Here is a 57,671-nt window from a genome sequence, read left to right as displayed (position 1 = left end):
CACCATCGGGCCGCGCCAGACGACGGCAGCGCCCGGCTTCACGACGAAGCCCATCGAGATGAGTTTCACCCCGTGCGCCTCGACCGGCTGGACGCCGGCATCGGTCTTGCGCAGGCCTGGCACGTCGGTCAGTCCGAACAGGCGGGGCACGGACGGCCCGTAGATGTCGGCGTCAAGCAGGCCGACCTTCAGGCCCTCGCGGGCCAGCGCGACGGCGAGATTGGCGGCAATGGTGGACTTGCCCACGCCGCCCTTGCCAGAAGCGACGGCGATGATCCGTTTGGCCGGCTTGGGAGCGGCTTTCTTGGGGGCGGGGGGCTGTTTCGGTGCGGGTTTGTCCGCCCTGGAATCGCGGTGGGCGGTCATGACGACGCGTACGCGACTGACGCCCTCTAGCGCGGAAAGGGCGGCCTCGATTTGCGGCTGCAGGCGGTCAAGGTCCGGGGAGCCGGCCACCGGTGGCGTGACAATGACCGTCACGGTATCGCCAGCCTGACCGGCAGCCTCGATCCGTCCGGCATCGATCAAATCGCGACCCGATTGCTGTTCCTTGATCGATTTGAGGGCGTCGCGCAGCCTGTCGTCCATGTCTCATGCTCCCTTGTCGCCTGCGAGAGATAGCGAGGCCGGCGTGTGAAAGGTAGGGCGCAGGCGCAGTTGATGCGCGCTGGCTTAGCTCATGGAGACGGGCGTGTGGACGAATGGGCGGTGCAGGGGCAGGGCGGACAGGTATTGCGCGTCCTCATCCCGGTAGCGCGCTTCCCAGTCGTCGGTGCGGGAGGTGCCAATCCGCTCGATGGTACTGGTCTTGATGGTCGGTGTTTCCGGCAGGCCCAGCACGTTGGAAAAAAGCCTGACCGCCCGCTCCGGGCGGGCTGTGATGTCTTCGTAGTAGAGGCGGATGGGCTCGATCCCCATGCGCCCGAACTCGCGCTCCCACTTCAGTTCCTCGTCCTGCAGGAACTTGATCCAGCTGCGGATGGCAGGGGTGTCGTACAGCACCGCATCGCGGACCTTGCGGGCGTCGTCCGTCATCTGGAATGAGTGCAGCACACCGGACTGGTGGGCGACATGCATCGAGATGGCCTGGCGCACGATATTGCGACGGCGCAAATAGAAATAGGTCCAGCCTGGATCAAGAATGTCCGGTCGGCCTGTCGCCTGTCGGCCCCAGGTCAGGTGGGCCAGCGCCAGTTCGATTCCGCTGACACCATTGTCGGACGCGTATCGCGCCATGACGCGACGGAACAAGGTGTCCCAGTCCGGTGAGCCGGTTTCCCTCGCCTCGCCCTCGGCCAGGGCAACGGCCATCCACTCATTGGGGAAGCCGAACCGTCCTGTGTTCTTCAGCAGGTGCGCGAGAAACGTGCTGCCCGATCGCGGCACGAGGCAAATCGCGTACTGCCGTCCCAGTTCCTGACCTTCCAGATTCAAGGGATCGCCAGTCAGATCCACACCCTCGTCCGCCAGCCAGGTGAACATCTCGGCCATGGTCGAATAGGGCAGATCGGCAGAAGCCGGGATCTGAGGAGCGCGGGATACACTGCTGATGCGCGATGAGGGTGGGGATTTGGAGGAGGTCATGTCGGCCTGAGACTTGATGGTGGGCGATACTGGGATTGAACCAGTGACCCCTTCGATGTCAACGAAGTGCTCTCCCGCTGAGCTAATCGCCCATCCGTCTCAAGAGAGCCGGGGTTCTAACCCCAGCTTTCCAGGAGTGCAAGCCGTCTGTCGCACCCGATCACATATGAGGTGCAGACGGCCCCCCGGATTGGCCCGTTCGGTGTCCGCGTGAACCCTGTCCGACAACTTGCCGAAGCCTGAATGGCCTATGACTTTTTTGCAACAATTGAGACAGAAATGCGGCGGGACGGAGAGTCGCGCTTTCATCGCACAACCGCCTTCGACATAGTTGCAGCAGGTAGGGTCCTACCCGACCATCCCGAGTTCTGCACCAAAGCAGATCCGGGTGACACGTAACAAAGGGGTACAATCGTGAGCAATATTTGGGATCGTGAGCGTCTTCTGCGCTCAACCATCCTCGCTGGCTTTGCTGCCGCCGGTCTGACCATCTCGCCGGCCTACGCACAAGACCAGGAAGAGGACGAAGACGAGCAAGCCGAAGAATCCAGCGATGACACCATCGTCATCACCGGTTCTCGTATCCGCCGCGACGCGTTCAGCTCGCCGGCACCACTTCAGGTCATCGACTCTGAGGAAATCCGCGACGCCGGTCTGATCGACGCCGCTGCCATCCTCCAGACGTCGTCCGTGGCCCAGGGCGTCCAGCTCGACAATGCCATCGCCGGTGCCTTCGTCACCGACGCCGGCCCGGGCTCGAACACCATCACGCTGCGTGGTCTCAATCCTGACCAGACGCTGCTGCTGATCAATGGCCGTCGTGTCGCTCCGTCGGGCGTTGAAGGCGCGCCGTCGCTGCCGAACCTCGACATCATTCCGACCGATGCCATCGAACGCGTTGACATCCTTCTGGACGGTGCCTCTTCGGTTTACGGTTCTGACGCCGTTGCCGGTGTTGTGAACGTGATCCTGAAGGACCAGTTCGACGGTTTCCGCATCGGTGCTGTGACCTCCACCCCGGAAGAGTCCGGCGGCGGTTCACATCGTTGGAACATGACGATGGGCGATTCTTCCGAGAACGGCCGCTTCCTGTTCTCCATGGAATACTTCCACCAGCAGCGCCTGCAGGTTCAGGATCGTGACTACAACTACGATCCGACCGATGGCCTGTACTGCTCGCGCGACATCGAGATCGCGGCTGACGGCTCGCTGCTGTCCGAGTGCGAAGGCTCCATCATCAACCGTATCCGTACCTTCAACTACTATGTTGATGGCGCGCCGAACCTGGCGTCCTACTTCGCCAACCCGGGTCTGTTCAGCACCGACGTGTACTCCACGCCGGGCGACTCGAACTTCGTGAACCCGATCCTCGGTTGGTCCACGGGCACGTCGACGGACGAGCAGAACCGTTCGTCCTACCTCGACCAGGCCACGGACGTTATTCCGGACAGCCAGCGTTACTCCTTCCTGTTTACGGGCGATTACACGATCGACCGCATCCTGGGTCAGGAAAACGTGACGGTCTTCACCGAGCTGCTTCACACCAACTCGCAGACGACCTACCGCTCCGGTTACCATGGTCAGATCTTCCCGACCGTGGGCGCTTCCAACCCGTTCAACCCGTTCGGCTTCGATGTTGTTCCGATCTTCGCTTCGCCGATCGAGCGTTCCAACATCGACGTGGAAACCCAGTACACCCGCTTCATGACGGGTCTGCAGGGCGACTGGAGCTTCGCTCCGTCCTGGTCGTACGAGATGTTCGCCGGTTACACCCGCTCGATGGGTTACTCGCGTCGTCCGCAGGTTGACGAAGACCGTCTGACCGCAACCATCGCCACCACGCGTGTCGAAGGTGGTCAGATCGTTTGTGGTTACGACAACTCGAACGTCACCCTGTTCGGCTTCCTGAACCCGGGCAATTGTGTGCCGGTCAACCTCTTCCACCAGAACCTGTACCCGCAGGACGGTGTTTCGGCTCCGCACTTCGGTTCCCAGGAAGAGTATGACTTCCTGCGCATCGACCGTACGGCCACGACCACCGTTGATCAGCTGATCATGGGCGGTTTCACCACCGGTCCGGTTTTCGAACTGCCGGCTGGTGAAGTGAATGCCGTGGTTGGTATCGAATGGCGTCGTGACTCGCTCGACTCCGGTACGGACACCGTGACCTCGCAAGGTCGTGCGGCTGGCTACTTCGCCGACCGTCGTTCGGTGGGCCAGGCTGAGCTGACCGAATACTACGCAGAACTTTCGGTTCCGCTGGTTTCGGGTGCTGCCTTCGCTGAAGACATCACGGTGGATCTGGCCGGTCGTTTGACCGACCATGAGTACTACGGTCAGAACTCGACCTACTCGGTCCGCGGTGCTTGGGTTGTCAATGACAGCCTGACCTTCAACGGTACCGTGGGTACGTCTTTCCGCGCTCCGAACCTTCGCGAGCTGTTCCTGGGCGGCCAGACCGGCTTTGCCTCGGGCTTCTCCGATCCGTGTGTGGTTCCGACGGCTGCCAACAATAGCGGCACCTACGACCCGGCCAATGATGGTCGTGATCCGGTTGTGCTTGCGAACTGTGTGGCTGAAGGCGTCGATCCGACGGCTCTGGGCCTGAATGGCGTGTCCTCGATCGAGGCATTCCGTGCAGGTAACCCGGGTCTGGATCCGGAAACGTCCGACGCATTCTCGATCGGTTTCGTCTTCGACCAGCCGTTCACTGATGCTTTCGATGCTTCGCTGCGTGTCAGCTACTGGGGTATCGAAGTCCAGGACTCCATCGCGATCCCGGGCACGGCCTTCTCGCTGTCACAGTGCTACAACTCGACCAACTTCCCGAACGACCCGTTCTGTGCACGCCGTACGCGTGACGCGAACACCGGCCAACTGCTGCTCGTTGACAACACACCGTTCAACGTTGCCACGCAGGAAGCTACCGGTTGGGACTTCAACGGTCGCTTCAACATGGATATCGACCTCTTCGGTGGCTTCAACTACGACATGAATGCCACGTTCACGAAGTCGGAAGAAATCCTGAGCCAGACGACGGCTGCTTCCGACACCAACAACTTCGTTGGTGACTGGGGCAACCCGGAATGGCGCGGTACGGTCAACAACCGCTTCAGCAGCGGCGACTGGGGCCTCAACTGGCGCATCCGTTACCTGGGCGAGCAGGCATCGATCTCCAACGTGGTTGGTGTCAACTACGGTGAGCGTCTGCAGGCTGCATCCGAGCTCGGCGGCGACGCTGTCGATAGCTGGGACGCTGTCTTCTACCATGACCTCTCGGTCAACTGGGAGCAGGACACCTGGGGCATCACCGTTGCTCTGAACAACGTGCTGGACGAAGATCCGGCCGTGGTTGACCAGAACGCTTCTGGTGCAACGCAGGGCTCGGGCAGTGAAGTGCTCGGCTCCGGTTACGACCTCGTTGGTCGTCGCCTGTACCTCAACGTTCGCAAGGCCTGGTAGTCACCAGTTCATTGCTGACAGAATTGGGGGCCGCCTTTCGGGCGGCCCCTTTTTCTTGTCCGGATGGTCACGGTCATCGCCGGAACACCACAAAAAACGCCGCCCCAGGGGCGGCGCTCTTGTTTGCGGGATTGGCGCCTGGTCAGGCAGCCATCACTCGCGCCACCTCGTCCACCAACTCACGCAGATGGAAGGGCTTGGATAGCACTTTCGCATTGGTCGGTGCGCCGGATCCCGGATTCAGTGCGACAGCCGCGAAGCCGGTAATGAACATGATCTTCAGCCCCGGATCGATTTCCGCAGCCCGTCGGGCCAATTCGATCCCGTCGACACCCGGCATCACGATATCGGTCAATAGAAGGTCGAATTGCGCTGGCTGTTCGCCAATCGCATCAAGTCCTTCCTCGCCATCTGCACATACCAGCACTTCGTGCCCGGCACGCTTCAGTGCCTTGGCCAGGAAGTCGCGCATGGAGTCGTCGTCTTCCGCGAGAAGTATCTTAGCCATCTTGATTCCCACCCTTGCGAATTCTCAAACTGGCGACACCCTACAACCATCTGGTAAAAACGGCCTGAACGCGCTGACATCCTTGACCGGTCAGATGCAGCTGCCCACTCTTCGGCAATGACAACCACGATTCCCACGACCCGTAAGTCCGGAATTCAGGCCGGCAGGTCACCGGCCCGGGCGAAGCGCGATGATAGACCGGAGCGTGCTGACCGTGATCCGGGTGCCAAAGTCGTGCGGGTCAAACGCCCGCCTGAAGCACAGGCCTGCCCGGTCATACTCGCGTCGCCGCACTCAGGTCGTGAGTATGACGCCGAATTGAGTGCGTCGACAAGACTGTCTGTTGATCTGTTGCGGCGGTCGGAAGATGCCTATGTAGACCAACTAATTGACTACGCGCCGGAATATGGCGCCACCCTCGTGTGTGCCGAGTTCCCCCGTGTGTTTGTCGACGTCAACCGGGCGGCCGGTGAGGTTGATCCGGGCATGTTTGCCGACCGAATTCCGGTCGGCGAGATCGCCCCTTCACGCCGCGCACTATCCGGCCTCGGCGTCATACCGCGCATCGGTGCTGAAGGGCGGACCCTGTACAGGCGGCGCATGCGGTTCGCCGAGGCTCGTGCCCGGCTCGAGCGCTACTATCATCCCTATCACGGCGCCCTTCAGGCCGAGATGGCCAGATTGAAGGCACGTTTTGGGTGCGCGGTCCTGGTGGATATGCATTCCATGCCGGCGTCGAGTGCCGGTGGGGCCGACATCGTGCTGGGTGATCGTTTCGGCACGTCCTGCAACGGGCTCGTTACAGAAAGGATGGAGACCATTTTGAGGGAGCTGGGATTCGTAACAGTTCGGAACAATCCCTATGCTGGCGGCTACACAACAGAACATTACGGTCGGCCGCCCGATGCGGTCCACGCGATCCAGGTCGAGATCAATCGCGCGCTGTACATGGATGAAAACCGTGTCACCCTGACCACGGATCACACAAGTTTGATCACTAAAATACGTAGCTTTGTCAGTGAATTGACCGGTATCGACTGGTCGCAATCCCTACAGTCATAATCATGCCCATTTCAGGCGAAGACTGGTAACCGCCTTCGCCCGGCACGCGCTTTGCTCTCCTGTGAGGTGTGCGTTTCATACCGGCGCACTTTGAGACGCGAAGATTAGGCGGCGAGTAGTTATGACAAGTGATATCGACCTTCATGTAGGAAAACGGTTGCGCCGGCGGCGCCGCCTTCTGGGCCTGACCCAGCAGCAACTGGCCGAGTCGGTCGGTATCCGTTTTCAGCAAATCCAGAAATACGAGTGTGGCGCCAATCGCGTCAGCGCCAGTCGTCTGTTCGAACTGGCCGAGTCACTCGATGTACCGGTCCAGTACTTTTATGAAGGCCTGTCCAAACGAGATGAGGTCAATGGCGATGATACGCTTGCGGCTGATGTGCTCTCACAAAAAGAAACCGTGGACCTGATCCGGGCCTATTACAGGCTTGGCGAACGTCCCCGAAAGCGCCTTCTTGAGCTGGCCAAGTCGCTGGAACCGGAAGAAGCGGCCAACGACGCGGCCTGAACCAGGTCTCGAATGACGTGAAGGCGTCTGGCACCGGCTCGCCGCCCGTGCTAGGCGCCTTGGCATGTCCGAACAACATGACCCGACCGACCTGAAAACAGCGCACGCCCTGGCTGATGCCGCACGCGTCGCCATAGCGCCGTATTTCCGCACCGCATTGGATGTCGACAACAAGCTGGCCACGGGGTTTGACCCGGTGACGGCTGCCGATCGAGCGTCCGAGCAGGCCATGCGGACGGTCCTGGCAGAACTGGCCCCGTCAGACGGAATTCTCGGCGAGGAGTTCGGAAGCTCGAATGGCAAGGGTGATCGTCGATGGGTGCTCGATCCGATAGACGGAACGCGAGCCTTTATTGCCGGATTGCCGACCTGGACAGTCCTCATTGCACTGGAAGTGGCCGGTCGCCCAAGGCTGGGGCTGATTGACCAACCCTATATCGGCGAACGGTTTGCCGGTTGGCCTGGCGGCGCCAGCTTTTCCCGAGCTGGTGAAATCCGGGACCTGCGGGCTTCGCGGTGCGACCGGCTTGACCGTGCGATCATGGCCAGCACCGACCCCAATCTGTTTGCGGGCGCTGAACTGGCTGCCTTCGAGGCGGTCCGTGCGCGGGCGCGGCTCTGCCGTTTCGGCTTTGATGCCTATGCCTACGCCATGCTCGCCTCAGGCGGCATCGACCTGGTTGTTGAGAGTGGGCTCCAAATCTATGACGTCCAGGCATTGATCCCGCTTGTCACGGGCGCCGGCGGTGTCATCAGCAACTGGACCGGCGGCGATCCATCCCGTGGCGGACAGGTGGTCGCGGCTGCAACACCGGCATTGCTGGAGCAGGCTCTGGAGCATTTGGCCGCAGCTGCGGTCTAGTTCCTCAACTGTCCAGCAGAACGCGCGTCGGCATGCTGCCCAGTTCGATCCGGACCAGATTGCGCATGGCCCGGTCGCGCGGGCGCAGCATGACCCGGTTTTCCTGAGCGGTCAGGGCCGATGTCGTTCCGTCGTCATGAATGGCAATGGCGGTTGGGGCCGGCCCGTCAAATTCGAACACCAAGGTCTTGAAATTCGGCGCAAAGAGAGCGGCAACACCGGCAGCTTGCCGGATGGCATGATTGGCCTGGCCCAAGGCAAGCTGCAGGTCGCTGGCGGCAAAGTCCGGCCCGCCGGGAAGTGTCGCCTCGAACTGCAGGTTCAGCGACATCCCGCCCCGCTCCTGATTGATCCAGACGGTGGGTTCTGCTGACAGTTCGTCGAGATCGGGCAGGCGGGTTATGCGGCCGGTCGCATCGATGTCGAAGGAAATGACTTCTCCATCATCCTGATTGAACCACATCCGTATTTCGTCGGCCGGCACGCCGGACTGTGAGGAAACCAGATAGGCAAGCTGGAAATGCGACCGCTGATCGGGATCCAGGTCGAGATAGGTCGAGCGATGCGGGAAAAAGCGCGGCAGGGGGCCGGCCTCACGTTCCACGGACTGCGCATGGGCGCCCGCGGCAACAAGGCCGGCCACCAGTCCGACAACAAGCAGGAATGCTCGCATTATTCGTCAGCAACAGGCTTGCGGAACAACAATGTCATGCGATCGCTCTCGCCAATCGCATCGTAGGCCGCACGGTCGAACTCGGCGGCCAGTTCACTATCGGCCGACGGGCTGCGGCGTACTGGAGGCAGGGTCCAGACGCCAAGCGGGTGGTCCGCCGTGTCAGCCGGATTGGCATTGATCTCGGACGCGGCGACAAATTCGAATCCGGCCTCTTCCGCCAAGGCAATGACATAGGCCTGTTGGACATAGCCGTTCGGCGCGCCTGGGTCTTGTTCGCGCGTTGACGGCAGCCGATGTTCGACCACGCCCAGGACGCCGCCTGGCCGCAGAACTGTGTGGAAGTCGGCAAAAGCACGCTCGGCGAAACCGCGGGACATCCAGTTGTGGATATTGCGGAATGTCAGGACCGTATCGACGGAGTCAGCGTCAAGGCCAAGCGTTGTTTCGCTATTGAACGAGACGGTCAGGATATTGCCGTAGATGGCTGTATCTTCGACATGGGCGTCGAAAGATGCCCGCGAGCGCTGACGGTTCTGGCTGCCCGAGTTCGGGTCGAAGTGAGCGGCGACATACTGACCGCCATTGGCGTTGACCCAGGGCGCGATGATGTCGGTATACCAACCGCCGCCCGGCCAGATTTCGACGATGGTGCTGCTTGGGTCGACCTCGAAAAACTCAAGGGTTTCCTGCGGGTGACGCCATTCGTCGCGATCGCGACCGGAGCTTCGCCAGTCAGCGTTGAGGACGTTTGCGAGCACCGTCAGGTCGGGAGCCGCCGGTGCCTCGGCGGCCTCGGCTGTCGCCGTGTCCTGGCCGGCTTCCATAACCGCATCGGTCTCCGGAATATCCGCGGTGTCGACCGGTTCGCCGTTACAGGCTGCCAGAACGGATGTGCCGGCGAGAAGTGCGAGAAGTGAAGCGTGACGCATGTTGGAAACTCCTGGATGAGACGCGCAATTGGTAACCAAGCCCGGGGCCGTGCGCAAATCTTGTTTTCGGGGGTTGCAGCCAATGGAATGGCTACCCAGATAGTTGGGGCGGGTCGCCATCAGGGGCTCGCTACCAGTGCCAGGATCCGTCGGATCTGGCTTGTCGAAACCGCCCGGATGTCCCGGGCCTGTTTATCGCTCTGAAGGAGGATGGACTGAAATGAGAACTGTTGATTTCACGCCGCTGTATCGCTCGATTGTCGGTTTTGACCGGCTCGCGGACATGATGGACTCGGCTACCAAGATCGAGTCTCAAGGCTACCCACCCTACAACATCCAGCACGTCGCCGATGACGAGTATCTGATCGAACTGGCGGTTGCCGGTTTCGGCGAAGAAGATCTGGTCGTCGAAGTGCAGGAAAGCATCCTGACGGTTTCCGGCCGGATCGGTGAGAAAACGGAGTCGGACGACCGCCGCTTCTTGCATCGCGGCATCGCGGAGCGCTCATTCGAACGTCGTTTCCATCTGGCGGATCACGTCGAGGTGGCCGATGCCGGCTTGAAGAACGGCCTGCTTCAGGTGCGCCTGGTGCGCGAAATTCCAGAAGCGGCCAAGCCGAAACGGATTGAAATCAAATCCGGCGCCGGCACCAAGCGGGCCCGCCTGATCGAGGGCGGCAAGACGAAGGCCGCCTGACCCGTCACTGACGGTCACTGATTTCCCCTCCGATTGACCCTGAAGGCGGTGAGCGAAAGCTCGCCGCCTTTTGTCTGGTTCAGGCCGCGTCGAGATCGACGGCGCCGTCCAGGGAGTCAACCTGGGTGGAGAAGTCCTCGTCGATACGGGCACCCGTGAAGCAGGAGCCATTGAAGCTCGCCCTTTTCACATTGGTCCCGTTGAGGGTGGCGTAGGAAAAATCGGCGCCGGTCGCCTTCAACTGACGCAGGTCGGCGCCCCGCAGATCGGTATAGCGTGCCCGCACCCCGGCGAGCGAGGCCGGAAGAACCCGGTTGCCATCGAGCAGAAGCGGCCCAAGTTGGCAGTCACGCAGGTCGGCATTTGAAAGGTTGGCGCCGGTAAGATCGGCTCCACGCAGGTCCGCGCCACGCAGGCTGACCATCCGCAGGTCGGCTTTTTCAAGGCGAGCGCCCTGCAGCTGCGCGCCCTCCAGGTCCAGGCCGTAAAGTGTCGCGCCACGCGCATGAAAGGCGGTCAGTGTTTTCCCGGCGAGGGATGTCAGGCCACGGAGATCCGTCCCGTCGAACAGGGATGGCTTGCCTTCCTTGCCATTGGTTTCACACCAGCGGACATGTTCGGCGATTTGGTCGGCAACAGGCTGTTCCAGAGCTTCAGGATCAATACCGACCGCCGCATTGGTCAACGCGCCGTCGGTGTTCATGCCCTGGGTCTTGGCCATCACGGTCTTCGTGCCGATCAAAACGGCATGCGTGAAATCAGTATCGGACAGGTCCGCGCCGGACATGTCTGCGCCTTCGAGATTGGCGCCTTGAAAGGATGATCCGCGCAGATTGGCCCGGATCAAACGGGTGCCCAGCAGCATGGCGTCAGTGAAGTCGGCTTTTTGGGCGGCGATTCCGGCCATTTTCGAGTGCGAGAGATTGGCCCCCGTGAAATTGGCGGTCCCGGCATCGTTTTCCTGGGTTTTGTGGGTCAGGACCGCGAGGCCCTTTTCCTTGTCCATTTGGGCGATCGCACCTTCGCGCATATCAGCCTCGGTCAGGTCAGCCCCGGTTAGGTTGGCGCCCCGCATGATGGCACCGCGCAAGTCCGCCCGTCTCAGGGACGCGCCTTCCAGATTGGCACGCCGCAAATCGGCGGCGAAAAAGACCGCGCTATTGAGCGTGGCTCCGGACAGGACGGCACCGCGCAACACGGCACCGCTGAAGTCGGCATCGGACAGGTCCCGATTGGCCAGCACCATGTTTTCGAGAATGGTGTAGGAGAAATTGGCCCGTGCGCCACCGGAGCGCCCCGACCACAGGCGTTCGTGCCGGGCGCAAATCGCGTCGACTTCATCCTGGGTCAGTTTCTTGAACTCGATCTTGCGATCGGTCATCGGTGGGGTCCTGATGGTGGTTGCTCCAAACAAGCACCATAAAGATCGACCGTTAACAGCCAGTTCTCTGCTTATCCGTCCATCACAGTCGGCCAATCGCAATCGGCGAGAGGGTGATCCGGCGCCACGCGGATCCGGTTCATGCCCGCTTCTGCAAACGTGCGGATTTGCACCTTTGCCTCGTCCAACGAGCGGGCGGTCAGTTCGCCGTCATAACCGCGTGCCCGTGCATCGGGCATGATATGCGGCAGGCCGGAGGCCAGCCGGGAGAAGAAACCCGCATACAGGGATGTGGCATCTGTCTCCCGCAATCCTGTCTCCACCGTCATTCCCGCCGCCGCCAGAATGGCCAGGCCGCGCCCGGAGACCTGCTCGAACCGGTCGCCGCACGCGATTACAGCGCGCTCGATTCCCGCCTGTATCAGCCCGTCCGCACAAGGCGGTGTTTGACCGTGATGGGCGCAGGGCTCCAGTGTGACGTAGGCTGTCGCACCGGCTGCTTCAGCACCGGCCGCGTCGAGCGCGACGCGTTCGGCATGGGGCCGGCCGCCATCTTGTGTTGCTCCGGTGGCAATGATCCGGCCGTCCCTGACGAGCACGCACCCGACCGCCGGGTTGGGTGCGGTCCGGCCTTGCTGGGCCCGTGCCAACGCCACGGCGAGGTCCATGTAGCGTGCGTCGTCGATCGCACTCATGCGCCCGGAAGTGGTGGCAGGGGCTTGGCGCGAACCGGATCAAGATATCGCGCAGACCGCAAGGTGATGCCGTCGTCTTCGAGGTCGATGAGGAGTGGATTTCCTGTCGGCACCTCGACTTCCATGATGTCCGGATCGGAGACCTTGAAAAGGAGTTTTACCAGGGCGCGCAAACTGTTGCCGTGAGCAGCCACGATCAGGGTCTCGCCGGCCGCAAGCCGGGGTTGGATCGACGAGGACCAGTATGGCTCGACCCGGTCCAGTGTTGACTTCAGGGATTCCGATGCCGGAAGGAGTTCGCGCGGCACATCGGCATAACGGTGATCATTGAGCGGATGGTAGGCGTGATCGGTGGCGACGGGCGGGGGCGGTGTGTCGAAGGAGCGGCGCCAGATTTTCACCTGTTCATCGCCATGCTTGGCCCGGGTTTCGTTTTTGTCGAGACCGGCAAGAGCGCCATAATGGCGTTCGTTCAGCCGCCAGGATTTGTCGACCGGTATCCACAGCCGATCCAGACCTTCCAGGGTGAAGTTGAGGGTCTTGATGGCACGCTTCAGCACAGACACAAAGGCGTGGGTGGGCTCGAAACCGGCCTTCGCCAGCAGCTCGCCGGACTGCCGCGCCTGGGCAACCCCTTCATCGGTCAGATCCACATCAACCCATCCGGTGAACCGGTTCTGGAGGTTCCATTCGCTCTGGCCGTGCCGGATAAGTGCGAGCTGCGGCATGTGGTCGTCTCCCGAGATTGCCCTGACACCGGCAGCGATAGCCCGCCAATTGCAGCAGGGCAAGGCGGCTGGGCCGCAAGACCGGGTGCCCCGAATTCGCTTAACCTTCACCATCAAGTTGTGGTATAAAGGGACTACAGGTTCCCGGGGCGAGCCTGGTTCAATCTCTTGAACCCATACCCAAGGCATGACTTATCCGTCCCGGTGAGCGGCGTCGGGATGTGCGGCCTTTACCCGTCCCCCAAAGGCCCGGTCACATCTTGCCGCACCAACCGCGCACGTCTCTTCCCCGGACGTGCGCGGTTCTGCTATTGGATCACCTCGAAAAGGGCACTCCGTCCTGACCGACTGCGAGGATAAGGCATGTCCGAAATCGATTCCGTGCAATCTGCCCGCCGCGTCATCGCCATCGAGCGTGAGGGCATGGATGCGCTTGAGAAATCGATTTCAACGGATTTCGCCAACACCGTGTCACGGCTGCGCGGGGTGAAGGGGCGGCTGATCTGTGCCGGGGTTGGAAAGTCCGGTCACGTTGCCAGAAAAATCGCGGCAACGCTCGCCTCGACGGGGACGCCGGCCTATTACGTCCACCCGACCGAGGCCAGCCATGGTGATCTGGGCATGATCGGCACCGATGATGCCGTGCTGGCGCTGTCGAAGTCCGGTGAAACAAGGGAATTGGGCGATCTGATTGCCTATTGCCGCCGTTTCGGGGTGCCGCTGATCGCCATGACCGCACAGCCGGACAGCAGTCTGGGCCGCGCCGGGGATTTCCTGCTCGCCATTCCGCAAGCGCCTGAAGCCTGCGGAGAAACGCGCGCGCCGACGACATCCACCACGCTGATGATGGCATTGGGCGATGCTCTGGCGGTTGCACTGCTCGAGGCCCGGGGCTTCACGGCAACCGATTTCAAGACATTCCATCCAGGCGGCGCGCTTGGCGCAGCGCTCGCCACCGTTCAGGACATCATGCATGCCGGAAACGCTGTGCCGTTGATCGGTACCGACGCGCAAATGAGCGAAGTGCTCATAGAGATGACAACCAAGAGCTTTGGTTGTGCCGGCATTGTGGGGGCGGACGGCAAGCTGGCGGGCATCATCACTGATGGCGATCTGCGTCGGCACATGGGGGCAGGTCTTTTCGACAAGCGGGCCGGCGACGTCATGACGGTCGGCCCACGCACCGGAAGCGCCAGCATGCTGGCGGCAGATGCCTTGCGGCTGATGACGGCTGGTACTCCGAAAATCACCCAGTTTTTCATTGTCGATGACGATGAACGCCCTGTTGGCATCCTGCATCTGCATGACTTGCTGCGTGTCGGGCTCAAATAGCGCCGCCATCATGCACACAAGTCTGGGCAGGCTCTGGCGAAATCCCGGCCCTCACGCTATCGTTGCCGCAAGGGACCGGACGGGTTTGATGTTGACCCGGCACAGGCACGCCTTGGGCGCCGGTTCGGGTGGGAGTGAGTATGAAAGAACCCCTGGCACTGCAGGTCCGGCAGCGTTTGCGGCCCTACATGGCGGCGCTGGCCGGGTTTTCCCTCGCGTCGAACCTACTGTTGCTGGTGTCTCCGCTCTACATGCTGCAGGTCTATGACCGTGTCCTGTCATCGGCCTCAACTGACACGCTGATCTGGCTATCGGTCCTGGCTGTATTCCTGTTGGGTGTGTACGGCGCGGCCGAGGCCGGCCGTCGCCGTGTCAGCGCGCTGGCCGGGCAGGAGCTTGATGCCTTGCTGGTGCCACTCGCCTTTGCCCGTTTCGAAACAGAATCCGGTGCGCCGCACCTGGCGCGTGATCTGGGTGCCATCCAGCGGGTGCAGACGGCGCTGCAATCCGGATCCCTTCTGCCATTTGCCGACCTGCCCTTCGCGCCGCTCTTCCTGGTGGTGCTGTTCCTGATCCATCCGGTGCTGGGAATGATCGGTCTGCTCGGCGCGGCGATTGTATTCGCCGTCGCCGTCACAGCGGAACTGACCACACGCCAGGCGGGGCAGTTCTCGCAAGGCGCACTGCGCAGTGCCGGGGATTTCGCAGCAGGTCTTGAGCGGCAGCGCTCGGCCATGGCTGCGATGGGGTTGGTGCCCGCCGCCTTTCGCCGTTGGCGGGCCAGTCAGAGCGCCGGGCAGAGCTTTTCCATGGATGCGGCCAAGGATGACGGGAAATTTTCGGCAATATCCAGATCGACCCGGCAGATCCTGCAAATCTGTGTGCTGGGCGGCGGCGCCGCCCTGGCCCTGAGCCAGGAAATTTCACCGGGTGCCATCGTCGCCTCGTCAATCATCCTCGCCCGCACGCTGGGACCGATCGACCAGATCGTTGGCGGCTGGCGCAATACCATTCAGACCTGGTCTGCCTGGAAAGGCCTGACCGAACGCCTCGAGGGGGCCGAGGCCGAGCCGCGTTTCACGCCGCTGCCACGACCGGCAGCCGAGTTGAAACTGGATCGGCTCTCGGTTGTCGTTCCAGGTGCGGAAGCACCGCAGATCCGTCCCTTCAGCTGGTCAGCATCCGGTGGCCAGTTGGTTGCGGTCACCGGCGGGAATGGGGCCGGCAAGACGACGCTCCTGCAGACGCTGGCCGGCGCCTGGCAGCCGGGATCCGGTGCCATGAGTCTGGGCGGCCGCAATCTGCATGACTGGCCGGGCCCGGATCGGGGACGTCATGTCGGCTATGTGCCGCAGGATGTCGAACTCCTGCCGGCCACGGTCGGCGAGAATATTGCCCGGCTTGGTGAGGCGGATGCTGACGCGATCATCGCCGCTGCGCGCGCGGCAGGTGCGCATGAAACCATCCTGTCGCTGCCCGACGGGTATGACACGCGAGTTGGTCCAGGTGGCACTCACCTGTCAGCCGGTCAACGCCAGATGATCGGTCTGGCGCGGGCCCTGTTCGGGGACCCGGTTCTGTTGCTGCTGGACGAACCGACTGCAAATCTCGATGCCGCAGCCGCACCCGGCCTCGTCAACGCCCTGCGTCAGGCCGCGGAACGCGGCGCGATCATTCTCGCGGCGACCCATGATCGCCGTGTGATCGAGCGCGCCAAGACCGTCCTGCTTGTCCGGAACGGGGACGTCATGGCGGCGCCTGCCGAGCAGTTTCTCAAGCTGGCGACCGGACCGGGCGCGGGCAGTCATGTCTCGGGTCGCGGGGGAGCTGCTTGATGGAGGGGTCTGGCGGAACTGTCAGTATCCTGCGTGACCGCTTTGTGCGCCGGTCGGCGCTGGTCTGTCTGATCGGTCTTGGTGGTTTCCTGGCCTGGGCCGGACTGGCACCGCTCGCCGAGGGCGTGCCCGCTGCGGGCCAGATCGTTGTCGAGAATGACCGGCAAGTGGTGCAGCATCTGGAAGGTGGCATCATCCACGAATTGTTGGTGCGGGACGGTGACCAGGTCACCGCCGGCGAGGCCCTGCTGACCCTGCAGGAAACCGCATCGCTCGCGGTGCGAGATGAGTTGCTGCAGGAAATTGCCACCCTGACGGGGTCCCAGCAGCGCCTCGCGGCCTTGCGGGAAGGGCTGGAGGAGCCTGACTTCTCGCCTCTGGACACGCTCGACCTGACGGTGGACCAGCGCCAGGCGGTCATGGCCCGGCAGAGCGACCTGTTCCGCCAGCAAATGCAATCCTTCCGGGCCGATATCGCGGTCCTGACAGCACGTCGCGATGGCGCTCGCTCGTCGCGGGATCTTCATGCCCAGCAGATTCGTGTGACCCAGCGTGTCATTGCGGCGGCTGAAGAACAGCTCAGCTTGTTGCGTGAACGCTATGAGCGGCAGATGGCGCGGCTTGATGAATTGCGTGGCATGGAACGGGATGTCGCCGCTCTGGAAGCCGATATTTCCCGGCTGCGGACCGATGCCCAGCAAGCGGCGACACTGGAACAGGATCTGGACGGACAAATTGCCCAGACCGAAGCTGCTTTCCTGCGACAGATATCCGCCGATCAACTCGAAGTGCGCAGTCAGCTCGAGCAGGCCGGAGAACGGATTGCAGCGGCGCAGGATGTGTTGAACCGGTCGGTTGTGGTCGCGCCCCTGTCCGGCGAAGTCCTCAATTTGCGGTTCGCCACACGGGGTGGTGTGGTCAGGCCCGGTGAGGCCATACTGGAAATTGTCCCGGCTGTTGGCGAAATGACGGCCTCTGTCCGCGTCCAGCCGGCCGACAGGGCAGCGGTGTATGAAGGACAGGCCGTGCGCACACGGCTGACCGCCTACAAGAGCTGGATGACGCCGCGCCTGGATGGCGAAGTGATCAGCGTCAGTGCGGATTTGAAAACCGACCAGAATACCGGCGTGTCCTATTATGAAGTTCGAATTCGCATCCCGGCAGACCAGGCTGCGCGCCTGGGCGAACTGGATGTCATTCCGGGGATGCCGGTCGAAGTTTTCATCTTCTCAGGCTCAAGTCGGACTACACTCGACTATCTGTTCGAGCCAATCAGCGAGTCGCTGTTTCGCGGCGCCCGGACCGGGTGATGGTGATGAAGTTCAATTGTGTTTCCCGTACGCGACCTCTCTCGATCGGGATCGTCCTGTGTGCTCTTGCGGGGCTGACGGGCCATGCGGCCGCTCAGCCGGATAGTTGCCTGTCGTTTGAGACCGCACTGCTGCTGGCTGCAGAGCGCGCGCCGGAAGTGGCCGGGGCGGCGGCGCGACAGGATGAGGCCGCTGCCGATTATCGGGAAGCCGAGTCGCTCAGGCTGCCGCAGGTTTCCACGTTCGGACGGACTGCATCCGGCGATAGCGGCCTGACCGGCAGCCAGATCGAAAATCAGGTCGGGGTCAGATTGTCCCAACGTCTCTACGACTTTGGTGATTCCCACTATGCGATGGCCGCTGCCAGCCGTTCGATAGATCAAAGGGCGCATGAATTGCGGACCCAGCAGATCGATGCATCCAGCCGGCTGGCTGATGCGTATCTGACGCATCTGGAGGCAGATGCCATGATCAATGTGATCGCCGAACGCCGTGACTATTTTGACCGCCAACGCGTTGCGGTCGAAGCCTTGCTGGAGACTGGCGGCGCCACCCGTGCTGATCGCGCCCAAATCGCGGCTCAATTGGCCGAGGCCGAGGCCGATGCGCTCGAGTTGAGCTTTATGAGAGAGCGGGCCGGTACGCGGATACGCGAATACACCGGCTACGCTCCCGGGGCCTTGTGTGATGCCAATGCGGTAGCCGATGATCTGGCACGGGCTCTTGATGGCGTGACGACAGTTCATGATGCGGTCGATCTGACGTTGACCCAAAATCCCGGCATAGCCGCGCAGGCTGAAGCGGTCCGGGTGCTTGATGCCCAGCGTGAGCGGGCGCGCCGCAGCCGGATGCCGGTCATCGAAGCGGTGGGTATCGCCTCGTATGTCTATGATGATTTCAGTGAAACCTGGGATGCCCGGGACCGGGTCGGGATCGATGTCTCGGTGCCCTTGTATACCGGCGACGCCTTGCGAGCGCGCAGCGACCGCGCGGTCGCCCGTCTGGAACAGGAAGAAAGCGGCTTGCGGTCATTGCAGCGACAATTGCGTGAGCAGGCGGAAATCGTCTTTCGCCGCTCCATGTCATTGCAGGCGCAACTGGTTCGTCGCGAGGCTGTCGCCCGTTCGCAGTTCGAGTATTTCGACGCAGTCTCCGGCGAATTTGACTATGGCCTGGGGACTTTGCCAGATCTGATCGATGCCAGGCTCGCCTATGAGCGTGCCGAACTCGACGTCATTGGAGCGCGTTTCTCGCTGCTCCGGCAGCGTCTCGAGTTGTTGGGGCTGACGGCACGCATGCCGCGCCCGCGGTCTGAAACAGAACGCGCTCACGAAGTGCCTTGACGCTTGCGCGGGTGCAGTGAACGGTGTCGAGGTGCAACCGGGTTCAATGCCGTGGTCGTCGGTCGAAGGGGTGACAGGCGGGCAGCATAACTCGGGTCTGTCTTATAGGGGGTGAAATCGGTACTCTGTGAGCATCGATTTCGGGAGAAATTGAGTACCGCATGTTTTCGGTTCGACCGTGTGCCGCATTGGCCGAATGTCGCTCGACGCCGTTGTAACGCCGTGTGGAAACAAGAAGATCGTCGGGAGAGATCAATCATGCCTGTTGTCAACAAGACCGAAAAAGCTTCAACCGTGCGCAATGCGCTCCTGACGACCGCCATGGCGACCGGCGGTGCTCTTTTGCTGGCCGGCGGTGCGCACGCCCAGGGTGAGGCTGCAGGGCCGCCGGACGGGTTTACCCCGCTGTCTGATCTCAGCGGTGTCTCGCGTGTTGATGTGGCCGCTGATGGTTCCATGCAATTGGTCATGTCCGATGGCCGGACTGTGTTGATCGCAGCCAATGATGTCGCGGTCGTTGATGGACTTTATTTCATCTCTGAAGCCGCAATCGAAGCGAACTCTCTGCTTGGCGCTTCGGCGGCTGCTGCCGGTGGCGGCGGAGGCGCGGCCATTCTCGGCGTACTGGGTGGCGCAGGCCTGCTCGGCGCGGCGGCGGGAGGCGGCGGCGGCGGAGGTTCCAGCCCCGCCCCGACACCAACGCCCAACACCAACCCGCCAGTATTCAGCTCGGCGACGACTGCAAGCGTGGACGAAAACACGACCGGAAGCGTTTATACGGCGACCGCCACGGATGCTGACGGCAATACCATTTCTTTCTCGATCAGCGGTGGCGCAGACTCTGGCGCATTCTCGATCAACAGTTCGACCGGCGCTCTGACATTCACCGCGACGCCCGATTTCGAAGCGCCGGCCGATGCTGATGGTGATAATGTCTATGAGGTCACCATCCGGGCCTCCGACGGCACCAACACCACAGACCAGACCGTCACGATCACCGTTGACGACGTGGATGAAGCTCCCAGCTTCACGTCGGGAGCCACGGCTTCGGTCGATGAAAACACGACGGGTACCGTTTACACGGCGGCTGCCACCGATCCGGAAGGCGCGGCGCTAACCTACACGTTGTCAGGCGCTGATGCGGCCCTTTTTGCCATTGATCCCGTGACCGGAGCCATCAGCTTCATCGCTGCACCTGACTTTGAGAGCCCGGCTGATGCCGATGGCGACAATGTCTACGAAGTCACGGTGACGGCGTCCGATGGAACTAATTCGACCGACCAGGCGGTCTCCATCACTGTTGATCCCGTGGATGAAGGCCCCGCGACGTTCTCTTCCGGTACCACCGCGAGCTTCGACGAGAACGCCACCGGCACCGTCTACACGGCCGTTGCGGCGGATCCGGACAACTCGACCATCATCTATTCGCTGGGGACGGCCGGAGATAGCGCGTTGTTCGCGATCGACAGCGCAACCGGCGCACTGACCTTCCTCGCGCCTCCGGATTTCGAGGCACCGGCTGACGGCGATACGGACAATGTCTACGACGTCACCGTGAGTGCCAGTGACGGGACCACAGTCACGACCCAAATTGTTCAGGTCACCGTCAATGATGTGAACGAGGCGCCGGTGGTGACCTCGGCGGCGACCGCCGGCACGTCAGAGAACAATTCGGGCGTGGTCTACACCGCGACGGCGACCGATCCGGAAGGCGCGGCCCTGTCCTATTCGCTGTCCGGCGCCGATGCTGCGCTGTTCACGATCAACGCTACCTCCGGTGAGGTCAGTTTCCTCGCGCCGCCCGATTTTGAAGTGCCGCTCGATGCCGACGGCAATAATGTTTACGAGATCACCGTCACCGCGTCTGATGGCAGCAATGTCGATACGCAGGCGGTTTCGATCACGGTCACCAATCAGGATGAGTTCGCTCCGGTCTTCACGTCGGCGACGGTCGATGCGGTTGATGAAGACTCGACCGGCAGTTTCTATACTGCCACCGCGACCGATGGCGATGGCGACACGCTCACCTATTCGATTGTGGCGGGCGGCGACGGCGCGCTGTTCACGATTGACAGCGCGACCGGAGAATTGAGCTTCATCGCCTCGCCGGACTTCGAGAATCCGACCGACGCGGATACCGACAATGTCTATGATCTCGCTCTGCAGGTCAGTGATGGAACGACCAATGTCACCCAGGCGCTGAGTGTCACCGTCAACAATGTGAACTCAGCACCGGTGATCTCTTCGTCGGGCACGGCAACATACACCGAAAACGACACGAGCGTGGCCTATACCATCGCGGCGACCGACGGAGACGGCGACGCGATCACCTATTCGATCACCGGCGCAGATGCAGCCTTGTTCACGGTAAACGCCGTAACCGGCGCGGTCAGCTTTGTGGCCTCACCTGACTTCGAGACGCCCGCCGATGCCAATGGGGACAATGTCTATGAGATCAATGTGCGTGCATCCGACGGTGTCCTGACCACGACGCAAGCCGTCAGCATCACGGTCGAGAACGAGAATGATGTGGCACCAGTGATTACCTCCGGCGCCACCGCGACAATCGCCGAGAACAGTGCTGCGGTGGTCTACACAGCGACGGCAACGGACGGCGATAGCGCCAGCCTGAGCTATTCAATCTCCGGTACCGATGCGGCGCTGTTCCAGATCAACAGCTCGACTGGCGCGGTATCATTCATAACCCCGGCGGACTTTGAAAATCCGGGCGATGCCGGTGCTGACAACGTCTATGATTTCACCGTCACCGTGTCTGATGGCGACTTTACGGACAGCCAGGCGGTCGCGGTTACCGTCACCGATGTTGATGAGTCTGGCGGCAGCGCGCCCGTCTTCTCGTCCGGGGCGAGCCAAACCGTTTCGGAAAATCAGACATCGGCTTATGTCGCGCGGGCTGTCGACCCCGACGGCGACACGGTCAGCTACTCGATCTCCGGGACCGATGCGGCATTGTTCGCCATCGATTCATCAACCGGTGAATTGCGTTTCCTCACAACCCCGGACTTCGAGAGCCCGACCGACAGCGGCAGTGACAATGTGTACGATGTCATTGTCACTGCATCCGATGGCAGCAATTCCAATGACCAGGCGGTCGCGATCACGGTCGGCGATGTAAGCAACGAGGCCGCTGATATTCCCGAAGGGGACACCACCCAGATCCAGATGGTCTCGGGCGGCGACTTTACTGGCACCCTCGAAGTGGCAGGTGATCGCGACTGGGTGGCCGTCACGCTGGAAGCGGGGCAGCGCTACCAATTCGACGCCTTTGGGTCCGGTGGAGCCGGTGTTGAGCTCGATGACACCTATATCCGCCTGTATGACGCATCGGGAACACTGATCGCCGAGAATGACGACATCACCCTTGGCGTGAATACGGATTCACGTCTCGGCTTCACCGCCACGACGTCGGGTACCTATTACGTTTCAGTCGGCGCCTGGGAGCCGGACAGCGGGGCAACCCTGTCCGGCCAGTACACCCTGCAGGTTCGCCACACGGACCCGCTGACCGCGTGGAATTACCAGGAAATCGGTGACTATCTCGATTCAAACGGCTTCGGTGGCCTGCAGTGGGACCGCTCCGCCGGCGACACGATCACGGTCAACATCACCGCTCTGACCGTGGCCGGCCAGACCCTGGCGCGTGCGGCCCTGCAATTGTGGGAAGACATTACGGGGATCAGTTTTACCGAGGTGGCAACGGGTGGCGAAATCACGTTTGACGATGATGAGGAAGGTGCCTTTGCAGGGCCCGACGCGACATCTGGCGGCTTCATCACCGCTGCCAGCGTCAATGTTGGTACAGCTTGGCTCGACACATATGGAACCAATATCGACGGCTATTCCTTCCAGACCTACATTCACGAGATCGGTCATGCCCTCGGCCTCGGCCACGGTGGCCCCTATGACGGCTCCGCCGATTATGCCGTGGACGCCATCTATCTGAACGATTCCTGGCAGGCCTCGGTGATGTCGTACTTCTCGCAGAACGAGAACACCTTCATCGATGCCGATTTTGGTTATGTCATCGGGCCGCAGGTTGCCGATATCATTGCGGTTCTGGACATGTATGGCGGTTCCACGTCAACGCGCGGCGGTGACACCACCTACGGCTATAACTCTACCGCCGGAAATGTGATCTTCGACGCAACCGCGCATTCGAACCCCGTCAGTTTCACAATCTTTGATACCGGCGGCACCGATACGATGGACTATTCCGGGTCGTCGGCGAACCAGACATTTGACCTGCGCGAGCAGGCTTATTCGGACCTGATGGGTCGTGAAGGCAATGTCGGTATCGCTCGCGGTACGGTCATTGAAAATGCCATTGGCGGCGCCGGCAATGACATCTTTATCGGCAATGATGCCAACAATGTCCTGACCGGCGGCGGCGGCGGGGACCGTTTCTATGCCTCCGGCGGCAGCGATGTTTTTGATGGCGGTAGCGGATCAGACACGGTTGTCTTCTCCGGTGCGTCCACCGATTACAGCCTGACGACAAACGGCTCCGGCAATACCGTTGTCACCGACAATCGCACCGGCGCACCGGACGGTGTCGTCGAGCTGATCAGTGTTGAAACCATCGTTTATGACGGCGGCACCAGCAATCCGGAATACTTCGGGGATCCGGACTTCGCCGGTCGAGAAGGTCTTGATCCTGACGACATGCCGGCGCTGGCACCCTTCAATCCCAACGAGTTCGACCCTGACGCCGATCGCCCGGTCATGGATGGTCTGCAAGATGGTGAGAAGGGGGATCGTTCCGAGCATGTCTATCCGCATCTCAGCGATGGTGATCTGGCCCTGCTGCTGAACCTGTCGGACTCAATCGGCGATTTCCGTGGCGAAGTCGGCCCGAACTTCTGGCGCAACGGTGAAGATGCCCGCGGTGATTTCCGTGACGCCATGCTCGAATGGCCTGTTGAATTGGAGGGGGCTCTCCAGGCAGACAAGGGGCATCCGGTTTTCGAGACGCTGACTGATCCGGCTGCCGCAGGTCTGCCGGTCAGCGAGGCCGCTGAAGCCGGAAATTATGGTCTCGAATTCTTCCAGGCCAACGCGTTCACCAACGTGTTCGACGCGCGTGATTTGCAGATGATGACCCTGTCGGATGATGCATCCGACGGCTGGGCCTGAGCTTGACGGGGAGGGTTCATCCCTCCCCGCCTTCCACCACACTCGGGATTTCCAACAATTCCATGTGCGACGGAGACTGTTGCGCCACCGGGGCTTGGGGCAAAACGATGCGGGATGCGTCGTTGTTGTCCATGCGGGCATTGCAATGCATCGACGAGCGAATTGATCGCCGACAAACAAGGTCGGGCAAACAAGGTCGGGTCGGGGAGGCCAGGGTTTGACGAGTTTCGTTACAGGAGCGGCGGGCTTCATCGGGTTTCACGCGGCGAGAGCGCAGCTCGAAGCCGGTGAAGACGTCGTCGGTATCGACAATCTCAATCCATACTATGATCCCAAGCTGAAGCAGGCGCGCCTGGACCAGTTGACGCGCTACCCGGGATTTCGCTTCGAGGCGATCGATCTGGCCGATCATGAGGCCGTCGCAGGCCTGGTTGCCGACGTGCGCCCGCAACGCATCCTGCATCTGGGCGCACAGGCTGGTGTGCGTTATTCGCTTGAGGCCCCCTTCGCGTATGCCCGGTCCAATCTGACCGGCCACCTTTCTGTGCTCGAGGCCGCCCGCGCCCTTGGAGACAGACTTGAACACCTGGTCTACGCGTCCTCCAGCTCGGTCTATGGCGAGCGGTCTGCGGTGCCATTCAAGGAGTGCGATGCTGCAGAGTCGCCAGCCTCTCTCTATGCGGCAACCAAACGGTCTGACGAACTGATGTCGGCGTCCTATTGCAGCCTCTATGGCATTCCGGCGACCGGCTTGCGCTTCTTTACGGTCTACGGCCCCTGGGGGCGGCCTGACATGGCCTATTGGCTGTTCGCTGACGCCATGCTGGCGGGGCGGCCCATCCAAGTGTTCAATAATGGCAATATGGAACGCGATTTCACCTATATCGACGACATCGTCGAGGCCTTGTCGCGGATCCTGGCGGACTCGCCGGCCCGAGGTCGTCATGCGATCTACAATATCGGCGGGTCTTCACCTGTCCGCCTGCTGGACATGATCGAAACGCTGGAAACAGAACTGGGTGTCGTCGCTGACAAGGTGATGCTGCCCATGCAGCCCGGTGATGTGACCCGAACCTTTGCCGACACATCGCGACTGGAAGCGGATTACGGTTTCAGGCCCTCGGTCGACCTGGCCACCGGCCTTGCCGGTTTCGCGACCTGGTTCGCAGGCTGGCGATCACGCTAGGCTCGCCGTTGGAGCAAAGCCGGTTCCCGGGGTGCGCCGGGAAAGGGCCGGCCTGCCCTGCTTGGGATACCGCGATGCGAATTCACGTCCGGCTGAATTCATCGATCAGGGCCTGGGCACCATCACCGAGGCTGGGATGGGCGCGGGCGTAGGCCATGGTCGCGCGCAGATAGCCGAGTTTGCTGCCGCAGTCATAGGACTGCCCCTCATACTCCACGGCATGGAAGTCCTGGGTCTCCATCAATCGCGCCATGGCGTCGGTCAATTGTATCTCGCCGCCAGCGCCGGCTGCCTGGTCGGCCAGGTATTCGAAAATCGATCCCTGCAGGATGTAGCGACCAGTGATCGAGAGATTGGACGGGGCAGCATCAACGGGCGGTTTTTCCACCATGCCGCGCATTCGGATGCGGTTACCGTCGCGCGATTGCGGATCAATGATTCCGTATTTGCTGACTTCCGCAGGCGGCACCTGTTCGACCGCGATCACATTGCCGCCGGTCTCGTCGAACACATTGATCATCTGGGCGAGGCAGCTGGGCTCGGCCTGGACGAGAACGTCCGGCAGCAGGATGGCAAAGGGATCATCGCCGATGATGTCGCGGGCGCACCAGATCGCATGGCCCAGGCCCAGCGGGGCCTGCTGCCGCACAAAACTCATCGAGCCTGGAGTGGGTTTGGACTGGGTTATCTCGGCAAGGAGGCCTTCCTCACCTTTCATTCTCAAGCTGGCCTCGAGCTCATAGGCAGTGTCAAAATGGTCCTCGATCGCAGCCTTGTTGCGACCCGTCACGAAGACGAAGTGCTCGATGCCGGCAGCAATGGCTTCATCGACGACATACTGGATCGCCGGGCGGTCGAAGACTGGAAGCATTTCCTTTGGGATGGACTTGGTGGCGGGAAGAACCCGGGTTCCAAAGCCGGCAACCGGCAGCACAGCTTTGCGGACGCGTGTCATGTATTTCCCCGTACTTAAGCAGCATCAACGCCTACCCGATCACTATGCGAGCGTCCAGCTCACCCATTCACTTCGGTTTTGCGGACAGGTCCTATATACCGAGCAAAGCAGGCAAATCGGGTGATGCCATGGGCAAGAAATACTTTGGAACCGACGGGGTGAGGGGGCAGACGAACAGCTTTCCTATGACGGCTGAAAATGCCCTGCGCTTGGGAATGGCGGCCGGCAGATATTTTGTCCGTCATACGGGGCGGCATTCGGTTGTGATCGGAAAAGACACGCGCCTTTCGGGATATATGATCGAGAGCGCACTGGTGGCCGGTTTCACATCGGTCGGCATGGATGTCTTCCAGTTTGGTCCCTTGCCCACGCCGGCGGTAGCGCTGATGACGCGCTCATTGAGGGCCGATCTTGGTGTCATGATAACGGCGTCTCATAATCCCTATCATGACAACGGCATGAAGCTGTTCGGCCCGGATGGCCGCAAGCTGGACGACAAGGCGGAGCTCGAGATCGAGGCCTTGATGGATGGATCGCTGGTAGACGGGCTGGCCGCGCCGTCGGACCTTGGCCGGGCCAAGCGGGTAGATGATGCCCAAGCGCGCTATGTCGAGATCGTCAAATCGTCCTTTCCGCGCGCCCAGCGTCTCTCAAATCTTCGCCTGGTTGTCGATTGCGCCAATGGCGCAGGCTACAAGGTCGCCCCGGCCGCCTTGTGGGAGCTGGGAGCTGACGTGATCCCGATCGGGGTGGAGCCGAACGGGTTCAACGTGAATGAGGAGTGCGGCTCGACCGCTCCAGCGCGTCTGTCCAAGGAAGTGATCAAGTACCGCGCCGATCTTGGTATTGCACTCGACGGGGATGGTGATCGGGTCGTGCTCTGCGACGAGAAGGGGCGGGTCATCGATGGCGATCAGATTCTCGGCCTTCTGGCAGGCCATTGGCAGGACATCGGTGAATTGCGGCATCCTGCGATCGTATCGACCGTAATGTCGAATCTCGGGCTGGAGCAGTATCTTGCTGGTCGCGGTATTGCTCTCGAGCGGACCCGTGTCGGGGATCGATATGTCTCTGAGCGTATGCGGGAAACAGGTATCAATCTCGGGGGCGAAGCCTCGGGCCATATCGTGATGCCCGACTATTCACCGACCGGCGATGGTCTGATTGCCGCATTGCAGGTCCTTCGCGTCTTGGGTGATAGCGGCAAGCGGGCGAGCGAGTTGCTCAAAGTGTTCAAGCCAGCTCCGCAACTTCTCGAGAATGTTCGCGTCCCCCGGGGTCGGAAACCGCTTGAGTCCGAGGCTGTCAAAGCGGCGATTGCCGAGGCCGAAGTCCGCATGGGGGTGGCTGGCCGACTGGTTGTGCGGGCTTCGGGCACCGAGCCTGTTGTGCGCGTTATGGCCGAAGGCGAGCAAAAGTTGATCCGCTCAGTTGTCGACGATGTCCGAGGCGCGATCGAGACAGTGGCCCAGGGCTAGGTCTCGCTTGTTGGACGCCGGAACGAGGTGCGGCAATCTCTTCTTGCGTTGGTTCGTACGGTCAGCGATACCCAACTGACCGTTACTGGAGTGGTGGATTATGCGCGTCGCAATGATTGGGACAGGCTATGTCGGGCTGGTATCCGGCGCTTGTTTCGCGGATTTCGGGCACGAGGTTACCTGCGTCGACAAGGACGCCGAAAAGGTTGAAACGCTCAAATCCGGCGGCATCCCGATCTATGAGCCGGGCCTTGATATGCTGGTCGCGCGCAACGCGCGCGAAGGGAGGCTTTCCTTCACACAGGACCTGGCCGAGGCCGTAAGGTCTGCAGACGCGGTATTCATTGCGGTGGGAACGCCTTCTCGTCGCGGCGATGGTTTTGCTGACCTCAGCTATGTCTACGCGGCTGCGAAGGAAATCGCCGGCGTCTTGGATGGCTATACGGTGGTCGTGACCAAATCGACCGTTCCGGTCGGAACCGGTGATGAGGTCGAGCGCATCATTCGCGAAACGCGTGCAGACGCGGACTTCTCGGTCGTCTCCAATCCTGAATTCCTGCGCGAAGGCGCGGCGATTGATGATTTCAAGCGTCCCGACCGTGTCGTCGTCGGTACCGATGATGACCGGGCCCGCGCCTCGATGAACGAGCTTTACCGTCCGCTCTTCCTCAACGAGACACCGATCGTGTTCACCTCGCGTCGCACGTCCGAGCTGATCAAATATGCGGCCAACGCCTTCCTGGCGATGAAGATCACCTTCATCAACGAGATTGCTGATCTGTGCGAAAAGGTTGGCGCGAATGTCCAGGAAGTTGCCAAGGGTGTCGGCCTCGACCAGCGTATCGGCGGCAAATTCCTGCACGCCGGTCCTGGCTATGGCGGGTCCTGTTTCCCGAAAGACACGTTGGCCCTGACCCGGACAGCCCAGGAAAATGATGCCCCGCTGCGCCTGATCGAGACTGTTGTCGAGGTCAATGATGCCCGCAAGCGTGCCATGGCGGACAAGGTCATTGCAGCCTGTGACGGGGACGTCAAAGGTAAGACGGTGGCTGTCCTCGGCGTGACCTTCAAGCCGAATACCGACGACATGCGCGATGCACCGAGCCTCGAGATCATTCCGGCGCTGCAAAGGGCCGGTGCGACTGTGCGTGCCTTTGATCCGGCCGGTACCGTTGAGGCGGAGAAGTTGTTCGACAATGTTGAATTCGTCTCCGGGCCCTATTTCTGCGCCGAAGGCGCGGATGTACTGGTGATCATCACCGAGTGGAATGAATTCCGCGCCCTTGACCTGAAACGTCTGAAATCGATGATGAAGGCGCCGGTCTTGGTCGACCTGCGTAATATCTACACGCTGGAAGAAGCCAATAATGCCGGTTTCGCCTATACCAGCGTCGGACGTCCCAACGGCTGATCAACAGCCCGCCGGGTACAGCCCGAAGGGCTGTGCGCGTCGCGAGATCCACCCTGCCTGTGAAACAAGAAGCGGTGTTCCCATGACGACCAAGCCCCATGCCAGCCTGAAGCCCAATTCCTGGGAGTTCGAGACCGAGGCCCTGATCAAGCCGACCGGCTTTAGGGAATATGATGCGCGCTGGTGGTTCGGCCATCCCGGTTCCGATAAGGCTCCCGATCTCAACCTGTACGGCGTGCAGGCGCTTGGGGCCGGTCTGGGCACGCTGATCCATGAACTCGGCGTGGCGCCGAAGATCGTCGTCGGCCATGACTTCCGAAGCTATTCGCTGAGCGTGAAACAGGCGCTGGAGGTCGGATTGATGTCGGCGGGCATCGAAGTGCATGATATCGGCCTGGCGCTCTCGCCCACCGCCTACTACGCACAGTTTGATCTCGACATTCCCTGCGTGGCGATGGTCACGGCGAGCCACAACTCGAATGGCTGGACCGGCGTCAAGATGGGGGCCAACCGTCCCTTGACCTTCGGTCCGGACGAGATGAGCCGGCTCAAGGAAATCGTCCTGTCCGGATCGGCGAAGACCCGCTCCGGTGGTGGCTATGTCCGTCAGGCTGGCGTTGCCGAACGTTATCTCGATGATGTCGCCAAAGACGTTGCGATCAAGCGTCCGCTGAAGGTCGTCGCTGCCTGCGGCAATGGCACGGCGGGGGCCTTTGCCCCGCAGGCGCTCAGGGCGATGGGCGTCGAGGTCGTCGAGATGGATTGTGAACTTGACCACACCTTCCCGCGCTACAATCCCAATCCTGAAGACATGAAGATGCTGCACGCCATGCGCGATGCCGTGCTCGAGCACGGCGCCGACGTCGGCCTTGGCTTTGATGGCGATGGTGACCGGTGCGGTGTGATCGACAATGAGGGCGAGGAAATCTTCGCCGACAAGATCGGGCTGATGCTCGCCCGCGATCTGGCGCCACTCCATCCCGGTGCCAGTTTTGTCGTCGACGTGAAGTCCACCGGCCTGTTTGCAATCGACCCAGTCCTGGCCGAGCACGGCTGCAAAACCGACTATTACAAGACCGGGCATTCTTACATCAAGCGGCGCTCGAAGGAGCTGGGCGCGCTGGCCGGCTTCGAGAAGTCGGGCCATTTCTTCCTGCAGCCGCCGATCGGCCGTGGCTATGATGACGGTCTGGTTGCCGCACGGGCCGTGTTGCAAATGCTGGAGCGTAATCCTGACAAGACCATGGCCGACCTTCGCCGCGACCTGCCGATGAGCTACGGGTCGCCGACCATGTCACCGGCCTGCGCGGACGAAGAAAAATATGGCGTGGTTGAGAAGATTGTCGAACGCTTCCAGGCACGCAAGACCAATGGCGAGGCTGTCGCCGGGCGTGCGATCACTGATGTGAACACGGTCAACGGCGTCCGTTTCTCCCTGGAGGGCGGCGCTTGGGGTCTGGTACGGGCCAGTTCGAACACGCCCAACCTTGTGGTTGTGGTTGAGAGCCCAAATAGCCATGAGGAAGTGGTGTCCGTGTTCCAGGCAATCGAAACGGTGTTGGCCGGTTGCCCGGAAGTGGGTGAGTTCGATCAAAAACTTTGACGAGCGACATTGGGTTTAACCGGAATCCAACACAGGTTTGCGCCCACTGCTGTGAGTTCTCATAAGGTTGTTCGCCCGGGCTGAAGCCTTGAGACTGGTTGTTGCGACACGACCAGAGGAAAGGAACGCCCAGATGAACAGGCACAGGAATGCCAGAACCACGCCCTATTCGCGAGCCTTGATTGTACAGCGCCATGCTGCAGGTGTGACGGTCGCGACCATTGCAGGCGCCTTCGGGATCTCGATCCGGACTGTCTACAAATGGCTGGCGCGATACCGCATGGGTGGCGATGCGGGTCTGGACACCGCGTCAAGAGCGCCGCACCGGCCATCCCGGCGGATCGGTGAGTGGTGGCGATACGCCGCCGCCCGGCTTCGCCTCGATTACCGCATGACGGCCGCCGAGATCGCCGACCGCCTGCGCTTGGCCTGCACCACCGTGGCGCGCTGGCTTAAGGCCATGGGAATTGGGCGGCTATCTGTCCTGGAGCCGAAGCCGCCCATCATCCGCTATCAGCGCGAGCGGCCGGGCGAGTTTCTCCACCTGGACATCAAGTCATTGGGCCGCTTCAACAAACCCGGCCATCGCGTGACCGGCGTGCGCAAGGGTAACCGCAACCCTGGTGCCGGCTGGGACTGTGTCCATGTCGCCACCGATGCCGCCACACGCCTAGCCTATGTCGAGTCCTGGTCGACCAGAAACGCGGCACCACGACTGCCTTTCTGGTACGCGCCCTGCGCTGGTCCAAAATCCACGGCATCACCGTCGAACGCGTCATGAACGACAATGGCAGCCCCTACGTCTCGCGCCTCTTCGCCAAGGCACTGCGCTGGCTGAACATCCGCCACATCCGCACCCGGCCCTACACACCCCGCACCAATGGCAAGGCCGAACGCTTCATCCAGACCCTGCTCAGAGAACGGGCCTACGCCATCCCTTACCGATCATCCGACAGCCGTAACGCCGACCTCGTGCGATACTTGGACTGGTACAACGCCAACCGACCGCACTATGCTCTGGCCAGGCAACCGCAAGCCATAGGCTCAACGCCCTGCTTAGCGACGTCTTGAGAAACGACATCTCGTTCATTTCGAAAGTCTGAGCCTTTCATAGTCCATGGTTTGAGGTCTGGCGAGCGAGGCGGGAGCGGAGCCCCCGCGTAGCTCGAGCGACCGGCACGCTGCGGGGGGGGGGGGGCGTCAGCCCGCCCAAGGATGAGTGGGGCCGGTGGTGGTTGTAGTCATGCCGCCAACGCGCCAGCACCTTGCGGGCATGGGCGAGGCTGTCGAACACCTAGTCGGTGAGGCATTCATCGCGCAGTTTTCCATTGAACAGACTCTACGAAGCCGTTCTGCTGCGAGGCGCGATGTAGTGCCAGGCGATGCCGCTCTGCTTCTGCCATTACAGGGTCGCCCGGCTGGTAAACTCCGTCCCGTTGTCGGACACGATGGTCTCCGGCTTGCCACAGAGCCGGATGCAGCGATCTAGCTCACGGGCCACGCGGGCGCCTGACAAGGACGTATCCGCCACCAGCGCCAAGCACTCGCGCGTGTAGTCGTCGCTTACATGAGTATGGGGAGCGCCGCGCCGGGCCGAACACGTCCGCCACAAAGTCCAGGCCCCAGCGCTTGGTCGGCCCGTATGGCACAGGCATCGGCTCTCGTGTACCCGTGGCCCGCTTACGGCCGCGCCTGCGCTTCACCGCCAAGCCCTCTTCCTTGTAGAGCCGTCGCAGCTTCTTGTGGTTCATGGTGAGGCCCCCACGTTCCAGTATCAGCCCGATCCGACGATAGCCGACGCACCGCCGCGACCTCACGCAGGCGCGTGCGCATCTCCGCATTGTCGGGCACGGCTTCTCGTCGCACCGCCTTCGGATCGACGCTGACCGGTCGGCGGGCGCGGCGTTGGGAGATGTCATAGGTCTCAATCACCCCAACCGCCGCGTCCCGCTTCATCCGGGGCATCGTCAGGGCGTTCTCAGCAGATCTTTCAGGATCGACACATCCAGCATGCTGTCGGCCAGCAGCTTCTTGAGCCGGGCGTTCTCGGTCTCCAGCACCTTCAGCCACCGGGCATCAGACCCGTCCATCCCGCCGAACTTGGCCTTCCACTTGTAAAACGTCGCCGAGCTGATCCGTGACGTCGGCACACCTCAGCCGTCGACATGTAACGCTCCTGTTCCGCCAGGGTCGCGATGATCTGCTCTTCTGAAAATTTACTCTTGTGCATCGTCTGTCTCCGTAACGACAGACTCTCGATTCAAATGCGGGACCAAATGGGGCTCAGGTCACAACACAGCGCGCCCGCATTATGGCCTCGACAGGCAGCCGCCAGCCAAGCAGCTCAGCATCCTGCTGAACAATGTCTTGAGAAATGAAAGTTAGGTCTGCTGCGAAATAGCCTGTAACCTTTCAATCATTATTCGGCCGACGATTTTGGGTGAGTATTGCGTGCGTGCAAGACTCTGGGCGGCTTTTCCCAATCGTTCCGAAAACAATATATCGTTGCTCAAAGTTACAAGCGCCTCAGCAGCAGCGGACACATCTGCATCAGCCCACACCTGACCTTCAGGGAAGGGGTAGTCTTGTTTCCCGACTTCTATAAGCGTGTAAGGAATGGGTATGCCAACCCTACTGTCGAGGAAATCCATTGAGCCGGAATAGTCAGTAGCGATAACCGGCTTCCCCTTGGCCATGCATTCAAGAATATTTAGTCCAAATCCCTCTGATCGGTGAAGGGACATGAATGTGTCACTGGCCCACTGAAGCTCATCGATTTCCTCCCTGCTCATTACGCCGTCAATAATAATCACGCCTTCAATGGCTTCAGCCTGTTGCAAGAATTGCCGGCGCTGCTGAGGGGACGGGGAGTTGCCGTGGACCTTGAGCACAAGGCGAAGCTTATCATTGACTCGCCGCGCTTTCTGAAAAGCGGAAAGGGCGGCTTCAGGGTTCTTGCGGGCCAAGTAGGAATTGAAGTCAAAACAGACGAGCACTACAAATTCGTCATCTGCAAATCCAAGTTTGTCGCGCATCCGGGAGCGCGCATCTGGAGATTGGTCCAATGTCACCTGGACGGGGTGAGGGACCACGTATACTGGGCAGTCTACAGCATCCCGAATAGCTTTGGCCGTGAACTCGCTAGGAGTCCAGATTTCATCCAAGCGTTCTGCCGCGGGTGTCCATACGGCAGGGAACTTGGACAATTCCCAGGCCCAGTATGCAACTTTATAACTACCTGCGAGATGCTCATCGAACGCGAGTGCGTCGAGGATGTGCGGCGTCTGGTCTGCATTGATGTGAAAAAGTCTAACTGGTTTCCCACTCGCTCCAGCCACTTGAGCATTGTCATATTCGACATTGTTTGCAAACCCTCCCAAGGCCAGTATGGAATGCGCCTCAGCGGTATAACCGGCCTGCTGGAGTGCGGTGTGCGCTTGTCTCGCGCCTTCTCCGACACCGCTTTCAGTTCCAAAATTGCCATAGATGGCGACACCATCGTCCTCTCGTCGGATTTTCTGCTTTGGCTTCTGGCTAATAGTCGAAGCATAGGGAGACGTTGAAATGGCAGCTCGGAGCCAACGCTTGACCGGTCTGGTCAGGCCATTTGGTAATCGTTGGGCGACAAAGCGAAGATGCGAAGCGATCATGATGAGTCGCCGAGCAATCCTGTGTTTAAGTCCTGGCGCCTCAGCTGTCGGCTGCAATTGATTGGCAAATTGAAGGGCGTCCCGAGCGGGTTGAAGTAGGGCGTCAGAAATCCCAACCTCTCGAATTCCGCTTGAAAGTACCCATTCGGCCAGACGGGTTCGCCCATTTGCTGTATCAACGTCGAAGGCCTTTCGAAGGTCCTCGCGACTTTTCCAAAGGGCGTGGACATATCGAGTTGGGAACGCTGGGCCCTCAAGGCGCGCGGGCTGATTTGCGAGTCTGATCAGTTCTTTGCCTGATAAGGTCGTGTTTCTCCGAGGGAGCGGATGCTGCTCCGCGTAGACCCGACGCAAGGGCGAGTCGAGCGTAATGCCGTCGCGTTGGTCAAAGGCATAAGATATTGCGCTCCATGCCTCGTTGCCATTGTCCTTCAAGCGCTTGAGATAATTATCGAAGATCGGCTTGAGATCCCCGATGTTTTCGGGTGTGAAGCGGTTCTGGTGCTTGGAAAAGACGCTGGCATCTTTGGGGGCGACACCGCTGAAATGGACAAATCTGAGCGGTTGCTCATTGACTTCGTAGGATCGGTTCGACGCTTTAACGTGACGGTGTGTCAGATTCCAATAGGCGACATTGTAACCCGCGTGCCGCAGTATGTGGGTATTTTCAATGTAGCAAGGAGCGAGATCCATGAATTTCTGGTCGACAAACAGACCGTTTTCAAGATCGACGACACATTTGGTCTCTAACTGCGTTTCCCACCATTTGAGAAAATTTGAGACATTGATTGAGCGGCGCATCGCAACGAAGCCCAGGTTGTAGACCCCTGTCCTTAAGAGGCGGACATCGTTCGGATCGCCGCCATCATCTAAGGGTGCGAGGGCGTGGGGTGTCAGCACGCATTCGACTCCGTCGTCCAATCGAGTGCTGAGTTCAATCAAGGGCGAAATGACAAAAATATCCGGGTCAAGATAAACGACGCGCTCAAAGCCTCGGTCCTCCATGAGATATCGTATCATTCTGGGCTTGATCGCCGTGTTGAGCTCCATCACGGAGTAGCGCGTAATCATGTCGTCAAAGGTCGGAAGGCCGATATTCGAAGCTGGTATGACCTCAAACTCGACGTCGCCGACATACTGTCCGGAAGGCCATTCATCTGCCATACCGATGACAAATTTCGCTTTAGGATTCGCCTGGACAAGCGATCTGCCGAGCGTTAGGGCATACGCCATGTAATTGCGCGAACAAATTGTGAAATAGACTAGATTTTCCATATTCACTCCGAGCTTGTCCTGCCACATTCCTGGTTCCTTCGGGGCGTCAGGATTTGAAAAAAGGACTTCTAACACGCGGTCATGTAATTGAAAGCGTTCGCACTGCGGCATTCTGGGTGTCTCTTCTTGCCACCATCAAAGACCGCCTGTAACACGGGCGCTGGATATAGAGAGGATGGGATCCCCCATGTACGCGTTGGCGGACTTCAAGAGTGCACTGAGTGGTCTGGACCGCTGGGCGTATTTAGGTGTGAAGCGGCTGCAGATAGAGTATCGCCGACCACTCATTGGTAGCCTTTGGATTGTGCTCGGTTTCGCGACATCCGCTATTGGGATTGGTGTTCTTCTATCGAGTCTTCTCGGTGTTCCGGCATCGCAACACGTCCCTTATGTCGCGTTCGGTTTCGCGGTCTGGAACTTTATCAGTACCAGTGTGGTAGCTGGTTGTAGTGTGTTGGTCGCCAACCGGTCGATGTTGTTGCAGATGCGTGCGCCAAGAACAGCATTTGTTTTGGTGCATGTCGTGAGAAATGGCGTGCTGCTGCTGCTCTGCCTCATCACCGCGAGCTTTATCTCCTTGGCGTTCGGCTGGCGACCGACGCTTGAAGTCTTCGCGGCTCTACCGGGACTTGTGCTCGTAATTGCGACGGCCGTTTGCACCACCACCGTTTTTGGACTAGTCGCGGCACGAATGCCGGATTTCACGGAAATTGTGGGTTCGGTCATGCGTCTTTCGTTTTTCTTCACGCCGATCATCTGGATTCCCGACCGGAGATCAAATCATTTGGAGAGTGCAGGGTTCGGGGAGGGTTTTCTCTACTATGTTTATACCTACAATCCCTTTACTTATTTCTTGAATATTGTTCGCCAACCCATATTGGGTGAGCCGACTGCTGCGACAGACTGGATCGTGGCGTCCAGTATTTGTTGTGTTATGATGGTTGCATCAATTTGCACCTTGCAGGCCTATGGCCGTCGCATCACCTATTGGTTATAAAAATGTCGGTAGCTCCCTTTATCAAAGTCGACGACCTCCACATCCGGTACACCAATTCGTCGAAATCGGGGGATAGTAGCTGGGCGCTTCAAGGGGTGAGTTTTGAGGTCACACAGGGTGATCGGCTCGGCATATTGGGGCGTAACGGGTCGGGAAAGAGCACGCTTTTGCGTACTTTGGCGGGCATTTATCTGCCGGAGCGGGGCCAGGTCGAAGTGGTTGGGGATGTGGCTTCAATTTTCAATGCTTCATTGGGCTTTGTTCCAGAAGCCACGGGGTGGGAGAACATCTTCCTACGTGGCGCTGTCATGGGTCTAAGCCTCAAAGAGGCTGGCTCTCTTGCGCCGTCTATCATTGAATTCGCGCAATTGGGCGACTGGATACACGAGCCACTCTCTCGCTATTCGAGCGGGATGGCATTGCGCTTGGCGTTTGCGATTACAACCGCTGTAAGCGCCGATGTGCTTCTCATGGATGAGTGGCTTGGCGCTGGTGATGCGGAATTTATCCGAAAGGCGCGAGTGCGAATGCGGGAAGTCGTTGAACAATCCGGATTGTTGGTGCTTGCAACGCATAACCTCCAGCTGATGCGTAATATCTGTAACAAGGCCATGATCATCGACGCGGGTAAAATTGTCTCGCTTGGTGAGATAGATGATGTCGTTGCCGCTTATCGAAAGATGCTTGAAGATAAAATAGTGGCAGGCGGAGTATGAGATGATTCCACTGATCATTATCGGTGCGCCGCGATCCGGTTCGACCTTCTTTACGACAGCTATCAATCGACACCCTCAAATTTTCGTGACAAATGAGTTGCGGGCATGGAATGTCGTCGCAAACATTGCAGATCGTTTGCGAAAACCCTCGGAAATGCTTCCGGAGCACCCTTTGCGCAATGCTTATGCGAAGTCGGTTATAAAATCCCTTGTCGACAATATCCGCGAGTTCTACGCACAGGAAGTTAACAAGACGAACCTTGGGTGCCCAGTGCTGTCGGAGCAGCATTACTACCGCCGCGTTGCCGTATTCGGCGACAAGAACCCCGGATATGCAGATGCCAACAATAATGGGTGCCTGGACCTCATGATTGAGGCTTTACCCGAAGCCAAATTCATACATGTTTATAGGGACCCTAGGTCCTGCATTACGTCCTATCTGAAGCTTCCCATTTATTCTGACGACATAGATGTCACCATCAAGAACTGGCTTCGGCACACTGAGCCTGCCATCGCACTTGGCGACAAGCTCTTAGATGATCGGTTCATGAGCGTGCGTTACGAAGATTTCGTCTCGAAGAAGGGGTTGAGTATCGCGGACAGACTTGTCGCGTTTTTGGGCGTGGATGGTCGTCCGGAGATACGGGATTTTCTCGAGATGGAAAGGGCTCAGCGAACGCCCTACCGTGCCCCGGTTACTCCGATTGAGAAGCTTGGCGGTACTTCATTCAAAGAACATCTGACGCCCGAACAAATCAAAATGATCCAGGACAAGTGTGGTCCAATAATGAAGCGGCTCGGCTATGCGTAATCGCTACTTTATTTCAGGAGCCTAGCTGATTATTTGCAGGCGATGCGGGCATTTTTCAGGCAAGGGTGGTCGCTGAATTCAACGGGGTTTCGCGCAGTGATTGCGCTTGCTCAGTCACAACGGTCTTGCTAGGCCATCCAGCGAGGTGCTTTTCAGTGCAGGCATTGGCGAAATTAGGGGGAGGCAGGGCGCGATGACATACTTTCCGCCGAGCAACGGAGCTGTCAGCAAGCAGCTCCGCACGGTTCTTGCAACAAAGCTGGATAGGGTTGAGGTTCCGACCGACTTAGTTCGGTATTTGTTTATATTGTGCGCTACGTCAGCTGAGTTTGACGAGGACGAGTATGTCCAACGCAATCCTGATGTGGGTGACGCAATCTCTCGAGGTCGAGTCGCTAGTGCGCTTGATCATTTCCTTCGGCAAGGGTTTCAAGAGGGGCGAGACTATTCCCTCAAGTGCCAGGAGCAGGAATATTTGAGCCACAATCCTGATATTGCTGCCGCGTTTGAGAGTGGCGATATCGTCAATGTGAGCGCGCATTTTCACGAAACGGGATACGCCGAAGGGCGTGTTGGGTCGCATGCGCAAATGCGAGCAGCCCGGTACATTCGAGGCGCAGAATAGGTCACATGACGGGGCGAGGATGGAAATTTGGTCGTAGGGTTTCGGTCTTGGTCGAACGATTGCAACCGCTTTGGTTTGCCGCTGAGACAAGTGCCGTGCCGGCGGCGCCGTCGCTAGAAATACTCGGGCGCGTTTATTCTCCCGCATATCTCGAACTTGCACTTGGGGGCAGTGTGAAGCTCGATGACTTGGCAGACTTGTCTGCGATGGCTCCCTGTCTTCCTTCTCCCGTCTTTGATGCAGCGCATTATGCCAAAGTGGTCGGGATCGAGTTCGACTCCACAATTAACGCCTTGGCACATTTTTGTGCTGAAGGGTGTCGTCAGGGAGCGGACCCTCATCCAATGGTCCGCCTCGATTGGTTGCTTGACCAACAGGTCCTCGATTACCGGCGCCAGTCTGTAGCGCAGATTTTTAAAGTTTTGGTGGACAGGGTTGAGAAGCAGCAGTCGACCACGCCCTACTTTGATCCGCAATATTACCTGAAAATGCAGCCCGATGTTGCCCAAGCTCAAATGAATCCGCATTGGCATTTTTGGCTGTCTGGCGTGCACGAGGGCCGTTTTCCCAATCCTTACCTTGATCTAGCACATATTGACCGAATCTTCGGGCCATTCGGAAACGCGCAAACTGCCTTATCCTGGTTCGTCCTTAACGGTGACCCCAGTTTTGTTCCTTCCTCGCCAGAATTCGACGGCGTTCAATACATGCTTAACCACGCGGATGTCCGAGCCGAAAAGGTACCTCCGCTTCTGCACTTTTTGAGCTCCGGACGTTACGAAGGACGCGAGGCATTTGTTCCTGTATTGCCGACCGATGCTCCTCTTGGTCCCGAGCGCGTTTCAGCCAATCGTATTGAGGTCGAGCCGTCTGTCTTTCCGTTGAACTATGAGCGCGCGCGCGATGAATTTCGGCGAATTGAGAAAAGCGCGCTCGAAGTGCGGCGGAGCGAGTTGGGGCTGGCCCCCCTGTCTGCCGAGTACACCTCTTTGAGTTCGGCCGAGAAACTGGCCTATCTTCACCTCGAAGGCTTCTGTGTCGACAACCCAACGATCGCCGTCGCGGTACCCGTCTACAATGAAGTCGATGTAACGATCGATCTATTATACTCGATCGCCGTTTCAAGCAGCGCCAAGAATTGTGAGGTCCATATATTTGATGACAAGTCGACAGAGGATTTTAGTCGACTTGCTGGAATAGCTGGTCTTTACCATCATAGGAATGCAATCAACAAAGGTTTTTTACGGAACGTCAATTCCAACATTAAGAAGGTCAGAACTCCGTTCACTATTCTAATCAATAATGATGTAATTATAGAACGTGATTGTTTCGAGAACCTAATCTTGGAGCTGGAGACGGACCCGAATGTTAGTCTTGTTGGGCCCAAGGTCCTATATCCGTCGGGAGTTCTTCAGGAAGCGGGCGGCGCTTTGGGGTGTGAAGCTTCAACGACAATGGTCGGATTGAATGATAGCCCGAATGCGCCGGCTTATAATTTTGACCGTGATGTAGATTATTTATCAGGCGTGTGTTTGGCGTTCCGGACCGAGGACCTGATCACCCGACGCGGATTGTTTGATGACCGGCTGGCGCCGGCATATTGTGAGGATGTTGAGCTCGGCCTACGCACGCGCGTCAAGGGGCGTCGTGCACGTTATGTTCATAAGGCGCTAATCTGGCACCACCTGAGCTTGAGCTCAAACAAGATATCGCCGCAGTACAAGCAAACCTTGTCTGCTACGAATCGTAACACAATCAGAGATAGGCAGACTTTTGAGCGCGTCGCGGATGACCATGCGGTTAAGGCCTATTGCTTCTATTTGCCTCAATATCACTCTGTACCGGAGAACGACTTATGGTGGGGCAGGGGCTTCACCGAATGGACCAATGTGGGCCGGGCAAAAGCTTTGTTTGAAGACCATCGGCAGCCACGGGTTCCAACTGACCTTGGCTATTATAATCTCCTAGATCCTAACGCTTTGAGAGCTCAGGCCAGTTTAGCGAATCGTTACGGGATCGATGGCTTTGTTTTCTATTCTTATTATTTCTCGGGAAGACGAATTCTTGAGCGCCCTCTAGAAATGCTGGTTCGGAACAAGGATATCCCACTCGATTTCTGTGTGTGTTGGGCTAACGAACCTTGGACCCGAACCTGGGATGGGCGTAATCGAGCTGTACTTCTCGGGCAGGAACACGACCTCGAATCTTCGAAACAATTTATCCGAGCGCATCGGGACGCCTTGGCTGATCCTCGATATATCCGCATGAATGGTCGCCCTGTCATAGCGATCTACCGCCCCTCGCTTTTCCCCGAGCCTGAACGTCATTTCGAGGTTATGCGAAGAGAAGTCCGAAGGCTCGGTTTAGAAGAACCACTTCTCTTGGCTGTGGATGCGATGGAGCGCGCGGACAAAATGGAGGACCCTGCGGGCTTGGGCCTGGATGGGTCTATTGAGTTTCCGCCCCACAATCTCGGTTTTCCTGTAGATACGCCGCCGGTGATTCCTAAGGATTTCTACGGCAAGCTATACAGTGTTGATGGCGCCTACGAAGCCTTAGTGAGGCGAGGGGCTCCGGCGTGGAGGCATTTTCATTCTGCCTTCACAGGTTGGGATAATTCGGCTAGGCGCGGTGATCGGGGCGATATCTTCTTAGGCGATTGTCCGGGTAAATTTCAGGCCTTGCTTGAGGTCCAGATGCGCAAGGCAAAGGCCTTGGGCGCCGCAGGCGAGAAGGCTATCTTTATCAATGCTTGGAATGAATGGGCTGAAGGAACCTACCTTGAACCCGATCTCCACCATGGCCATGCGTGGCTAGAAGCAGTCCGCAACGCAAAGGCTAACGTAAATGTCTAATGTTCTCGATGACATCTGCCTGATCGGTCACCCGCACGCGTCTATAGGCATGTCAGAACAATTGCTGAGCCATGTCAGCGCTCTCCAATCGATTGGCGTAGAGCCCAAGGTATACGACATCTATAAGTATGCGAAGCGCCAGGATGAGCGGCTTGTGAGTCAGTTGCAGCACTCGGAAGTCGATAAGCCAGTAGCCGAGACACTGATTTTTCACTTGAATGGTGATGAAGTTCCCGCCGCGCTTAGAGCCATGGAAAAGCAGGATCCTGATTGGCGGTCGAAAGTAAAAAATACTATCATCGTGCCGGCCTGGGAGTTGCCCCGTTATCCGGACGAGTGGTGCGAGGGATTGAAACAGTTCGACGGAGTTCTGGGTATTTCGTCATTCGTGAGTCAGGCGCTGCAGGAGTCACTGGGCCAACCAGTTCCTATTGTGGGGCAGTCTGTAGAGCGGCATGAGGCTGTGAGCGCCTATCGGCGGCAGTTCGGGATCCGCGAGAGCGCCTATGTATTCTTGGCATTTTTCGACTTGACATCGTTTTCCGCCCGAAAAAACCCGAAAGCCGTTCTAGAGTTCTGTGACAAGTTGGCAGGCGAGGCAAAGTACGAGGATTTTCAGATCTGTCTGAAAATGAAATCAGGTGGCGGAGCTGTTGCCAAGGATGCGATTTCCAAATATCTGCCGGAAAGTATAAATGATCATATCGTTATGATTAACGAGAATTTGGATCGTTTTAGTCAGACGAACTTGTTGGCTTGCTGTGACGCCTATCTCAGTTTGCATCGCAGCGAAGGATTCGGCCGAGGAATTGGCGAGGCAATGGGGCTTCGAAAGCCGGTTTTGGCCACGAACTGGTCTGGTGCAGTGGATCTGCTTCAAGATCGCAGTTGTTTTCCCATTCGCTACGACCTCGTCGACATTGGAGCAGGTGAGTACCCGTTTGGTGAAGGGCAATATTGGGCTGACCCTGATGTTAATCACGCGGTTGAAATTGGATTGAAACTTTTGCGAAATCGAAAACTCGGAACGCAAGTTGGCGACCGAGCAAGAAAATTTGCGCAGCAGAACTTTTTTGACTTCCCCATCTCCCAGAAGCTGGATATTGGTCTCAGAGAAATTTTGAATGGGTAGCTCTAAATAATAGGATAAAGTTATGAAGTGCCTGCACTTACATATTGGCTCTCATAAGACGGGAAGTACTTCAATACAGCGATATTTTTCGCATTTTAGGGACTATATGCTGAGAAAGTATGGTGTCGATTATCCCGTGAATTTATTCCCCAATTACCCAATTCAGCACTCCGAGTTGCGGCGATTTGCGTTAGAAGGCGATGTCGAAGGGCTGAGGGATTGTTTTAGCAAATTGGCGGCGTCTTCGTCGGATCCTGATAATTTGCAGATTCTCATGTCTGGCGAGGACATGTCTGCACTTTCGCGCAAGCAGGTAAACTGGTTAGTTGCCGTGGCCCGTGACTTCTTTGACGAAATAAATACTTATTTAATATTGCGAGACAAGCGCGCGTACTTTTTATCCCAAATTAAACATCAATATGTTTACGATAGGAAGCTTGATGTTTTCGGCTTCCTCAAAACGCTGGAATTCTTCCCGAACGACGTTGTGCGTTCCTGGAAAGAGGCCATCGGCGAAGAACATGTTCACGTCATCAGATATGATAATATCAAGCATAATCTCCAGGGAGAATTTGGACGGCTCGTCACCAAGACTCAGGATGAATTTCCAGAACCGCCAAGCCGCTATGTAAATGTGTCGATCGACTTCATGTCGGCGATGATCGGTGAGGTGATTCTTAAATCGTGGGGCGGTTATCAGCCGCACAAATATGTTGGGCTCATTCGAGAAGTCGCCCAGCGCCACCCTGTATTACCCCTGTCCAGGCTAGAAGCGCAAATTGGAGCTGCATTCCAGGCGCATTACGCAGACGATGATTGGCCTGAAGATTTGCGTTTCAAACCGACGGGAGATTCACATGCCCTGATGAGCAGTGAGGAGCTCAAACTTCTTTTGGCGTTTTATGCCGACCTGCTCCAGAGTTGTGGCACGCTCGTTGAGGAATAGGTATGGCACTTTCGGCGCATTTGAGTACCCTGGAATTGGCTTCAGAATGACCCAGCCCGTTCTCATTGTTTGTGGCATGCACAGGTGCGGAACGTCGATGGCCGCCCAAATGTGTGGCCTATTGGGCTATGATTTTCCAACGGATCTCATGGAGCCCAATGTTTGGAACGTGCAGGGCTATTTCGAGTCACGCAGTTTGGCGAAGATGCATGATAGATTGTTTCAGGCGCTCGGTAGTGCCTGGTGGGATCCTCGAGCCTTCGACGACCAATGGCAGGCTGATCCGAAGTTGCTGGCGGTCTGGTCGGAGGGGCAGGAGTTGATATCAGCCATGCTGGCGCGAGACAGGCCTCTACTTATCAAGGATCCTCGTATCAGCCGCTTTTTGCCGTTATGGCTGCCTTTCCTGCAAGCTTTAAACATACCTCATCGGCTTCTCTTGGTGGTACGAAGGCCGTCAGAGGTAGCGAGGTCGCTGTTCTCGAGGGACCACCTCCCGGGGTTTGTTGGCGGTATGCTTTGGTGGCGTTACGTGACGGATGTGCTCCGATCAGTGCGCGCCCTCGAACCAGATGCAAACGTGGTTACCTATGACGCCTTGCTCACACGGCCAGAAGAGACTTTGGATATGATTTCTCGGTGGGCGGCCATTGAAAATGCTCAGCCGGAACAGGCTTGCCACGTGCCTAATCCGGATTTGAGGCGTTCAAGCGGCCAATGTCATGGCTTTTCCGGTACGGGTCTGGAGAGGGATTGTGAAATTCTGTTCGAGTGTCTTTCCAAGCCGCAGTCTCTTCTAGAAGTCGAGGTTGCACTCGATGATCCTTGGCCTTTGCAATCTGGCCTTGATTGGTGGCCCCATATGGCTCCGTTGGTGAGAAAGCATCAGGACCTTCTGATAGGGATCCGGGGTTTGTCGAGAATGGTATAAGCGCAGCCTTCGGTCACCGGTATGGTCTGTGCAGTTAGTGAGTGCGTTGACCTTGCCGATATTGACCGGAGTGTCTCAGGTCAGCTGATCCCGCCGTTGCGGCAAATCTCGGCAACCGGAATCCCGGCTTCACCTTGCTTCAAAATGAACGCCTTCGGCGCGCCCGTGAATTTCGAGGCTCTGACCCAGTCCCGTGATCCGGGCCGGTCGTTAGTAGAGTCTGTTCGCCTTTTGACCTGAGCCCCATTTGGTCCCGCATTTGAATCGAGAGTCTGTCGTTACGGAGACAGACGATGCACAAGAGTAAATTTTCAGAAGAGCAGATCATCGCGACCCTGGCGGAACAGGAGCGTTACATGTCGACGGCTGAGGTGTGCCGACGTCACGGATCAGCTCGGCGACGTTTTACAAGTGGAAGGCCAAGTTCGGCGGGATGGACGGGTCTGATGCCCGGTGGCTGAAGGTGCTGGAGACCGAGAACGCCCGGCTCAAGAAGCTGCTGGCCGACAGCATGCTGGATGTGTCGATCCTGAAAGATCTGCTGAGAACGCCCTGACGATGCCCCGGATGAAGCGGGACGCGGCGGTTGGGGTGATTGAGACCTATGACATCTCCCAACGCCGCGCCCGCCGACCGGTCAGCGTCGATCCGAAGGCGGTGCGACGAGAAGCCGTGCCCGACAATGCGGAGATGCGCACGCGCCTGCGTGAGGTCGCGGCGGTGCGTCGGCTATCGTCGGATCGGGCTGATACTGGAACGTGGGGGCCTCACCATGAACCACAAGAAGCTGCGACGGCTCTACAAGGAAGAGGGCTTGGCGGTGAAGCGCAGGCGCGGCCGTAAGCGGGCCACGGGTACACGAGAGCCGATGCCTGTGCCATACGGGCCGACCAAGCGCTGGGGCCTGGACTTTGTGGCGGACGTGTTCGGCCCGGCGCGGCGCTCCCCATACTCATGTAAGCGACGACTACACGCGCGAGTGCTTGGCGCTGGTGGCGGATACGTCCTTGTCAGGCGCCCGCGTGGCCCGTGAGCTAGATCGCTGCATCCGGCTCTGTGGCAAGCCGGAGACCATCGTGTCCGACAACGGGACGGAGTTTACCAGCCGGGCGACCCTGTAATGGCAGAAGCAGAGCGGCATCGCCTGGCACTACATCGCGCCTCGCAGCAGAACGGCTTCGTAGAGTCTGTTCAATGGAAAACTGCGCGATGAATGCCTCACCGACTAGGTGTTCGACAGCCTCGCCCATGCCCGCAAGGTGCTGGCGCGTTGGCGGCATGACTACAACCACCACCGGCCCCACTCATCCTTGGGCGGGCTGACGCCCCCCCCCCCCGCAGCGTGCCGGTCGCTCGAGCTACGCGGGGGCTCCGCTCCCGCCTCGCTCGCCAGACCTCAAACCATGGACTATGAAAGGCTCAGACTTTCGAAATGAACGAGGGAGCCAAAGGGCTCAGGTCACTTCATCCAAACCCTGCTCAGAGAATGGGCCTACGCCACCCCTTACCGATCATCCAACAGCCTTAACGCCGACCTCGTGCGACACTTGGACTGGTACAACACCAACCGACCGCACTATGCTCTGGCCAGGCAACCGACCGCACTATGCTCTGGCCAGGCAACCGCCAGCCAAAAAGCTCAACGCCTTACTAAACAACGTCTTGAGAAACGACACTTAGGTTGTGAAATGCTCATGATCCTGCGTCACGTCAAATTCACAAAGCTCGGCCCGGAAATAGTCCCGCTGGATCTTCTGCGCTTGAGTTTTCAGTTCATCTGGGAATGCAATCTCTACTCCGTTTGGAAGGCCCGATGCCCCCAACAACAGGCCCAATGCTCGGCTCAGCTCACGGTCGCCAGACAGATTATAAGATTGGTGAATGTGAAGTATAGTGCCTGTGATGCCTAAGCGATTGACATCTTCTGGTGACGGCCAGACGTGCTCCGCGAACAGGGGGCGGCCATTCACTCTAATTCCACCCATAGCCTCATACGTGAAATAGGCACTTGTTGGTACAAGCTCATCCTGCCGAGGATCTGGTTCGTCATGGCCCTCTGGAACCAAAAGCGCTTCGGGAAGCCCCCGGATTAAGGAGTCATCACTCACGGAGAAATTGTTGTTTCGATAAGGCGCAAGACCAAGGTGAGACCCATCGGAGTGCCATTCGGAAAGCGAAGCGGGTAGCGACCCACGGCGATCAACAAGGGAAACATGCCGGGCTATCAAGCTGCGGTATCGGGACAGCGCCATGCTATCCTCATCTAGGATATTTGGCCAACGCTCTGAAATCCGTGCACAAAAATCCGGCATCTTCTCTTGCAGGAAAAACCGGTACAAATCCACATCAACAGTCCTGAATAGACTGCTGAAGATAATTGATTCCGGTACCCGGTGACGTTTTGACAACTCGCCCAAAGTTTCTTTATCCGGCAGCAAAAAGTCTTCAAGCAACCAGTTCGGAATATAGAAAATTGGGTCGGCAAAATCATATAGATTATTGGTCGAAAGGTGTTTTACAAACACCCTATCGGACGATCGAAACACCCTTACCTGTTCACAAAATGATTTGAGGTCTCTCAAAACGAAGTCGGTCCGAAGCTTCAGTACTCCATTTCCTGGTCGCCTGGAACGAACTCCGGCAAACAGTTGAAGTAACTGTGCGTAGCCTGACACCAGGTTCGGACCTCCCAATGACGCAGCAGGCGCCAGTTTCTCGTCTGGTGTGAATAATGGGCTTGCTCTAGCTGCGCATAGCATTTCTGCGGCCGGACCGTCGTTGCTGCTCCAAGTCGACAGATAGATGTCGTCTATATAACCAAGGCTGCTGAGAGAACTGGCGACGTTAACGGCTAAAAGGCCCTCCAAGGGGCTCCTGATACTCCCGCAAATAACAACGTCAAGACACGAGTTAGGCATCAAGGGCACGTTCCTTCTGAAAAGTCAAAACAACCAATTGAACAATCGGCTCTTCGCCATTTTTACTCCATCTTCATGCACCAAATTGGCGCCTTCCTAATTCTGCATTATGCCCAGAGAAGTACCCCTGCAATCAATATGTTAACCCTTCGAGGCGAATATGTGAAGCAGCTAAAGCACCATGTGATAGACCTAGGACATAGCCGGCAGCCTTGAAGGGGCTGTCAGGCAAAACCGGACTGGTCTCTAATGTCGAGCTTGAATCAACGTCAGGCGGCGAGTTGGCGCCATTCGGCGAGGGTAGCGGCGCGGATTTACTTGAAGTCTGATCGGGAATAGAGATGTCGTTCAGGATTGAAGTGATTGTGGATGGAAGACTGGATGATGGCGAACTTTTGAAGACTTCGCATCGACCTGAACCGCGTCATGTTTTTCTCTCGCCGTCGTAATGGCTGGTGCGAGTTTTCCGCCCTGATTGTTGAGCCGGTGTGGTGTCAGACAAGTGCGGATCGGTCTCGAAAGCTCGGAGCCAGTTAGCGCTGCGTGCCCAACTGCCGCTCCACCTCCGGCAAGCGCACATCCTGCAGATTCAGGAGCAGGCCTCTGGTATGGAAAACAAGGCGTTGCCCAGGTTTTCAGGGCTGAAATCCAGTCTGACCCGGCCAGTCCGCCCCACCAACGCCGCCGGAGCGAGCGGGGCCCGCACCTGATGGGCGTATAGTCTTTGGCCGCTTTGCTGATCTATGCTCATCCGCTCCTGCAGGATGATGTCGTCGTCAGACATATCGTAATACCGTCCAGCGAACCGCAACTGGGCACCGGAAACCACCTCGCGGTAGTAATCGACATGATCCTCCGGGAAGTGCCCTGACAGCATCGCTTCACCTTCGGCGGGCAACAACACACCCAAGACCGATCCTGTTTCCAGGTGCGCACCAGATGGCCGATCCGTGCCCGGAAGAACAACTCCGCCGGCGATCGCGGTCAGGGTTTCGGCCGCCAACCGCGCCTCCGAATGCTCGATCTGATCATTCAGGGCGCCCAATCGCTGACGGGCTGTCGTCGCCCTGAGTGGTTCACCATCCCGCTCGGCATCCAGCGATCGGGTTGCGATTTCGCTATCAGCCTGACGCTTGGCCAGCTGCTCCTGTAAAAGGCGGAAGTCAAAGTCGGTAAGTACGGCGCCCGCGTCGACGTCGTCATGCCCGGCGAGCGTCACAAGCTGCCCGGTCTCGGGGGTTGTCACAGCGTAGTAGCCGGACGTTTCCAGAGCGATCTCGATTTCAAGACGGGCCGGAACCCGGGCCAGGGCCAACGACAGGGCGATTACGGCCAGGACCGCGAGGCGCACATCCCATATCGGCCCCGTATCCGATTAGCCACGGCCAGCGGTGCTGCCCGGGGATCTGGCAAGCGGCGACAGGAACATCGCGATCATGCCCCACCTGACCACAACCGCTCCCAGCCCCATGTATCGCGGCAGCAGGCTGTAGGCGATGAAACCCACAATGTAGATCCGATAGAGGAAGCTTATGACTGCAAAGGTGAGGCTCGCGGCCTCATGCGTTTTTCCCGGCGCCTCACCACGCCGCCCGAACGCACTCAGCCAGTGCTGGAGGCGCTTGAAGTATCGACCGCCGTCTTGCGAGAGGTTGCGATACCGAACCAGATCGATCAGGGCGAAATAACCGTCGAGCTTGACAAGGGGATTGGCGTTGAAGAGCACGGAATTCATGGTCAGATAGACAAACAGGTTGCCAATAAGCGCGCGCAGGAAGTCGCCGGTCGTGAAATGCCAGGCAGTGAAGATGACCACACCGAGCAACAGGTCGGTGAAGAGGCCGGCCAGACTGATAATGCCCCGCTGTTTGCGGTTGGCCGAAACGTCCGCATCGGAACAATCCACAAAGGGGATTGGAAAAGGGCAATGAACAAGACCCCGCCTGCGCTACCCGAGTTCCAAAACGTGTCGCAGCGAGAACATGCCCAAGCTCATGAAACACTTTGAGCAGGGCCGCGGCTATTCTGAACCTCAACAATGCTTCCGGTGAGAATATACCCTGGAATGCGCCGGCGATCGCCCAGTCGCTCTGAATGCCCAGCCAGGCGGCGACCAGAAATAGAGCTGCCATGAGCCACAGAGACACGGGCCCGACAAGGGCTACCGCGAGGCCGGTCAGGTGGCACTGAAAAGGGCGCGACGCTGACCAGCGAGAGGCGTACGAAAAGCGGGTTGAAAGGTCCCGGACCACCCCTGTTGACTTGGCGCAGGTGCTGCACCGAGTGAAGGAGGCTGGCGATACCGACCCTGTCCTGCTTCACCTGTTCTGGGCCGTCCCCAATCGCTGCCAACGACCGTGTTTGATCCGCAAAAGCACACGAGCAATCGCTCTCGGCACGACAAGAATCGAGCCGGTCGCGAGATCGCGGGCCAGAACACCTTTTTCGGGCTGATCCAGCGGACCATCCAGCTAGATCTGGTTCAGATTCGCCAGTTCAGGAGTGTCGATGCCTCCATCCTGACAAATTCCACAATGTGCCGGGTCCAAACCAGGATCCGCAACCGACGGCCGGTATAGATCTTCGAAGCCGGGACTGACCCGGCCCCATGTCCGTTTCAGATTCAACCTCGACAAGGGCCGTTGCAACAAGGCTGGGCAAGCCATTAGCCTGGTCAGACTGCGGATCCGGAGACTGCGAGGAAAGGACGCGGATGGCATAGACTTGGTCGAGCTGACCACGCAAAATCAGTGCCCCGGTCTGACCGGCCTCGACCAGACCCGCGTCCGACGGCGACAGGGTCAACTCGAAACCGTCGCGGTGCACGGTCTGGATACGGGCAATCTCCGTCCCGGCTGGCAGGAAGCGACCACGCTCGCCGAAAGAGTGCCTGGGAATGGTGTAACTTTGTTCTTCGGCCTCGGCTTGGCCGCAGTTACAGGGCGGCGATTGTTGCCGGGTCAATAGGGGTAGTGTCGCAAATGGCGGCTATGGTTTCCAGCGTCATGTAGCGCCGCGTGATTGCCCATTCATCATTTTGCTCCAGAATCAGGGCTCCGACCAGTCGTGTGATTGCAGCCTCGTTTGGAAAGATGCCAACAACGTTGGTCCGGCGCTAAATCTCCTTGTTGAGGCGTTCAAGTGGGTTTGTGCTGTGGACTTTGACCCAATGCTCGCGGGGGAAGCTCTTGCAGGCCAGCACGTCATCCTCGGCCCGGCGCATCAAATCCGCGAGCTTAGGATGGCGCGGCTCAAACGCGTCGATCAGCCTGGCCCAATGCTTTTTCGACGCGGCCAGCGTGTCCTGGCCGAAGGTGGTTCTGAGCGTCGCGGTGACGATTGGATTGTCCTTCTTGCCGACGCAAGCAAGTGCGTTGCGCATGAAGTGGACGCGGCAGCGCTGGACGGTCGCACCGAGCACCTTTGCCGCGGCGGCCTTCAGCCCCTTATGATCGTCGGCGATGATCAGGCGGGTGCCGCACAGTCCGCGATCGGCCAGAGAACGCAGAAACTCGTCCCAGAAGACTTCGATTTCACCTGGCTGGACAGCGATGCCCAGAACCTCGCGGCGTCCGTCCAGGTTGACCGCCACGGCCACTATGGCAGCGACGCTCACGATCCAACCGCCACGGCGGACCTTGATGTAAGTCGCGTCAAGCCGGAGATAGGGCAACTCGCCTTCCAGCGGACGGTTCAGGAATGCATCGACGCGTTCATCAATCTCGCCGCAGAGCCGCCAGGCCTGTCTCTTCGATCAGCCAGTCATTCCCATCGCCTTGACCAGATTATCGAGGGAGCGCGTCGACAGGCCCCGAACATAGGCCTCTTGAATGACAGCCGTTATAGCATTCTCCGCCACCCGGCGAGGCTCAAGGAACTCGGGCAGGTAGCTGCCCTTGCGCAGCTTCGGGATCTTCACGTCGACCCTTCCTGCACGCGTTTCCCAAGCTCGGCACCGGTATCCGTTGCGGTGGTTCACACGGTCGCCGCTGCGTTCCTGCGCCGCGGCGCCGCAGAGCTGATCGACGCCCGGCGCCATGAGGCGGTCGGCGACGAACCCGAGCATCTCGGCAAGCAGGTTGCTGTCAGATATCTCTGATTAAAGCGCACGCAGCACGGCGGTATCTGATAGCCGGTTCTTGGTTATGGTAGTTCTCCTCGGTCAAAGTTAGGTCTGCAAACCAAACCTTAGCCGAAGAACAACCATGGCCGCCAAGCCACCCGCATGGGTCTCGCTTCGCTATGCGAAGGCTCCGCTCAGCCGGCGCTACCAGTGGGAGTTACACCATCTGTTGGGACACTGCTGAACATTGGAAGCACATCCGGACCTCGAACCCGATCGAGAGCATGTTCGCAACCGTCCGCCATCGGACGGAAAAACCAAAGACTGCCTGAACCGGAAGACCGGCCTCGCCAGGGCCTTCGGGCTGATGATGTCAGCCCAGCTGAAATGGCGGAAACTGGACGGCGCAATCCGTCGTCCGGAGATCGTACATTCAGAGACGGGATCAAACAATTGCAAACAGCCGCCCAATCATGCCGTCACCACCTTTCGGGCATTGCTCAAATCGATGCCCACACCGGGGCTTTGGAACTCATCGCAGCTTTTCAACCAGATCCCACCAAAATCAAAAAGCGATCTTTCTTTGTTTTCGGCGTTGCTGTCTGGAGGTTGGTTGCTCTTGGAACAACGCCTCTTTAAGTCGTCCTTCCGAAAAAATCAGCTGCGCGGCACAAGGTAGGCATGCATACTCGTCATCTGCTCTCCATCCCAGGTAATCAGGTCGACACCGTCAAGTACGGTCTCGCCAAGGGTCAGGGTGAAGTGGATCACCGAGGCATTGCTGTCGGCTAGAATTCGGTGAGCAACGAAGCTGAGGTTGTCGTTTGCGTCAAAGAGCTCTTTGATATAGGCGATTACATCCCGTTTTGGTGAGAGCGCGCTTACCTTTGGATCGGTCAGCTCAAAATCCTCGGCGAAGAATCGAGAGACCTTGTCCAAATCGCGGGCGTCGAAGGCTGCCACATAGGCAGCGGTTATGTCACGAATATCAGCCATCAGCTTGTCTCGACTTTTATGTCGGTCACGTCAGTCACCGACTCAAGCAGTACGCCCTTGCCCTGGTCCTTCACCCCGTTGAACAGCGGGCATACGAAAAAGAGATTCCGGAAGGTCTGGGTCTCTTCGTTTTCCAGCCCATGCGCCAGTGCGCGCAGGTAGATTGGCAGATTGCGGAACATGTAGGTGCCTGCCGAGGCATGCTCCGAGATCACCCTTTTTTCGGCAGCTTCGGAAAAGACACCAAAGGCGTCGAGTCTCAGGTAGCTATAGGCCGGATTGTCATCCTTGAAGGTGAGCGCAATGCCACCGCAATCAGGGTTGGCGGCAAAGACCGTCGCCGGGTCCAGTGTACTGGAGTACATGATATCAGCCAGATCGACGATGATTGGCCCGGCCGTATCCGCCCCAGTCGCTATCCCGGCCAACGCAGAAAGTGCCGCGCCCCGGGTGTAGCAGGACAGGAAGGTGACCGAAGCCCCGGGATACCATTTGTCTAACGGGCCTGTGGCAAAGGCGCGGGTTTCCGGTGCATCCAACAAGATAAACGAATGATTTTCGGCTGCCACCGCCTCGGCCCAGGGCCGGGAGGTGAGTACGCGCCGCAAGAGCGGCTCACCGCCGAGATTGATCTGGGCTTTGAGTGTGCCGTCATCCCGGATGAAATCCGGTCCTGCGAGGGGGACAATTACGCGCATCGGATCAGTCCGGCGCGTCCTGGGAAGCCGGTGCGCCGCGCGCATCCAGAAAACCAATCAGGTCATCAGGCGTGCCAAGACCGGACATGGCGCCCATCGGCACTTCGTAGACGCCAATACGCGCTCCGTTGGCAATCATGTAGTTGTAGACCGGGCAGGTGTAGAATTCGCCGTTTACCCGCTCATTGGCTGCGACCATATCAGCAGTGGCCGAAACGAAATCGCGGCCCCGGGCGAAAAGGTAGATGCCGACGGTGGCGAGTTCGGAGATCGGCTTTTTCTCGGCGACTTCGGTCACGAGGCCCATTTTGTCAGTCCGGGCAAAGGACCATTTCGGGTTCTTCGAAGGGTCACGAAAGACAAGGATCGAACCGTCAAGGTTGCGATCAAGGCAGTCCTGTACATAGTCCGTGACATCGAAATCGACGAGCTGGTCGGAGTTGGCCACCATCATCGGGCGGTCGTTGTCAAAAACCTTGCGCGCCAACAGCACGGTGCACGCGGTGCCTTCGGTCAGCTTGTCCACCGGCAGGATATCCACGCCCGCCTTCTCGAAGCGATGAACGATCGCGGGTTGCGCCTCCATGTGGTCGGCGCGCAGCAGCATGGTGACGCTGGCCCCTGCAGGCGCAACATTTTCGATCACGTGATCGAGCATGGGGCGGCCCTCAACATCGATAAAGGGCTTTGGCTTCTTCCAGCCGGCCTTGGCAAAACGGCTGCCTTCACCCGCAGCAGGGATGATCACATTGACGCTTTCGGCGGCCTTCGGCCCGGAGCGCAGCACAGCTGCAACATCACTATGCTCAAACTCGGCGATCCTCGAAGGGGCGTAGAAGCTGTGATATTCTCGCCTGTCGATTGTCGAATACATCACGTCATTGCCATCAAGGATGGTCTGATTGATCGCGGAGGAGATGAAGAACGCACCATCGACATTCATATCGTTGAGGATAGTCTTCTGCGCGGCATCAAGGAACTGGCTCGCCTTGCGAAAATAGTAGAGGCCCGCGATGGCCTTGCGCGAAACCACCTTCTTTTCGAAGGTCTGGGCGACACGGTTGCCCTCGGCCTCCACCACATAGGACCAGCGAGGGTGGATAGAGTCGAAGGTCACCACACCGGCGTCCACGCCGGATTTTTCGAACCGCGCGATATGGGCGCCAAGATCCGCGGTGATGATCTGGTCCGAATTGGAGATCAACAGCGGTACTTCGGGATCGAGCGCGTCGATGGCCAGCAAGCAGGAACAGAGCGCACCGGAGGTCTCGCCCATACGCTCGATCACGCTGGTTCCGTTCCCTGCAGCAAGCTCCACGGTGCGATCAATGGAGAAAGCGCGGGCATCGTCGCGATCAATGACGAAGGTGAAGGACGCATCCTTGAGCTGATTGCTCAGAAGGGTGATGACCAGTTCAATCATCGGACGACCAGCCACTTCGATCAGGGGCTTGGGGAAGAAATAATCTTCTTCGGGAAAAAACGGCGAACGGGCAGAAATCGGGATAAGCACTTGCATGTGACTGGGGCCTTTTCGCTTATACGGCTTCGATTTCGGCGGCGCGGGCCTTGATGGCCTGATAGGTCACATCGTCCGGCACACCGATCTTCAGCAAATGTCCGCCACTGGCGATGGCTGCTTGGATACCATGATCATTGTCTTCAAGGATCAGGCATTCCTCGGGTCTGAGGCCAAAGTGATCCATGGCCTTGAGATACATCTCCGGATCAGGCTTGCCCTTGGAGACATCCTCGTTCGAGACCATGTAATCAAGATAGGGCTCCAGCGCGGAGAGCCTCATCATCGCCTCTACTGACTTGCGTACCGAGTTGGAACAGACGGCTATCATGTACCCTTCGGCTTTGAGCTTTGAAAGCGCGTATTGATGGTTGAACACTGGCTTGCAACGCTGGTGGCTGATTTCCAGCGTATACGCCTGCTTCAGGGCATTGAGGAACTCGTGCAGCTGTTCGGGCAAGCCGCGCGCCTTGGAAAGCATCTTTAGCTTCTGCCGCGTGGGCAGGCCGTCGAAGGTTGATAAATGGCTTTCGCGGCTGATGGTATAGCCGAAGTGCCCCAAAGCACGGTTGAGCGCCTCGTAATGCCAATCCTTGGCCTCGATCAGCACCCCGTCCATGTCACATAAAATCGCTTTAATCATGGTCATTCAGTTCCCAAAAAGTCGTAGGCATCGTGTGGCAGGTCTGTGCAGAGTTCGAAAAGCGGGTTCTCGTGCAACCCTGCAACGGCGATCTCGTCCCAGAGTGCGCGGTGTTCACGCCGGTGCAGCTCCGACGAGACTATACAGGCGCGATGGCCTGCCGCCATCAACTTCCGCGCCTCGGCGACCTGAGGGAAAGCTCCGGTGAAATTATCCACCCAGACCCCGGCCGCACGATCCAGAAACGAGGGCTCTGCCTCGTATTCGCTCAGCCGGGTGTAGGCGGGAAAGTCATGGACGAGGTACCCAAGCGCATCGGGCACCGCCATGTCGAAGGCATAACAGTTTTCCAGCGCCGTTCCGGTCACGGCAGTCAGCGCCAGCAGTGGCTTTTGCAGTCCGTCAGCCTTGATGTTCAGCGCTAAGCGGCTGGAGGCGCCGAGTTCAACATAGAGCGTAAAGAAAGCCATGGCCTCCAGCACTGCGCCCTCGGGCGGATCGTGCGAGACAACAATAGTACCATTCAGGTCGCGAAAGTCGGTCTCGATCCCGAAACCCGCATCCAAAGCGCGCTTCAGGGCTTCAAAGCTATTTTTCTCTTCAACTTTGGACCACCAGCCACGGTGCGCCAGAATATTCGCGTGCTTCATTTCACTTTCACCTGGCATTTCGAGTCCAACGCTTGCTACCGTCTTCTCCTGATAAGGTCGAGCTTGTCAACGTCGTTTGACCTTTCCCCAATGGGCGCCAAAGAATAGCTCCCCACTTGCACGGGTCCGGTGACCAGCCGGCCTCAGGGGGGGCAGACTGTCTATTTCTCAGCGTCTTTCATCAACGGCGCGACACCTTTCATGTCATGCCCTTGTCCTGGCAATAACAGGAAGCGCACCGGATTGCCGCGCGCATCTATTACCGGGCAGGGGAATGAAACATTTACCGAGAGGGCACCGACGCCGCGATTTTCGTCGTCAACCTGCCGGGTGAACGTTCCCCCTCAGGCATGTGAACTCACACTACCCGGTAGGCGATCACACAATGATCTGCTGACAGGGGATGAGCACATGTTCGAGGTCGGGATCATCGCTCTTGGCCATGATAAAGTCCCTTGAATACTCCGGACCTGACCCACCCACGAAACTGCCGGACCTGACTGGACCAGTTGCTGAACGCAGGCGGCAGATCGCGCCAAGGTAACCCGGTGCGCACCCGCCAGAAAACCGCTTCCGGAAACAGGCGATTATTCTTCGCCATGGCCGCCGGCATCGCCCGCCTTGCCCAAAAGATGCGGCCCGAGGCGTTGCCACAAGCCGTCCGACACTGACCGGCACCACAAACCAACACCCGTTCAACTACACCTCCGTTGAGGAAGGGTGCATCGGAAATCAGATGAAATGGGACTGCAGTATGTCCACGGTCCCTTGTTGTGAGTTCTCATAAGGTTGTTCACCCGGGCTGAAGCCTTGAGGCTGGTTGTTGCGACACGACCAGAGGAAAGGAACGCCCAGATGAACAGGCACAGGAATGCCAGAACCACGCCCTATTCGCGAGCCTTGATTCTACAGCGCCATGCTGCAGGTGTGACGGTCGCGACCATTGCAGGCGCCTTCGGGATCTCGATCCGGACTGTCTACAAATGGCTGGCGCGATACCGCATGGGTGGCGATGCGGGTCTGGACACCGCGTCAAGAGCGCCGCACCGGCCACCCCGGCGAATCGGTGAGTGGTGGTGACCCAGCCCCCTGATTTCGGGCCAAGAGATAATAGAGGCCATCGAAGAGAGGATGGACGATGCGCAAGAGCCGTTATTCGGAAGAACAGATTATCGGGATGTTCCGCGAGCACGAGGCGGGCGTCACGACGAAGGAGCTATGCCGCAAGTACGGCATCTCGGATGCGACCCTCCACAAATACAAGGTAAAATTCGGCGGGATGACGGTGTCGGACGCCCAGCGGCTGCGGACACTGGAGTCGGAGAATGCCAAGCTGAAGCGGCTTCTGGCCGAACAGATACAGGGCAATGCGGCGCCGAATGATCTCGCCCCAAAACTTCTGACGCCCGATGTGAAGCGGCGGGCCGCGCGCCACCTTGTGGAGGCGCACGGGCTGAGCGAACGTCGGGCATGCCGGTTGGTCCGGCTGGACCGGTCGACCTTCCAGTATCGCAAGCGCGATGCGGGCGATGAGGTGCTGCGCGAAC

43 protein-coding genes, 1 tRNA gene and 7 pseudogenes (2 of these 51 running past the window's edge) are annotated in these 57,671 nt (G+C 58.8%); 28 read left to right on the top strand and 23 right to left on the bottom strand.

Annotated features, from left to right (window positions below; genetic code table 11):
- The 3 genes from MMAR10_RS12970 to MMAR10_RS12960 form a co-directional block, all read right to left on the bottom strand.
- Nucleotides 1-588, bottom strand: partial view of an Mrp/NBP35 family ATP-binding protein gene (locus MMAR10_RS12970; RefSeq protein WP_011644440.1) — the 5' portion only. The gene continues 495 nt to the left of window position 1, outside the view; the window shows 588 of its 1,083 coding nt (coding positions 1-588); the start codon lies at nucleotides 586-588; its stop codon lies beyond the left edge, outside the window.
- Nucleotides 589-672: 84 nt separating this feature from the next.
- The gene (locus tag MMAR10_RS16775; RefSeq protein WP_083759578.1) at nucleotides 673-1,584 is read right to left on the bottom strand and encodes a Stf0 family sulfotransferase; all 912 of its coding nucleotides are present in this window, start codon (nucleotides 1,582-1,584) and stop codon (nucleotides 673-675) included.
- A 17-nt stretch (nucleotides 1,585-1,601) separates the two neighbouring features.
- Nucleotides 1,602-1,676, bottom strand: a tRNA-Val gene (locus MMAR10_RS12960).
- A gap of 322 nt (nucleotides 1,677-1,998) precedes the next feature.
- Here MMAR10_RS12960 and MMAR10_RS12955 point away from each other — a divergent pair.
- The gene (locus MMAR10_RS12955) at nucleotides 1,999-5,046 is read left to right on the top strand and encodes a TonB-dependent receptor plug domain-containing protein (RefSeq protein WP_011644438.1); all 3,048 of its coding nucleotides are present in this window, start codon (nucleotides 1,999-2,001) and stop codon (nucleotides 5,044-5,046) included.
- A gap of 142 nt (nucleotides 5,047-5,188) precedes the next feature.
- Here the strand turns inward: MMAR10_RS12955 and cpdR are convergent, their stop codons facing one another.
- Entirely contained in the window at nucleotides 5,189-5,554 is a 366-nt protein-coding gene (gene cpdR / locus MMAR10_RS12950) for a cell cycle two-component system response regulator CpdR (protein ID WP_011644437.1), read from the bottom strand.
- Nucleotides 5,555-5,788: 234 nt separating this feature from the next.
- Between cpdR and MMAR10_RS12945 the strand changes: the two genes are divergently transcribed.
- The 3 genes from MMAR10_RS12945 (at nucleotide 5,789) to hisN (ending at nucleotide 7,986) form a co-directional block, all read left to right on the top strand.
- Nucleotides 5,789-6,616 carry an N-formylglutamate amidohydrolase gene (locus MMAR10_RS12945; RefSeq protein WP_190273927.1) on the top strand — a complete coding sequence of 276 codons (828 nt, stop codon included), beginning with the start codon at nucleotides 5,789-5,791 and terminating at the stop codon, nucleotides 6,614-6,616.
- A 121-nt stretch (nucleotides 6,617-6,737) separates the two neighbouring features.
- Nucleotides 6,738-7,124 (top strand): helix-turn-helix domain-containing protein, encoded by a 387-nt coding sequence (locus MMAR10_RS12940; protein WP_011644435.1) that lies wholly within the window; start codon nucleotides 6,738-6,740, stop codon nucleotides 7,122-7,124.
- Between the two features lie 64 nt (nucleotides 7,125-7,188).
- Nucleotides 7,189-7,986, top strand: a complete 798-nt coding sequence (hisN, locus tag MMAR10_RS12935) for a histidinol-phosphatase (RefSeq protein WP_011644434.1) — start codon at nucleotides 7,189-7,191, stop codon at nucleotides 7,984-7,986.
- Between the two features lie 4 nt (nucleotides 7,987-7,990).
- Here hisN and MMAR10_RS12930 read toward each other — a convergent pair whose 3' ends face one another.
- Entirely contained in the window at nucleotides 7,991-8,659 is a 669-nt protein-coding gene (locus MMAR10_RS12930) for a hypothetical protein (protein WP_011644433.1), read from the bottom strand.
- Entirely contained in the window at nucleotides 8,659-9,591 is a 933-nt protein-coding gene (locus MMAR10_RS12925; protein ID WP_011644432.1) for a class I SAM-dependent methyltransferase, read from the bottom strand. The genes MMAR10_RS12930 and MMAR10_RS12925 overlap by 1 nt, the downstream gene beginning before the upstream one ends.
- Before the next feature lie 220 nt (nucleotides 9,592-9,811).
- Between MMAR10_RS12925 and MMAR10_RS12920 the strand changes: the two genes are divergently transcribed.
- A complete protein-coding gene (locus MMAR10_RS12920) occupies nucleotides 9,812-10,288 on the top strand; it encodes an Hsp20 family protein (protein WP_011644431.1) in 477 nt (158 codons plus the stop codon).
- A 79-nt stretch (nucleotides 10,289-10,367) separates the two neighbouring features.
- Here the strand turns inward: MMAR10_RS12920 and MMAR10_RS12915 are convergent, their stop codons facing one another.
- The 3 genes from MMAR10_RS12915 to gpmA all read right to left on the bottom strand — a co-directional run bounded on the left by MMAR10_RS12915 (nucleotide 10,368) and on the right by gpmA (nucleotide 13,092).
- Nucleotides 10,368-11,669 (bottom strand): pentapeptide repeat-containing protein, encoded by a 1,302-nt coding sequence (locus MMAR10_RS12915; protein ID WP_011644430.1) that lies wholly within the window; start codon nucleotides 11,667-11,669, stop codon nucleotides 10,368-10,370.
- Between the two features lie 71 nt (nucleotides 11,670-11,740).
- A complete protein-coding gene (gene ribD / locus MMAR10_RS12910; protein ID WP_011644429.1) occupies nucleotides 11,741-12,364 on the bottom strand; it encodes a bifunctional diaminohydroxyphosphoribosylaminopyrimidine deaminase/5-amino-6-(5-phosphoribosylamino)uracil reductase RibD in 624 nt (207 codons plus the stop codon).
- Complete coding sequence (gene gpmA / locus MMAR10_RS12905; protein ID WP_011644428.1) at nucleotides 12,361-13,092, bottom strand: 2,3-diphosphoglycerate-dependent phosphoglycerate mutase; 732 nt, start codon at nucleotides 13,090-13,092, stop codon at nucleotides 12,361-12,363. Before gpmA ends, ribD begins: the two co-directional genes overlap by 4 nt.
- Before the next feature lie 363 nt (nucleotides 13,093-13,455).
- Between gpmA and MMAR10_RS12900 the strand changes: the two genes are divergently transcribed.
- The 6 genes from MMAR10_RS12900 to MMAR10_RS12870 all read left to right on the top strand — a co-directional run bounded on the left by MMAR10_RS12900 (nucleotide 13,456) and on the right by MMAR10_RS12870 (nucleotide 25,252).
- Nucleotides 13,456-14,424: a KpsF/GutQ family sugar-phosphate isomerase gene (locus MMAR10_RS12900; protein WP_011644427.1), complete on the top strand. Its 969-nt coding sequence runs from the start codon at nucleotides 13,456-13,458 to the stop codon at nucleotides 14,422-14,424.
- A 140-nt stretch (nucleotides 14,425-14,564) separates the two neighbouring features.
- Nucleotides 14,565-16,259, top strand: coding sequence for a type I secretion system permease/ATPase (locus MMAR10_RS12895; RefSeq protein WP_011644426.1), 1,695 nt, complete (start codon nucleotides 14,565-14,567; stop codon nucleotides 16,257-16,259).
- A complete protein-coding gene (locus MMAR10_RS12890; RefSeq protein WP_011644425.1) occupies nucleotides 16,259-17,569 on the top strand; it encodes an HlyD family type I secretion periplasmic adaptor subunit in 1,311 nt (436 codons plus the stop codon). The genes MMAR10_RS12895 and MMAR10_RS12890 overlap by 1 nt, the downstream gene beginning before the upstream one ends.
- Nucleotides 17,570-17,574: 5 nt before the next feature.
- Entirely contained in the window at nucleotides 17,575-18,912 is a 1,338-nt protein-coding gene (locus MMAR10_RS12885; RefSeq protein WP_011644424.1) for a TolC family protein, read from the top strand.
- 258 nt (nucleotides 18,913-19,170) lie between these two features.
- Nucleotides 19,171-24,066, top strand: coding sequence for a cadherin domain-containing protein (locus MMAR10_RS16435; RefSeq protein WP_011644423.1), 4,896 nt, complete (start codon nucleotides 19,171-19,173; stop codon nucleotides 24,064-24,066).
- A 217-nt stretch (nucleotides 24,067-24,283) separates the two neighbouring features.
- A complete protein-coding gene (locus MMAR10_RS12870) occupies nucleotides 24,284-25,252 on the top strand; it encodes an NAD-dependent epimerase/dehydratase family protein (RefSeq protein ID WP_011644422.1) in 969 nt (322 codons plus the stop codon).
- 82 nt (nucleotides 25,253-25,334) lie between these two features.
- Here MMAR10_RS12870 and galU read toward each other — a convergent pair whose 3' ends face one another.
- Nucleotides 25,335-26,207, bottom strand: coding sequence for a UTP--glucose-1-phosphate uridylyltransferase GalU (galU, locus tag MMAR10_RS12865; RefSeq protein WP_011644421.1), 873 nt, complete (start codon nucleotides 26,205-26,207; stop codon nucleotides 25,335-25,337).
- Between the two features lie 128 nt (nucleotides 26,208-26,335).
- Here galU and glmM point away from each other — a divergent pair, with 128 nt between their 5' ends.
- The 5 genes from glmM to MMAR10_RS17105 all read left to right on the top strand — a co-directional run bounded on the left by glmM (nucleotide 26,336) and on the right by MMAR10_RS17105 (nucleotide 31,770).
- Entirely contained in the window at nucleotides 26,336-27,685 is a 1,350-nt protein-coding gene (gene glmM / locus MMAR10_RS12860; protein WP_011644420.1) for a phosphoglucosamine mutase, read from the top strand.
- 100 nt (nucleotides 27,686-27,785) lie between these two features.
- Nucleotides 27,786-29,096, top strand: coding sequence for a UDP-glucose dehydrogenase family protein (locus MMAR10_RS12855; protein WP_011644419.1), 1,311 nt, complete (start codon nucleotides 27,786-27,788; stop codon nucleotides 29,094-29,096).
- Nucleotides 29,097-29,178: 82 nt separating this feature from the next.
- On the top strand, nucleotides 29,179-30,699 hold the full coding sequence (locus MMAR10_RS12850) for a phosphomannomutase/phosphoglucomutase (RefSeq protein WP_011644418.1): 1,521 nt from the start codon (nucleotides 29,179-29,181) through the stop codon (nucleotides 30,697-30,699).
- Nucleotides 30,700-30,832: 133 nt separating this feature from the next.
- Nucleotides 30,833-31,480 (top strand): helix-turn-helix domain-containing protein, encoded by a 648-nt coding sequence (locus MMAR10_RS12845; protein WP_190273926.1) that lies wholly within the window; start codon nucleotides 30,833-30,835, stop codon nucleotides 31,478-31,480.
- Entirely contained in the window at nucleotides 31,477-31,770 is a 294-nt protein-coding gene (locus tag MMAR10_RS17105) for an integrase core domain-containing protein (RefSeq protein WP_324602944.1), read from the top strand. Before MMAR10_RS12845 ends, MMAR10_RS17105 begins: the two co-directional genes overlap by 4 nt.
- Nucleotides 31,771-31,785: 15 nt before the next feature.
- Here MMAR10_RS17105 and MMAR10_RS16770 read toward each other — a convergent pair.
- Nucleotides 31,786-32,929 (bottom strand): annotated as a pseudogene (locus MMAR10_RS16770) (IS3 family transposase).
- A gap of 151 nt (nucleotides 32,930-33,080) precedes the next feature.
- Entirely contained in the window at nucleotides 33,081-35,651 is a 2,571-nt protein-coding gene (locus tag MMAR10_RS16430; RefSeq protein ID WP_011644417.1) for a glycosyltransferase, read from the bottom strand.
- A 160-nt stretch (nucleotides 35,652-35,811) separates the two neighbouring features.
- Here MMAR10_RS16430 and MMAR10_RS12830 point away from each other — a divergent pair, with 160 nt between their 5' ends.
- From MMAR10_RS12830 to MMAR10_RS17325, 9 genes and pseudogenes are all read left to right on the top strand, one after another.
- On the top strand, nucleotides 35,812-36,621 hold the full coding sequence (locus MMAR10_RS12830) for an ABC transporter permease (RefSeq protein WP_041637005.1): 810 nt from the start codon (nucleotides 35,812-35,814) through the stop codon (nucleotides 36,619-36,621).
- Nucleotides 36,622-36,623: 2 nt separating this feature from the next.
- Nucleotides 36,624-37,337, top strand: a complete 714-nt coding sequence (locus MMAR10_RS12825; protein ID WP_011644415.1) for an ABC transporter ATP-binding protein — start codon at nucleotides 36,624-36,626, stop codon at nucleotides 37,335-37,337.
- 1 nt (nucleotide 37,338) lies between these two features.
- Nucleotides 37,339-38,148 (top strand): sulfotransferase family protein, encoded by an 810-nt coding sequence (locus MMAR10_RS12820; RefSeq protein ID WP_011644414.1) that lies wholly within the window; start codon nucleotides 37,339-37,341, stop codon nucleotides 38,146-38,148.
- A gap of 672 nt (nucleotides 38,149-38,820) precedes the next feature.
- On the top strand, nucleotides 38,821-41,628 hold the full coding sequence (locus MMAR10_RS16425; protein WP_190273925.1) for a glycoside hydrolase family 99-like domain-containing protein: 2,808 nt from the start codon (nucleotides 38,821-38,823) through the stop codon (nucleotides 41,626-41,628).
- Nucleotides 41,621-42,760, top strand: coding sequence for a glycosyltransferase (locus MMAR10_RS12800; RefSeq protein ID WP_011644411.1), 1,140 nt, complete (start codon nucleotides 41,621-41,623; stop codon nucleotides 42,758-42,760). The genes MMAR10_RS16425 and MMAR10_RS12800 overlap by 8 nt, the downstream gene beginning before the upstream one ends.
- 106 nt (nucleotides 42,761-42,866) lie before the next feature.
- Nucleotides 42,867-43,706, top strand: a complete 840-nt coding sequence (locus MMAR10_RS12795) for a hypothetical protein (RefSeq protein ID WP_041637000.1) — start codon at nucleotides 42,867-42,869, stop codon at nucleotides 43,704-43,706.
- A 97-nt stretch (nucleotides 43,707-43,803) separates the two neighbouring features.
- Nucleotides 43,804-44,637, top strand: a complete 834-nt coding sequence (locus MMAR10_RS12790) for a sulfotransferase family protein (protein WP_150099782.1) — start codon at nucleotides 43,804-43,806, stop codon at nucleotides 44,635-44,637.
- 293 nt (nucleotides 44,638-44,930) lie between these two features.
- Nucleotides 44,931-46,073 (top strand): annotated as a pseudogene (locus tag MMAR10_RS16765) (IS3 family transposase).
- A 30-nt stretch (nucleotides 46,074-46,103) separates the two neighbouring features.
- Nucleotides 46,104-46,220, top strand: a pseudogene (locus MMAR10_RS17325) (integrase core domain-containing protein); the annotation flags it as partial.
- Nucleotides 46,221-46,313: 93 nt separating this feature from the next.
- Here MMAR10_RS17325 and MMAR10_RS17165 read toward each other — a convergent pair.
- The 5 genes and pseudogenes from MMAR10_RS17165 to MMAR10_RS12760 all read right to left on the bottom strand — a co-directional run bounded on the left by MMAR10_RS17165 (nucleotide 46,314) and on the right by MMAR10_RS12760 (nucleotide 51,621).
- A complete protein-coding gene (locus MMAR10_RS17165) occupies nucleotides 46,314-47,312 on the bottom strand; it encodes a hypothetical protein (RefSeq protein WP_233353832.1) in 999 nt (332 codons plus the stop codon).
- A 557-nt stretch (nucleotides 47,313-47,869) separates the two neighbouring features.
- A pseudogene (locus tag MMAR10_RS16945) lies at nucleotides 47,870-48,028 on the bottom strand (IS6 family transposase); the annotation flags it as partial.
- Nucleotides 48,029-48,144: 116 nt separating this feature from the next.
- Nucleotides 48,145-48,906 carry a hypothetical protein gene (locus MMAR10_RS12775; protein WP_011644406.1) on the bottom strand — a complete coding sequence of 254 codons (762 nt, stop codon included), beginning with the start codon at nucleotides 48,904-48,906 and terminating at the stop codon, nucleotides 48,145-48,147.
- Nucleotides 48,907-48,930: 24 nt separating this feature from the next.
- Nucleotides 48,931-49,461 carry a hypothetical protein gene (locus tag MMAR10_RS12770; protein WP_011644405.1) on the bottom strand — a complete coding sequence of 177 codons (531 nt, stop codon included), beginning with the start codon at nucleotides 49,459-49,461 and terminating at the stop codon, nucleotides 48,931-48,933.
- Between the two features lie 1,029 nt (nucleotides 49,462-50,490).
- A pseudogene (locus tag MMAR10_RS12760) lies at nucleotides 50,491-51,621 on the bottom strand (IS256 family transposase).
- 244 nt (nucleotides 51,622-51,865) lie between these two features.
- Here MMAR10_RS12760 and MMAR10_RS17320 point away from each other — a divergent pair.
- Nucleotides 51,866-52,297: a hypothetical protein gene (locus MMAR10_RS17320; RefSeq protein ID WP_011644403.1), complete on the top strand. Its 432-nt coding sequence runs from the start codon at nucleotides 51,866-51,868 to the stop codon at nucleotides 52,295-52,297.
- On the opposite strand, the gene MMAR10_RS12755 is transcribed toward MMAR10_RS17320, so the two are convergent.
- The 6 genes and pseudogenes from MMAR10_RS12755 to MMAR10_RS17315 form a co-directional block, all read right to left on the bottom strand.
- Complete coding sequence (locus MMAR10_RS12755) at nucleotides 52,276-52,614, bottom strand: nuclear transport factor 2 family protein (protein ID WP_011644402.1); 339 nt, start codon at nucleotides 52,612-52,614, stop codon at nucleotides 52,276-52,278. The two genes, MMAR10_RS17320 and MMAR10_RS12755, sit on opposite strands and share 22 nt — an antisense overlap.
- Nucleotides 52,614-53,312, bottom strand: coding sequence for a hypothetical protein (locus MMAR10_RS12750; protein ID WP_011644401.1), 699 nt, complete (start codon nucleotides 53,310-53,312; stop codon nucleotides 52,614-52,616). Before MMAR10_RS12750 ends, MMAR10_RS12755 begins: the two co-directional genes overlap by 1 nt.
- Before the next feature lie 4 nt (nucleotides 53,313-53,316).
- Nucleotides 53,317-54,831, bottom strand: a complete 1,515-nt coding sequence (locus MMAR10_RS12745) for a glycosyltransferase family 2 protein (protein ID WP_011644400.1) — start codon at nucleotides 54,829-54,831, stop codon at nucleotides 53,317-53,319.
- Between the two features lie 19 nt (nucleotides 54,832-54,850).
- Nucleotides 54,851-55,480 carry an HAD family hydrolase gene (locus MMAR10_RS12740; protein WP_011644399.1) on the bottom strand — a complete coding sequence of 210 codons (630 nt, stop codon included), beginning with the start codon at nucleotides 55,478-55,480 and terminating at the stop codon, nucleotides 54,851-54,853.
- Nucleotides 55,477-56,124, bottom strand: coding sequence for a hypothetical protein (locus MMAR10_RS12735; protein ID WP_011644398.1), 648 nt, complete (start codon nucleotides 56,122-56,124; stop codon nucleotides 55,477-55,479). Before MMAR10_RS12735 ends, MMAR10_RS12740 begins: the two co-directional genes overlap by 4 nt.
- 427 nt (nucleotides 56,125-56,551) lie before the next feature.
- Nucleotides 56,552-56,807, bottom strand: a pseudogene (locus MMAR10_RS17315) (transposase).
- A 172-nt stretch (nucleotides 56,808-56,979) separates the two neighbouring features.
- On the opposite strand from MMAR10_RS17315, the gene MMAR10_RS17310 reads away from it, so the two are divergent.
- On the top strand, nucleotides 56,980-57,204 hold the full coding sequence (locus MMAR10_RS17310; protein WP_150099781.1) for a helix-turn-helix domain-containing protein: 225 nt from the start codon (nucleotides 56,980-56,982) through the stop codon (nucleotides 57,202-57,204).
- Between the two features lie 58 nt (nucleotides 57,205-57,262).
- Nucleotides 57,263-57,671, top strand: a pseudogene (locus tag MMAR10_RS12730) (IS3 family transposase) (it continues 767 nt past the right edge of the window).

The organism is Maricaulis maris MCS10, assembly GCF_000014745.1.
Taxonomy (GTDB): domain Bacteria; phylum Pseudomonadota; class Alphaproteobacteria; order Caulobacterales; family Maricaulaceae; genus Maricaulis; species Maricaulis maris_A.
The sequence above is the reverse complement of the archived record's forward strand: the minus strand, read 5'-3'. Positions and strand labels throughout refer to the sequence as shown.

What these genes read in the sequence shown, in the direction of transcription:
- MMAR10_RS12915 (WP_011644430.1), bottom strand. Translation starts at nt 11,669, where the DNA reads ATGACCGATCGCAAGATCGAGTTCAAGAAACTGACCCAGGATGAAGTC.
- hisN (WP_011644434.1), top strand. Translation starts at nt 7,189, where the DNA reads ATGTCCGAACAACATGACCCGACCGACCTGAAAACAGCGCACGCCCTG.
- MMAR10_RS12850 (WP_011644418.1), top strand. Translation starts at nt 29,179, where the DNA reads ATGACGACCAAGCCCCATGCCAGCCTGAAGCCCAATTCCTGGGAGTTC.
- galU (WP_011644421.1), bottom strand. Translation starts at nt 26,207, where the DNA reads ATGACACGCGTCCGCAAAGCTGTGCTGCCGGTTGCCGGCTTTGGAACC.
- MMAR10_RS12855 (WP_011644419.1), top strand. Translation starts at nt 27,786, where the DNA reads ATGCGCGTCGCAATGATTGGGACAGGCTATGTCGGGCTGGTATCCGGC.
- MMAR10_RS12825 (WP_011644415.1), top strand. Translation starts at nt 36,624, where the DNA reads ATGTCGGTAGCTCCCTTTATCAAAGTCGACGACCTCCACATCCGGTAC.
- MMAR10_RS12820 (WP_011644414.1), top strand. Translation starts at nt 37,339, where the DNA reads ATGATTCCACTGATCATTATCGGTGCGCCGCGATCCGGTTCGACCTTC.
- MMAR10_RS12940 (WP_011644435.1), top strand. Translation starts at nt 6,738, where the DNA reads ATGACAAGTGATATCGACCTTCATGTAGGAAAACGGTTGCGCCGGCGG.
- MMAR10_RS12750 (WP_011644401.1), bottom strand. Translation starts at nt 53,312, where the DNA reads ATGCGCGTAATTGTCCCCCTCGCAGGACCGGATTTCATCCGGGATGAC.
- MMAR10_RS12735 (WP_011644398.1), bottom strand. Translation starts at nt 56,124, where the DNA reads ATGAAGCACGCGAATATTCTGGCGCACCGTGGCTGGTGGTCCAAAGTT.
- cpdR (WP_011644437.1), bottom strand. Translation starts at nt 5,554, where the DNA reads ATGGCTAAGATACTTCTCGCGGAAGACGACGACTCCATGCGCGACTTC.
- MMAR10_RS12920 (WP_011644431.1), top strand. Translation starts at nt 9,812, where the DNA reads ATGAGAACTGTTGATTTCACGCCGCTGTATCGCTCGATTGTCGGTTTT.
- ribD (WP_011644429.1), bottom strand. Translation starts at nt 12,364, where the DNA reads ATGAGTGCGATCGACGACGCACGCTACATGGACCTCGCCGTGGCGTTG.
- MMAR10_RS12795 (WP_041637000.1), top strand. Translation starts at nt 42,867, where the DNA reads ATGCTGAGAAAGTATGGTGTCGATTATCCCGTGAATTTATTCCCCAAT.
- MMAR10_RS12755 (WP_011644402.1), bottom strand. Translation starts at nt 52,614, where the DNA reads ATGGCTGATATTCGTGACATAACCGCTGCCTATGTGGCAGCCTTCGAC.
- MMAR10_RS12930 (WP_011644433.1), bottom strand. Translation starts at nt 8,659, where the DNA reads ATGCGAGCATTCCTGCTTGTTGTCGGACTGGTGGCCGGCCTTGTTGCC.
- MMAR10_RS12830 (WP_041637005.1), top strand. Translation starts at nt 35,812, where the DNA reads ATGTACGCGTTGGCGGACTTCAAGAGTGCACTGAGTGGTCTGGACCGC.
- MMAR10_RS17310 (WP_150099781.1), top strand. Translation starts at nt 56,980, where the DNA reads ATGAACAGGCACAGGAATGCCAGAACCACGCCCTATTCGCGAGCCTTG.
- MMAR10_RS12790 (WP_150099782.1), top strand. Translation starts at nt 43,804, where the DNA reads ATGGCCGCCCAAATGTGTGGCCTATTGGGCTATGATTTTCCAACGGAT.
- MMAR10_RS16435 (WP_011644423.1), top strand. Translation starts at nt 19,171, where the DNA reads ATGCCTGTTGTCAACAAGACCGAAAAAGCTTCAACCGTGCGCAATGCG.
- MMAR10_RS12900 (WP_011644427.1), top strand. Translation starts at nt 13,456, where the DNA reads ATGTCCGAAATCGATTCCGTGCAATCTGCCCGCCGCGTCATCGCCATC.
- MMAR10_RS12895 (WP_011644426.1), top strand. Translation starts at nt 14,565, where the DNA reads ATGAAAGAACCCCTGGCACTGCAGGTCCGGCAGCGTTTGCGGCCCTAC.
- MMAR10_RS17105 (WP_324602944.1), top strand. Translation starts at nt 31,477, where the DNA reads ATGAACGACAATGGCAGCCCCTACGTCTCGCGCCTCTTCGCCAAGGCA.
- MMAR10_RS12885 (WP_011644424.1), top strand. Translation starts at nt 17,575, where the DNA reads ATGAAGTTCAATTGTGTTTCCCGTACGCGACCTCTCTCGATCGGGATC.
- MMAR10_RS12925 (WP_011644432.1), bottom strand. Translation starts at nt 9,591, where the DNA reads ATGCGTCACGCTTCACTTCTCGCACTTCTCGCCGGCACATCCGTTCTG.
- MMAR10_RS12845 (WP_190273926.1), top strand. Translation starts at nt 30,833, where the DNA reads ATGAACAGGCACAGGAATGCCAGAACCACGCCCTATTCGCGAGCCTTG.
- MMAR10_RS12800 (WP_011644411.1), top strand. Translation starts at nt 41,621, where the DNA reads ATGTCTAATGTTCTCGATGACATCTGCCTGATCGGTCACCCGCACGCG.
- MMAR10_RS16775 (WP_083759578.1), bottom strand. Translation starts at nt 1,584, where the DNA reads ATGACCTCCTCCAAATCCCCACCCTCATCGCGCATCAGCAGTGTATCC.
- MMAR10_RS12745 (WP_011644400.1), bottom strand. Translation starts at nt 54,831, where the DNA reads ATGCAAGTGCTTATCCCGATTTCTGCCCGTTCGCCGTTTTTTCCCGAA.
- gpmA (WP_011644428.1), bottom strand. Translation starts at nt 13,092, where the DNA reads ATGCCGCAGCTCGCACTTATCCGGCACGGCCAGAGCGAATGGAACCTC.
- MMAR10_RS12890 (WP_011644425.1), top strand. Translation starts at nt 16,259, where the DNA reads ATGGAGGGGTCTGGCGGAACTGTCAGTATCCTGCGTGACCGCTTTGTG.
- glmM (WP_011644420.1), top strand. Translation starts at nt 26,336, where the DNA reads ATGGGCAAGAAATACTTTGGAACCGACGGGGTGAGGGGGCAGACGAAC.
- MMAR10_RS16430 (WP_011644417.1), bottom strand. Translation starts at nt 35,651, where the DNA reads ATGTGGCAGGACAAGCTCGGAGTGAATATGGAAAATCTAGTCTATTTC.
- MMAR10_RS12740 (WP_011644399.1), bottom strand. Translation starts at nt 55,480, where the DNA reads ATGACCATGATTAAAGCGATTTTATGTGACATGGACGGGGTGCTGATC.